This window comes from Afipia sp. GW822-FHT03D08 (assembly GCF_058801645.1).
The window spans coordinates 346,029-402,881 of record NZ_JBXANK010000002.1 but is presented as its reverse complement, the minus strand read 5'-3'; the positions used below and the strand labels follow the sequence as shown (position 1 = coordinate 402,881).

49 protein-coding genes and 1 pseudogene (1 of these 50 cut by a window edge) are annotated in these 56,853 nt (G+C 62.5%); 18 read left to right on the top strand and 32 right to left on the bottom strand.

Annotated features, from left to right (window positions below):
- Positions 1 to 19 precede the first annotated feature (19 nt).
- Positions 20 to 898 carry a DMT family transporter gene (locus tag AC1RM7_RS16860; protein WP_192824430.1) on the bottom strand — a complete coding sequence of 293 codons (879 nt, stop codon included), beginning with the start codon at positions 896 to 898 and terminating at the stop codon, positions 20 to 22.
- Between the two features lie 202 nt (positions 899 to 1,100).
- Between AC1RM7_RS16860 and AC1RM7_RS16855 the strand changes: the two genes are divergently transcribed.
- The gene (locus AC1RM7_RS16855) at positions 1,101 to 2,231 is read left to right on the top strand and encodes a M20/M25/M40 family metallo-hydrolase (protein WP_024920699.1); all 1,131 of its coding nucleotides are present in this window, start codon (positions 1,101 to 1,103) and stop codon (positions 2,229 to 2,231) included.
- A gap of 66 nt (positions 2,232 to 2,297) precedes the next feature.
- Complete coding sequence (locus tag AC1RM7_RS16850) at positions 2,298 to 3,464, top strand: M20 aminoacylase family protein (protein ID WP_024920698.1); 1,167 nt, start codon at positions 2,298 to 2,300, stop codon at positions 3,462 to 3,464.
- 4 nt (positions 3,465 to 3,468) lie between these two features.
- On the opposite strand, the gene AC1RM7_RS16845 is transcribed toward AC1RM7_RS16850, so the two are convergent.
- The 3 genes from AC1RM7_RS16845 to AC1RM7_RS16835 all read right to left on the bottom strand — a co-directional run bounded on the left by AC1RM7_RS16845 (position 3,469) and on the right by AC1RM7_RS16835 (position 6,410).
- On the bottom strand, positions 3,469 to 4,311 hold the full coding sequence (locus AC1RM7_RS16845; protein WP_024920697.1) for an alpha/beta hydrolase: 843 nt from the start codon (positions 4,309 to 4,311) through the stop codon (positions 3,469 to 3,471).
- A gap of 60 nt (positions 4,312 to 4,371) precedes the next feature.
- The gene (locus AC1RM7_RS16840) at positions 4,372 to 5,598 is read right to left on the bottom strand and encodes an MFS transporter (protein WP_024920696.1); all 1,227 of its coding nucleotides are present in this window, start codon (positions 5,596 to 5,598) and stop codon (positions 4,372 to 4,374) included.
- Between the two features lie 107 nt (positions 5,599 to 5,705).
- Positions 5,706 to 6,410 carry a GntR family transcriptional regulator gene (locus tag AC1RM7_RS16835; RefSeq protein WP_006019617.1) on the bottom strand — a complete coding sequence of 235 codons (705 nt, stop codon included), beginning with the start codon at positions 6,408 to 6,410 and terminating at the stop codon, positions 5,706 to 5,708.
- A 193-nt stretch (positions 6,411 to 6,603) separates the two neighbouring features.
- Between AC1RM7_RS16835 and AC1RM7_RS16830 the strand changes: the two genes are divergently transcribed.
- The 3 genes and pseudogenes from AC1RM7_RS16830 (at position 6,604) to AC1RM7_RS16820 (ending at position 9,275) form a co-directional block, all read left to right on the top strand.
- Entirely contained in the window at positions 6,604 to 7,686 is a 1,083-nt protein-coding gene (locus AC1RM7_RS16830) for a tartrate dehydrogenase (protein ID WP_024920695.1), read from the top strand.
- Positions 7,687 to 7,774: 88 nt separating this feature from the next.
- Positions 7,775 to 8,763 (top strand): annotated as a pseudogene (locus tag AC1RM7_RS16825) (tripartite tricarboxylate transporter substrate-binding protein).
- A gap of 116 nt (positions 8,764 to 8,879) precedes the next feature.
- Complete coding sequence (locus AC1RM7_RS16820; RefSeq protein ID WP_006019621.1) at positions 8,880 to 9,275, top strand: carboxymuconolactone decarboxylase family protein; 396 nt, start codon at positions 8,880 to 8,882, stop codon at positions 9,273 to 9,275.
- Positions 9,276 to 9,371: 96 nt separating this feature from the next.
- Here AC1RM7_RS16820 and AC1RM7_RS16815 read toward each other — a convergent pair whose 3' ends face one another.
- From AC1RM7_RS16815 to AC1RM7_RS16790, 6 genes are all read right to left on the bottom strand, one after another.
- Positions 9,372 to 10,079: an ABC transporter ATP-binding protein gene (locus AC1RM7_RS16815; protein WP_024920693.1), complete on the bottom strand. Its 708-nt coding sequence runs from the start codon at positions 10,077 to 10,079 to the stop codon at positions 9,372 to 9,374.
- Positions 10,066 to 10,809 (bottom strand): ABC transporter ATP-binding protein, encoded by a 744-nt coding sequence (locus tag AC1RM7_RS16810; RefSeq protein ID WP_024920692.1) that lies wholly within the window; start codon positions 10,807 to 10,809, stop codon positions 10,066 to 10,068. Before AC1RM7_RS16810 ends, AC1RM7_RS16815 begins: the two co-directional genes overlap by 14 nt.
- Complete coding sequence (locus AC1RM7_RS16805) at positions 10,806 to 11,735, bottom strand: branched-chain amino acid ABC transporter permease (protein WP_006019624.1); 930 nt, start codon at positions 11,733 to 11,735, stop codon at positions 10,806 to 10,808. Before AC1RM7_RS16805 ends, AC1RM7_RS16810 begins: the two co-directional genes overlap by 4 nt.
- 1 nt (position 11,736) lies before the next feature.
- Complete coding sequence (locus AC1RM7_RS16800) at positions 11,737 to 12,591, bottom strand: branched-chain amino acid ABC transporter permease (protein ID WP_006019625.1); 855 nt, start codon at positions 12,589 to 12,591, stop codon at positions 11,737 to 11,739.
- A gap of 100 nt (positions 12,592 to 12,691) precedes the next feature.
- The gene (locus tag AC1RM7_RS16795) at positions 12,692 to 13,903 is read right to left on the bottom strand and encodes an ABC transporter substrate-binding protein (RefSeq protein ID WP_024920691.1); all 1,212 of its coding nucleotides are present in this window, start codon (positions 13,901 to 13,903) and stop codon (positions 12,692 to 12,694) included.
- Positions 13,904 to 14,153: 250 nt separating this feature from the next.
- Complete coding sequence (locus AC1RM7_RS16790) at positions 14,154 to 15,560, bottom strand: aminotransferase-like domain-containing protein (protein ID WP_051472516.1); 1,407 nt, start codon at positions 15,558 to 15,560, stop codon at positions 14,154 to 14,156.
- A gap of 122 nt (positions 15,561 to 15,682) precedes the next feature.
- On the opposite strand from AC1RM7_RS16790, the gene AC1RM7_RS16785 reads away from it, so the two are divergent.
- From AC1RM7_RS16785 to AC1RM7_RS16775, 3 genes are all read left to right on the top strand, one after another.
- Positions 15,683 to 16,966: a hydroxymethylglutaryl-CoA reductase, degradative gene (locus tag AC1RM7_RS16785; RefSeq protein WP_024920689.1), complete on the top strand. Its 1,284-nt coding sequence runs from the start codon at positions 15,683 to 15,685 to the stop codon at positions 16,964 to 16,966.
- A gap of 56 nt (positions 16,967 to 17,022) precedes the next feature.
- On the top strand, positions 17,023 to 18,243 hold the full coding sequence (locus AC1RM7_RS16780) for an ABC transporter substrate-binding protein (protein WP_024920688.1): 1,221 nt from the start codon (positions 17,023 to 17,025) through the stop codon (positions 18,241 to 18,243).
- Positions 18,244 to 18,585: 342 nt separating this feature from the next.
- Positions 18,586 to 19,359, top strand: coding sequence for a ferredoxin--NADP reductase (locus AC1RM7_RS16775; RefSeq protein ID WP_024920687.1), 774 nt, complete (start codon positions 18,586 to 18,588; stop codon positions 19,357 to 19,359).
- A gap of 151 nt (positions 19,360 to 19,510) precedes the next feature.
- On the opposite strand, the gene AC1RM7_RS16770 is transcribed toward AC1RM7_RS16775, so the two are convergent.
- Together AC1RM7_RS16770 and AC1RM7_RS16765 are read right to left on the bottom strand one after the other, a co-directional pair.
- Positions 19,511 to 22,654, bottom strand: a complete 3,144-nt coding sequence (locus tag AC1RM7_RS16770; protein WP_492839177.1) for a multidrug efflux RND transporter permease subunit — start codon at positions 22,652 to 22,654, stop codon at positions 19,511 to 19,513.
- Between the two features lies 1 nt (position 22,655).
- Positions 22,656 to 23,807: an efflux RND transporter periplasmic adaptor subunit gene (locus AC1RM7_RS16765; RefSeq protein WP_024920685.1), complete on the bottom strand. Its 1,152-nt coding sequence runs from the start codon at positions 23,805 to 23,807 to the stop codon at positions 22,656 to 22,658.
- A 98-nt stretch (positions 23,808 to 23,905) separates the two neighbouring features.
- On the opposite strand from AC1RM7_RS16765, the gene AC1RM7_RS16760 reads away from it, so the two are divergent.
- Entirely contained in the window at positions 23,906 to 24,409 is a 504-nt protein-coding gene (locus AC1RM7_RS16760; RefSeq protein ID WP_024920684.1) for a MarR family winged helix-turn-helix transcriptional regulator, read from the top strand.
- Between the two features lie 66 nt (positions 24,410 to 24,475).
- Here AC1RM7_RS16760 and AC1RM7_RS16755 read toward each other — a convergent pair whose 3' ends face one another.
- The 11 genes from AC1RM7_RS16755 to AC1RM7_RS16705 all read right to left on the bottom strand — a co-directional run bounded on the left by AC1RM7_RS16755 (position 24,476) and on the right by AC1RM7_RS16705 (position 35,193).
- Positions 24,476 to 26,071 carry a class I adenylate-forming enzyme family protein gene (locus tag AC1RM7_RS16755; RefSeq protein ID WP_024920683.1) on the bottom strand — a complete coding sequence of 532 codons (1,596 nt, stop codon included), beginning with the start codon at positions 26,069 to 26,071 and terminating at the stop codon, positions 24,476 to 24,478.
- 30 nt (positions 26,072 to 26,101) lie between these two features.
- The gene (locus AC1RM7_RS16750) at positions 26,102 to 26,764 is read right to left on the bottom strand and encodes an ATP-binding cassette domain-containing protein (RefSeq protein ID WP_024920682.1); all 663 of its coding nucleotides are present in this window, start codon (positions 26,762 to 26,764) and stop codon (positions 26,102 to 26,104) included.
- Positions 26,761 to 27,510, bottom strand: a complete 750-nt coding sequence (locus tag AC1RM7_RS16745; RefSeq protein WP_024920681.1) for an ABC transporter ATP-binding protein — start codon at positions 27,508 to 27,510, stop codon at positions 26,761 to 26,763. The genes AC1RM7_RS16750 and AC1RM7_RS16745 overlap by 4 nt, the downstream gene beginning before the upstream one ends.
- Positions 27,507 to 28,496, bottom strand: coding sequence for a branched-chain amino acid ABC transporter permease (locus AC1RM7_RS16740; RefSeq protein ID WP_024920680.1), 990 nt, complete (start codon positions 28,494 to 28,496; stop codon positions 27,507 to 27,509). Before AC1RM7_RS16740 ends, AC1RM7_RS16745 begins: the two co-directional genes overlap by 4 nt.
- Positions 28,496 to 29,392 (bottom strand): branched-chain amino acid ABC transporter permease, encoded by an 897-nt coding sequence (locus tag AC1RM7_RS16735; RefSeq protein WP_024920679.1) that lies wholly within the window; start codon positions 29,390 to 29,392, stop codon positions 28,496 to 28,498. Before AC1RM7_RS16735 ends, AC1RM7_RS16740 begins: the two co-directional genes overlap by 1 nt.
- Positions 29,393 to 29,482: 90 nt before the next feature.
- Positions 29,483 to 30,784, bottom strand: a complete 1,302-nt coding sequence (locus tag AC1RM7_RS16730) for an ABC transporter substrate-binding protein (RefSeq protein WP_006019640.1) — start codon at positions 30,782 to 30,784, stop codon at positions 29,483 to 29,485.
- A gap of 292 nt (positions 30,785 to 31,076) precedes the next feature.
- A complete protein-coding gene (locus AC1RM7_RS16725) occupies positions 31,077 to 31,883 on the bottom strand; it encodes a FadR/GntR family transcriptional regulator (RefSeq protein ID WP_006019641.1) in 807 nt (268 codons plus the stop codon).
- A gap of 220 nt (positions 31,884 to 32,103) precedes the next feature.
- Complete coding sequence (locus AC1RM7_RS16720) at positions 32,104 to 32,898, bottom strand: heme ABC transporter ATP-binding protein (protein ID WP_024920678.1); 795 nt, start codon at positions 32,896 to 32,898, stop codon at positions 32,104 to 32,106.
- A complete protein-coding gene (locus AC1RM7_RS16715) occupies positions 32,895 to 33,938 on the bottom strand; it encodes a FecCD family ABC transporter permease (protein WP_152544166.1) in 1,044 nt (347 codons plus the stop codon). The genes AC1RM7_RS16720 and AC1RM7_RS16715 overlap by 4 nt, the downstream gene beginning before the upstream one ends.
- Before the next feature lie 47 nt (positions 33,939 to 33,985).
- A complete protein-coding gene (locus AC1RM7_RS16710) occupies positions 33,986 to 34,966 on the bottom strand; it encodes a heme/hemin ABC transporter substrate-binding protein (RefSeq protein ID WP_034460686.1) in 981 nt (326 codons plus the stop codon).
- Between the two features lie 8 nt (positions 34,967 to 34,974).
- Positions 34,975 to 35,193: a hemin uptake protein HemP gene (locus AC1RM7_RS16705; protein WP_024920675.1), complete on the bottom strand. Its 219-nt coding sequence runs from the start codon at positions 35,191 to 35,193 to the stop codon at positions 34,975 to 34,977.
- Between the two features lie 243 nt (positions 35,194 to 35,436).
- Here AC1RM7_RS16705 and AC1RM7_RS16700 point away from each other — a divergent pair, with 243 nt between their 5' ends.
- The 3 genes from AC1RM7_RS16700 to hutX all read left to right on the top strand — a co-directional run bounded on the left by AC1RM7_RS16700 (position 35,437) and on the right by hutX (position 38,802).
- Positions 35,437 to 37,806, top strand: coding sequence for a TonB-dependent hemoglobin/transferrin/lactoferrin family receptor (locus AC1RM7_RS16700; protein WP_024920674.1), 2,370 nt, complete (start codon positions 35,437 to 35,439; stop codon positions 37,804 to 37,806).
- Between the two features lie 156 nt (positions 37,807 to 37,962).
- Positions 37,963 to 38,298, top strand: coding sequence for a heme-degrading protein HmuQ (gene hmuQ / locus AC1RM7_RS16695; protein WP_024920673.1), 336 nt, complete (start codon positions 37,963 to 37,965; stop codon positions 38,296 to 38,298).
- A 3-nt stretch (positions 38,299 to 38,301) separates the two neighbouring features.
- Entirely contained in the window at positions 38,302 to 38,802 is a 501-nt protein-coding gene (gene hutX / locus AC1RM7_RS16690) for a heme utilization cystosolic carrier protein HutX (protein WP_024920672.1), read from the top strand.
- A gap of 332 nt (positions 38,803 to 39,134) precedes the next feature.
- On the opposite strand, the gene AC1RM7_RS16685 is transcribed toward hutX, so the two are convergent.
- Together AC1RM7_RS16685 and AC1RM7_RS16680 are read right to left on the bottom strand one after the other, a co-directional pair.
- A complete protein-coding gene (locus AC1RM7_RS16685; RefSeq protein ID WP_024920671.1) occupies positions 39,135 to 42,350 on the bottom strand; it encodes an efflux RND transporter permease subunit in 3,216 nt (1,071 codons plus the stop codon).
- A 150-nt stretch (positions 42,351 to 42,500) separates the two neighbouring features.
- On the bottom strand, positions 42,501 to 43,676 hold the full coding sequence (locus AC1RM7_RS16680) for an efflux RND transporter periplasmic adaptor subunit (RefSeq protein WP_006019651.1): 1,176 nt from the start codon (positions 43,674 to 43,676) through the stop codon (positions 42,501 to 42,503).
- A 224-nt stretch (positions 43,677 to 43,900) separates the two neighbouring features.
- On the opposite strand from AC1RM7_RS16680, the gene AC1RM7_RS16675 reads away from it, so the two are divergent.
- Entirely contained in the window at positions 43,901 to 44,497 is a 597-nt protein-coding gene (locus tag AC1RM7_RS16675) for a TetR/AcrR family transcriptional regulator (protein WP_024920670.1), read from the top strand.
- A gap of 20 nt (positions 44,498 to 44,517) precedes the next feature.
- Here the strand turns inward: AC1RM7_RS16675 and AC1RM7_RS16670 are convergent, their stop codons facing one another.
- Positions 44,518 to 45,333, bottom strand: a complete 816-nt coding sequence (locus tag AC1RM7_RS16670; RefSeq protein ID WP_024920669.1) for an HpcH/HpaI aldolase/citrate lyase family protein — start codon at positions 45,331 to 45,333, stop codon at positions 44,518 to 44,520.
- A 58-nt stretch (positions 45,334 to 45,391) separates the two neighbouring features.
- A complete protein-coding gene (locus AC1RM7_RS16665; RefSeq protein WP_492839186.1) occupies positions 45,392 to 46,891 on the bottom strand; it encodes an FAD/NAD(P)-binding protein in 1,500 nt (499 codons plus the stop codon).
- A gap of 152 nt (positions 46,892 to 47,043) precedes the next feature.
- Here AC1RM7_RS16665 and hemC point away from each other — a divergent pair, with 152 nt between their 5' ends.
- Entirely contained in the window at positions 47,044 to 48,012 is a 969-nt protein-coding gene (hemC, locus tag AC1RM7_RS16660) for a hydroxymethylbilane synthase (protein WP_034460689.1), read from the top strand.
- Here the strand turns inward: hemC and hemE are convergent.
- The gene (gene hemE / locus AC1RM7_RS16655) at positions 48,009 to 49,055 is read right to left on the bottom strand and encodes a uroporphyrinogen decarboxylase (protein WP_024920666.1); all 1,047 of its coding nucleotides are present in this window, start codon (positions 49,053 to 49,055) and stop codon (positions 48,009 to 48,011) included. The two genes, hemC and hemE, sit on opposite strands and share 4 nt — an antisense overlap.
- 246 nt (positions 49,056 to 49,301) lie before the next feature.
- Here hemE and AC1RM7_RS16650 point away from each other — a divergent pair, with 246 nt between their 5' ends.
- A complete protein-coding gene (locus AC1RM7_RS16650) occupies positions 49,302 to 50,315 on the top strand; it encodes an NAD(P)H-dependent flavin oxidoreductase (protein ID WP_006019657.1) in 1,014 nt (337 codons plus the stop codon).
- 127 nt (positions 50,316 to 50,442) lie between these two features.
- Here the strand turns inward: AC1RM7_RS16650 and AC1RM7_RS16645 are convergent, their stop codons facing one another.
- Positions 50,443 to 51,861, bottom strand: coding sequence for a protein adenylyltransferase SelO (locus AC1RM7_RS16645; RefSeq protein ID WP_024920665.1), 1,419 nt, complete (start codon positions 51,859 to 51,861; stop codon positions 50,443 to 50,445).
- An 81-nt stretch (positions 51,862 to 51,942) separates the two neighbouring features.
- On the opposite strand from AC1RM7_RS16645, the gene AC1RM7_RS16640 reads away from it, so the two are divergent.
- On the top strand, positions 51,943 to 52,275 hold the full coding sequence (locus tag AC1RM7_RS16640) for a hypothetical protein (protein WP_024920664.1): 333 nt from the start codon (positions 51,943 to 51,945) through the stop codon (positions 52,273 to 52,275).
- Between the two features lie 153 nt (positions 52,276 to 52,428).
- Here the strand turns inward: AC1RM7_RS16640 and AC1RM7_RS16635 are convergent, their stop codons facing one another.
- Positions 52,429 to 53,142, bottom strand: a complete 714-nt coding sequence (locus AC1RM7_RS16635) for an RraA family protein (RefSeq protein WP_024920663.1) — start codon at positions 53,140 to 53,142, stop codon at positions 52,429 to 52,431.
- 187 nt (positions 53,143 to 53,329) lie between these two features.
- Between AC1RM7_RS16635 and AC1RM7_RS16630 the strand changes: the two genes are divergently transcribed.
- Together AC1RM7_RS16630 and AC1RM7_RS16625 are read left to right on the top strand one after the other, a co-directional pair.
- A complete protein-coding gene (locus AC1RM7_RS16630; protein WP_024920662.1) occupies positions 53,330 to 54,319 on the top strand; it encodes a hydroxyacid dehydrogenase in 990 nt (329 codons plus the stop codon).
- A gap of 149 nt (positions 54,320 to 54,468) precedes the next feature.
- Entirely contained in the window at positions 54,469 to 55,074 is a 606-nt protein-coding gene (locus AC1RM7_RS16625) for a hypothetical protein (RefSeq protein ID WP_024920661.1), read from the top strand.
- On the opposite strand, the gene AC1RM7_RS16620 is transcribed toward AC1RM7_RS16625, so the two are convergent.
- Positions 55,071 to 56,366, bottom strand: a complete 1,296-nt coding sequence (locus AC1RM7_RS16620; RefSeq protein ID WP_024920660.1) for an MFS transporter — start codon at positions 56,364 to 56,366, stop codon at positions 55,071 to 55,073. The two genes, AC1RM7_RS16625 and AC1RM7_RS16620, sit on opposite strands and share 4 nt — an antisense overlap.
- 147 nt (positions 56,367 to 56,513) lie before the next feature.
- Positions 56,514 to 56,853, bottom strand: partial view of a S9 family peptidase gene (locus AC1RM7_RS16615; protein WP_024920659.1) — the 3' portion only. Its footprint extends 1,763 nt past the window's final position; only the last 340 of its 2,103 coding nucleotides appear in the window; its start codon lies beyond the right edge, outside the window; the stop codon is at positions 56,514 to 56,516.

The following is a 56,853-nucleotide window of genomic DNA, read 5'->3' as shown; positions in this document are numbered from 1 at the left end:
CAATGACAAGAGGGCTCGTCTACGACCGCTTCAGGTTGAGCAAATTGCCGGTGAGGATCAGCGCTGCGCCGATCACGGTCGCGGCGTCGAGCCGCTCGGAATAGAGCAGCCAGCCGAGCGTCGCCGAGAGTGGCACGCGCAAAAAGTCCATCGGCACGACGACCGTGGCGTCGGCATAACGCATCGCCTGCGCGAAGCAGTAGTGCGAATACGTTCCGCAGAACGCGATCACGAGGATCCACGGCCAGATGTGAGCCGATGGCCAGTGCCAGGTGTAGACCGCCGGGATCAGCCCGATGGCCGACTGGATCACCAGCATCCAGAAGATAATCACGAGGACCGTATCGGTGCGGGTAAGGGACTTCACCATGACGATGGCCGCGCCGAAACCCATCGCGGCCAGCACCATGATCAACTGACCCGGGCTGATCTGCGCGACGCCGGGCTGCACGATGACGATCACGCCGATCAGCCCCAGCACGATCGCCAGCACTTTCCAGACGTTCAGGCGCTCACCGATGAAACTCACGGCGAGCAGCGCGGTCCAGATCGGCATGGTGAATTCGATGGCGACCACCTGCGCCAGCGGGATCAGCGTCAGCGCCAGAAACCAGCCATACTGCGCGGCATAGTGGACGATGTTGCGGACGATATGCGTAAGCGGCCGCAAGGTTTTCATGCGCGCGAAGCCGCCGTTGGCGTGGATCAGCGGATAGAGCATCAGAAGGCCGATGACCGACCGCATTTCCATGATCTGGAACACGTCGAGTTCACGGGTGGCTTCGCGCCCGGCGACCAGCAGCACCAGCATCAGGGTCAGCCAGCCGGCCATCCAGCCGGCGGCCTTCGCGTTGGAGGGCTGCATCGCAATGACCGATTGCGTCACTTGCGCCCCCATGCTGCACCGCAAATCATTGTTGCTAGCTCCCCACTTGATCGACGGCCTGCTTACGCAATCTGTTTTCAGCCTGCAATATCGCGAAACTCGCAGCAGGCCCGTCAAGTTTGCATTGTGAATCGGGTACCGAACCTGCGAGCATCGGAGCGAGCGGGGCGCCAGTTCCTGCCGTAAAACAAGCAACACGAGAGGACACGCCTTGATCGATCCCGCCTCATTGCCGTTCGATACCGAGACCATGCTGACGGGCCTGCGCCCGTGGATTGAATGCGAGAGCCCGACCTGGGATGCTGAAGCGGTCAACCGCATGCTTGAACTTGCGGCGCGCGACATGGCGATCGGCGGCGCCACGATCGAGTACATTGCCGGAAGGCAGGGCTTTGGCGGCTGCATCCGTGCGCGATTTCCGCATCCCAAACAGGGCCAGCCCGGCATCCTGATCGCCGGACACATGGACACTGTTCACCCGATCGGGACGCTAACAAAGCTGCCGTGGCGGCGCGAGGGCAGCAAATGCTACGGGCCGGGCATTCTCGACATGAAGGGCGGCAACTACGCCGCGCTCGAAGCGATCCGGCAACTCGCGAAAGCCTCGGTCGCGACGCCATTGCCGGTGACGGTGCTGTTCACGCCGGACGAGGAAGTCGGAACGCCGTCCACACGCGACATCATCGAGGCGGAAGCCGCGCGCAACAAGTACGTGCTGGTGCCGGAGCCGGCGTTCAAGAATGCCGGCGTCATCACCGGCCGCTACGCGATTGCCCGGTTCAATCTGGAAGCGGAAGGCAAGCCGAGCCACGCGGGCGCGACGCTCGCCGCCGGGCGATCCGCGATCCGTGAGATGGCGCGGCAGATCCTCGCCATCGACGGCATGACCGGCGACGACTGCACCTTCAGCGTCGGCGTCGTTCATGGCGGGCAGTGGGTGAATTGCGTGGCCTCATCCTGCCGCGGCGAAGCGCTGAGCATGGCGAAACGTCAGGCCGATCTCGACCGCGGCGTTGAGCGGATGCTGGCGCTGAACGGCACGGCGAACGACGTCACATTCAGGGTCACGCGCGGCGTGACGCGGCCGGTCTGGGAACCGAGTGCCGGCACCATGGCGCTGTATGAACAGGCACGTGCGGTCGGTGCGAAAATCGGCCTCGATCTGATCCAGGGCAGTTCGGGCGGAGGCTCGGATGGAAACTTCACCGGGGCGATGGGTCTGCCGACCCTTGACGGTCTCGGATTGCGCGGTGGCGATTACCACACGCTGAACGAGCATATCGAAGTCGATAGCCTGGTTGAGCGCGGAAGGTTGATGGCCGGTCTCTTGGCCAGCCTGCAATGATTTGCCAAGATGAGGCCGCGCGATCGGGCCTTGTCATAGTCACCATACGAAACGGGATAACGCCGCATGCCCAATATTGTGCTGATCGAAAGCTATACTGACGAACTCATTGCCATCCGCCGCGACCTTCATGCCCATCCCGAAATTGGTTTCGAGGAACATCGCACATCGGGCATCGTTGCGGAAAAGCTCGCCGGCTGGGGCATCGAGGTGCATCGCGGCCTCGGCGGCACCGGTGTCGTCGGTCTCCTGAAAGGCAAGGGCAACGGCACGAAGCGGATCGGCCTGCGCGCGGACATGGACGCGCTGCCGATGGAAGAGAAGACCAACCTGAGCTGGCGCTCGACGATTCCCGATCGCTTCCATGGCTGCGGCCATGACGGCCACACCACCATTCTGCTCGGCACCGCGCGCTATCTCGCCGAGACGCGCAATTTCGACGGCACGGTGGCTTTCATCTTTCAGCCCGCTGAGGAAGGGCTCGGCGGCGCCCGCGCGATGATCAAGGACGGCCTGTTCGAGAAGTTTCCGCTCGATGAGGTCTATGGGCTGCACAACGCGCCGCAGCTCAATCCGGGTCAGGTCGCGATCTTTCCGGGGCCGAGCATGGCCTGCGCGGATTTCTTCGACATCACCATCACCGGCTACGGCAGCCACGGCGCGATGCCGGAAATGTCACGCGATCCCGTGGTGATTGCGATGACGCTGGGGCAGGCGCTGCAGACCATCGTCAGCCGCAATGTCGATCCGCTTAAATCCGCGGTGCTGTCGATTACGCAGATTCATTCCGGTTCGGCCTATAACGTCATCCCGGGCGAGGCGACGCTGGCCGGCACCGTGCGCACGTTTTCCGAAAAGGTGCGCGAACAGATCCGCGATCGGATGCGCACGATTGCGGCCGGCATGGCGACGGCGTTTCAGGTCGAGATCAAGGTCGAGATCCGCGATATCTTCTCGGTGCTGATCAACCACGAGGAGCAGGCGCATTTCGTCGCCGACGTGGCGCGGGACGTTGTCGGCAACAACAACGTGCTGACGACGCCGACGCCGAAAATGGGCAGCGAGGATTTCGCCGACATGCTGCTCAAGGTGCCGGGCGCCTATTTTTGGCTCGGCCACGAGGGATCGGTGCCGCTGCACAATCCGGGCTTTATTCTGGACGACGGCATTCTGCCTGTCGGCGCGAGCCTGTTCTCGCGCATCATCGAGCAGCGGATGCCGCTGGTGGCGTGAGCAGCTACCGGGCGAACAACTGCCGCACCAGTGTCGTCAGCCGACCCGTGGGGGAAGCCAGTTCATCCATCATGGTGAAATGATTCGCTTTCGGGATTTCTTCGTAGATCACCGGCAATCCATGCGCCGCGCGGTGCGCGGCGTAGTCGGCGGATTGCTTGCGCAGCAACGGCAGTTCGCCGCTGCCCGCGACGATGACGAGCGGCTTGTTCACGCCGCCGGGATTGCGCATCGGCGAATTGCGCTGGATCGTTGCGTCGTCGAGATTGAGCTTGGCGTTCAGATAGCTGTGACTGATCGGTTCGAGATCGTAGATGCCGCTGATCAGAAGCCCGGACTTGATGTGCGGATGACCGAGCGACATCGATGACAGATGTCCGCCGGCGGACCAGCCCGAGACGATCATCCTGTCCGGATCACCGCCCAGCGCAGGAAGCTCGGTCACCAGATAGTCGATTCCGGTTCGGACTTCGTCGACGATCTGGCCCAGGGAGGCATCGGGCGCGAGCGTATAGCCGATCAGCGCGACATTGATGCCGTGGGCCATCGGACCCGCAGCGCAGAAAGTGAAATTCTCCTTGGCGCGCGTCTGCCAGTAGCCACCGTGAATGAAGACCAGTGTCGGGCCGTCATCCCCGGCTTTCAGGAAATCGATCCGGTTGCGCTCGCGCGGCCCGTAGCGAAGATCGAGGGACTGCGGATGCCTGGCGCGCATCTCGGCGGAGAGGCGATCCCACTCCGCGACGATGGAGGGCGTGTCGGGCACATGGAGCGTGTTGTTGAAGCCGAGATCGAGTTGCTCCTGTGTCAGCTTGCGCCAATCCGGTGCATCGACAGGCGCGCTCATGAGATCATCTCCGGTTTCATTCGGGCAATGATCGCAATTGGATCGCGGTCACGCAACCCGTCATTGCCGCAGCGCAGGGACGACGAGAAACGGAATCATGCCGAGGATCACGCTGATGAGGGCAAACAGCAGCAGCGCGTCGTAACTTCCGGTCATGTCGTGGATCAGGCCGCCCGCCCACGAGCCGAACGCGGAGCCGAGCCCGCTGCCGATGGTGATCGTCCCGTAAATCGTGCCGACCCGTTCACCGCGAAAGATTTTCATCGCGGTTGCGGTGATCAGCGGACCGCGCGAGCCGATCATGCTGCCGAATGTCACGACGAACGCAGTGAGCAGCCAGACATTAGGATATGATTTCAGCAGCCAGAGCAGGCCAATGCCGATGATCGACATCGCGTAGCTGAACAGCACCGAGCGGCGGCGGCCGATCACGCCGTCGAGCCAGGTGACGCCGAGCATGCCGAACAGCAGCACCACGCCACTGAATCCCCACGCGGTGGCGGCCTGCAGCGGCGGAAAGCCGGCATCGACCAGATAGGCGACGATCTGTGCCGAGAGCGCGAACATGCCGACCGCGGTGAAGAAGAATGTCGAGAACAGCGCCCAGAAGGCATGATGACGCATGGCGCTGACCAGCGTCCAGCCTTCGTCGATCAGGCCGGTTGCCGCGCTCCGGGCGAGGGTGGCCGATCCCGACGCGAACAGCTTCCACGGCAGCAGCACCAGCGGCAGCAGCAGGATCAGCGCGGTCCCGCCGAAGATCTGATACGCGCCGCGCCAGCCGACGCGGTCGATCAGGACCTGCGACAACGGCAGCAGGATGAGCACGCCGGCCCCGGCGGCGGAATAAACCACCGACATCGCGGCCGGCAGTTTCGGGCCGAACCATCGCCCCAGCATGATCGAGTTCGGAACATTGCCGATGCAGGCGATGCCGAATCCGGCGCAGAGGCCAAGAGTGAGCTGAAATTGCCAGAGCTGCTGCGCGAAGGCCGCGGCGAGGAAGGCTCCGCCCAGCAGCGCGAGCCCCAGCGTGTAGACCATGCGAGGGCCGGAGTGATCGAACAGGCGGCCGATCAGCGGAGCGGCGAGGCCGCCCGCCAGCGCGGCCAGCGAATAGATCGAGATGACCTCGGCGCGGTCCCAGCCAAAGCTCTGCGAGATCGGCAGCAGGAAGACGGTGAAGCTCTCACCGAGCCCGCGCCCGAGCACCGACAGGGCGAAACACAGCGCCAGCACATTGAGTGCGATATGCACCGGCTTCATGCCGGTTTTCACAGGCTTCATCGGGCAGGCCCGGAGAGCGGATCACTGTTCATGTCTCTATGAACCGCAATTCGGCGATCGGGAGCAGGTGCAGTTTCCGAATACGCCTATGCAATCGCGCCCGGCGGTCAGAGATGCTTCATTCCGAACTGGTCCAGCAGCGGCAGGAGTTCGCTGCGCGCGCGCCGCCGGTGGTTCTGGGCTTCGCTGCACGACAGCATCGCATCGCCGCTCTTGAGCGCGGCGATAAGCGCCTGATGCTCCTTGAGCGATTTTGTCGGCTTGGCCCGCAGGCGCAGCGTCATCATCCGGGCGCGGTGCGACTGGTCCATGATGGTGTTGGCGAGGCGGGCGAGGCGGGTATTGCCGCTGCCGTCGATCAGGGCGCGATGAAAGCGATCGTCCGCACGGGCCCAGGCGTCGAGTTCATCGCGCTGCAAGGCGGCTTTCATCTCGGCGTTGATGCTCTCCAGAGCCGTCACGATCGGGCGGCGGTCTTTCGGGCTCATGGCGGCGATCAGTTCGGCGGCCATGCCCTCAAGGGCGATGATCACGTCATAGACCTCGCGCATGTCGTCCGGTGACAGCGCCAGAACGGTGACACCGCGCTTGGGCAGAACCCGCACCAGGCCTTCTTCCTGAAGCCGGATCAGGGCCTCATGGACGGGGGTACGGCTCATGCCGAGCCGGAGCGCGATTTCCTGCTCCGAGCCCTGGTAGCCGGGCGCGAAAGCGTTGTCGCGAATGGCGTTCTTCAGCGCCTGATAGGCGTCGGCGACGAGCGAGGGCGCCTTGGCAAGCGGCTCTGCGGCGGGCGTTTTGAGGCGACTCATGTCCGTTCCTGACTTCAAGTTCCTTATAGCGGCAAGCCGGCGGCCGGCGCGAGGTGTCTTGACATCCATACCATCTTCCATGGAAGGTAACATCCACAGTGCGCTGCCGAGAGACAGGCGGCTGGTGGGCTAGCCCGCCCGCCCAGCCAAGGCGGCTCGCGCCCTGACGGTTCAACCAACAAGCGGATTCAGCGTGAAAACCTATCGAATTGCAGCCATCCCCGGCGACGGCATCGGCTCCGAGGTGATCTCCGCCGGTGTGGAAGCGTTGAATGCCTGCGCCAAACGCGACGGCGGTTTCACCTTCGCGTTCGATCATTTCGACTGGGGATCGGAGCGCTTTAAGAAGACCGGCGCGTTCATGCCGGACAACGGTCTGGACCTGATCAGGAAGCACGATGCGATCCTGTTCGGCTCTGCCGGTGCGCCTGATGTGCCCGATCACATCACGCTGTGGGGGCTGCGGCTCGCTATCTGTCAGCCGTTCGATCAATACGCCAATGTCCGTCCGACGCGCATCCTGCCGGGCATCGTCAGCCCTCTGCGCAACGTGTCCGGTCCGGAACTCGACTGGGTGATCGTGCGCGAGAATTCCGAGGGCGAATATGCCGGCGTCGGCGGCCGCGTGCATCGCGGGCTGCCGGAGGAGGCCGCCACCGACGTGTCGATGTTCACGCGCGCGGGCGTTGCCCGCATCATGCGCTTTGCCTTCGCGCTGGCGCGCTCGCGGCCCCGGAAATTCCTGACGGTGGTCACGAAGTCTAACGCGCAGCGCCACGCCATGGTGATGTGGGACGAGATCGCCGCAGAGGTCGCGCACGAATTTCCTGATGTGACATGGGACAAGATGTTGGTCGACGCCATGACCATGCGGATGACGCTCAAGCCCGAAACGCTGGACACCATTGTCGCCACCAACCTGCACGCCGACATTCTGTCGGATCTCGCCGCAGCGCTGGCGGGCTCGCTCGGCATCGCGCCGACGGCCAATCTCAATCCCGAGCGTACCTTCCCGTCGATGTTCGAGCCGATTCACGGCTCGGCTTTCGATATCATCGGCAAGGGAATTGCGAACCCGGTCGGCACGTTCTGGTCCAGCGTGATGATGCTGGAGCATCTCGGTGAACCGTCCGCCGCGGCGCGGCTGATGCGGGCGATTGAGAAGGTGACAGTCGACAAATCGCTGCACACGCCGGATCTCGGCGGAAAGGCAAGAACCGCCGATGTCACCAGGGCGGTGTGCGATGCATTGGCCGGCGACAATCAGGCTAACTAGACAAGACTCAAACCTTGGCCGGAGAGCCGGGGACCGACACCAAAAATAAAAACAGAAGACAAGGAAACAAAGTCAGGGAGAGGCCGCCATGCGGAAGCTGTTTGTTGGGGTTGCAGGCCCGGTTGCCGCGATCCTGCTATCGATGTCGGCGATGGGATCGGCCGCAGCACAAAGCTTTCCGTCGCGTCCGATCACCCTGATCGTTCCGGCCGCTGCGGGCGGGCCGACCGACGCGGTCTCCCGCCTTGTTGCGGAGTCGATGGGACGAACGCTGGGTCAGCAGATCGTGGTGGAGAATGTCGGCGGGGCCGGCGGCACCATCGGCATGACCCGCGTCGCGAAATCCCCCGCCGACGGCTACATGGTGACGGTCTGGCATATCGCGCAGGCGACCGCGCCGTCGCTCTACGACAACCTCCGCTATAACGTAATCGACGATTTCGATTCCATCGGCCGCATCGCGGACGTGCCGATGACGATCGTCGGCAAGAGTGGCCTTGAGCCGAAAACCGCCAAGGACCTGATCGACTGGATCAAGCAGAGGAAGGCCGCCGTGACCTATGCCCATGCCGGGATCGGTTCGGCATCGCATCTGTGCGCGATCATGTTCATGAGCGCGATCGACACCCAGATGACGGCCTTGTCCTATCGCGGAACCGGGCCCGCGATGTCGGATCTGCTCGGCGGCCAGTTCGACATGATGTGCGACCAGACCACGACCACCACCGCGCAGATCAAGGACGCCAAGATCAAGGGCTATGCCGCAACGACAAAAGAGCGGCTGAAAATTCTTCCCGATCTTCCGACGCTCGACGAAGCCGGGCTGAAGAATTTCGAGGTCGCCGCATGGCATGCGATGTGGGCGCCGAAGGGATTACCGGCTGACGTCCAGAGAAGCTGAGCGATGCTTTGCAGACCGCGCTGAAAGATCCAAAGGTCATCGAGCGTCTGGCGGCACTCGGCATCGAGCCGGTGAAGCCGGAGCAGGCGACGCCGGAGGCGCTGTCCGCCCACCTGAAGGCCGAAGTGGCGAAATGGTCGCCGGTCATCCAGGCGTCGGGTGCGAAAGCGAACTAGCTGATATCATCGCGTGGGTCATACCGGCGCGGCAGAACCGGCGATTGTCGGATCATTGCCCAGCCGCTAAAGGCTGTTGGATTATCCCATCATCAATCGAAGTTTTGGAGGGCGTCATGAGCGGTGAAAGCGAACAATTCAAAAAAGGTCTGGCCGTCCGTCGCGACGTTCTGGGCAAGGATTATGTCGACGGCAGCATCGCCAAGGCCGATGACTTCATGATGGCGTTTCAGGAGATCACCACCGAATGGTGCTGGGGCTACGCCTGGACCCGGCCGGGCCTCGACCGCAAGACCCGCAGCATGCTCAACCTCGCCATGCTGACGGCGCTGAAGGCGCCGAACGAGATCAAGCTCCATGTCAAAGGCGCGCTGACCAACGGCGTGACCGTGGATGAGATCAAGGAAGTGCTGCTGCACGCCACTGTCTACAGCGGCATTCCGGCGGGCCTTGAGGCGTTCAAGGCGGCGCACGAAGTGCTGAAGGCCGAAGGCGCGCTGGAGAAGAAATAGTTCCTCTCGTCATTGCGAGCGAAGCGAAGCAATCCACAGCAGCAGGCAAAAGCTGGATTGCTTCGTCGCTGCGCTCCTCGCAATGACGGTGGTGCCTCACACGCCCAGATAAACCTGCTGGATGTACTTGTCGCCAGCGATTTCCTTGGCCGTGCCCTCCCGGATGGTGCGGCCGTGTTCGAGCACATAGACGCGGTCCGTGATCTTCAGCGTCGATGTCGCATCCTGTTCCACGATCAGAATCGCGGTGCCGTCTTTCCTGATCTGCTGGATCGAATCGAAGATCAGGCCTTTCAGCCGCGGTGCGATGCCGACCGACGGCTCATCGAGCAGCAGCAGTTCCGGCCGCCCCATCAGTGCGCGGCCGATGGCCACCATCTGCTGCTCGCCGCCGGAGAGCGTGCTGGATTGCTGCCATTGCCGCTCGCGCAGCACCGGAAACAGCGTGAAGACACGTTCGAGGTCGGCGTTGATCTCGGCCTTGTTGCTTCGGAGATAGGCGCCGAGCTGAAGGTTCTTCAGCACCGACAGTTCCGAGAACAGCTTGCGGCCTTCGGGACAATGGCAGATGCCGCGCGCGACCACATCGTAAGGCGCGACGCCGTCGAGCGTCCGGTCCTTGAACTTCAGCGTGCCTTGCGAGCCGATGGAGCGTGAGATTGCCTTCAGCAGCGTGGTCTTGCCGGCGCCGTTGGGGCCGAGCACGCCGACCAGTTCGCCCTTTTCAACCTTGATCGAGACGGATTCGATGGCAAGAGCCTTGCCGTAGCTGACACGCAGGTCGGAGACTTCAAGCAGAGGCATGTGCATCCTCCGTCTTGCCGATATACGCCTCGATGACTTTCGGGTTCTTCACGATGTCCTCGGGGGGCCCGACGGCGATGATCTCGCCGAAATTCATCGCGATGACGCGCGACACCAGCGCCATGAATTCGCGCAGCTTGTGCTCGATCAGCAGGATGGTCAGGTTCTCCTCGCGATGCAGACGCTTGATGAGTTGCGCCAGCGGCTCGATCTCGCTGGAGCCGAGGCCGGCGAACGGCTCGTCGAGCAGCAGCAGGTCCGGCCGGGTCGCCAGCGCGCGGGCGATTTCGAGCCGCCGCAGATCGCCGTAGGGAAGTGTTTCGACCGGCTCCAAGCCGCGGCCGCCGAGACCGACCTGTTCGAGTAGGTGGCGCGCGCGCTCTTCCTTGTCATGGTCCTGATGCGCGCGCGGCGACATGCAGGCGACAAGAACATTCTCCAGCAGGTTCATGCCCACGAAAGGACGGCAGAGCTGGAAGGTGCGCGCCATGCCGCTGTTGACCACCTTGTAGGGCGCAAGGCCACGCAGCGGTGCTCCGTTGAATGTCACGCTCCCGGATGTCGGCGCCATAAAACCGGTGAGCATATTGAACAGCGTGGTCTTGCCCGCGCCGTTCGGGCCGAGGATGCCGGTGAGTTCGCCCTTTTGCAGGGTGAAGGTCGCGCCCTTCACGGCGGTGAGGCCGCCGAACCGCTTGGTGACGTCGTTGACTTCGAGCAGCGCCGTCATCGGAAGCGCTCCGTCATCCGGCGCCACAGCGGCGCGACCAGGCCATTAGGAAGGAAGAACAGGATCAGCATCAGCGTAAGGGTATAGATCCACAGGCGATACTCGCCGAAGCCGCGCAGCATCTCGGTGAGCAGCGTGAGCAGGATCGCCGCCACCGCCGCGCCATAGATCGAGCCGATGCCGCCGACGTAACACATGATGATGACGGTAATCGACACCACCACCGAAAACAGCGGCGGGGAGACCTGTAGCTGGTAATGCGCATACAGCGCGCCGCCGAGTCCTGCAAAGGCGGCGCTGATGGCGAGCGACGCGATCTTGTAGAACGTCACATTGATGCCTGCCGCCTGACAGGTTGCCTCATCGCCGCGAATGGCGCGGAGCAACAGGCCCCAGTGCGATTGCGCCAGCAGCACCAGCACGATCACGGTGACCACAAGGATCGCCAGCACGAGCCAGTAGTAGTGAAGCGGATTGCGCATCAGCGGTTCGAGGCCGTAAAGGCCTTCCTCGCCGCCGGTCTGCTCCCAGAAGATCAGACACAGGCGTTGCAGGATGGCGGAGGCCGACAGCATCGCCAGCGCGAAGTAGGGGCCGCGCAGGCGCAATGTCGGAAAGCCGACGATCAGGCTGAATGCGACCGCGATAACGACCGCCGCCGGCAGGCTGTACCATGGGTTCGCAAACCAGATCGTCGCGAGGAAGCCCGCGGTATAGGCACCCGCGCCGATAAAGAGTGAGTGGCCGAAGTTCTCGCGGCCGGTGAGGCCCGACATGAAATCCCAGCTCGAAGCCCAGATGCCGTAGATGACGCAGACGGTGAGCACGCCGGTGAGATAGTTGCTTGCCGCGAACACCGGGGCCAGCGCCAGAATGGCGACAACCACGATGCCGCCGGCGATATCGATCAGTGAAACCTGCCGCATGTCAGAACGCCGCCCGCCGTCCGAGAATGCCGGACGGTCTGATCATGAGGGTGATGACGACTGCGACCAGCGAGACCAGTTCGGTCCAGGATGTCGAAATCAGATAGGCCACGATAGTCTCCGAATAACCGAGGATCAGCGAGGCGATGATGCTGCCGGGGATCGAGCCGAGGCCGCCGACGATGACGATGGCGAAGGCTTTCACCATCGGCAGCAGGCCCATGGTCGGCTGCACCGTAAGGAACGGTGAGACCAGCACGCCGGCGAATGCGGCGGTGCCTGCGGAGATGGCCATCACGATGGAGAAGATACGGTTGGTGGGGATGCCCATGTATTGCGCGGCTTCCGGATCCTGCGACACCGCCAGAATGGCCGCGCCGAGCCGCGTGCGCTGAATGAACAGCCAGAGCAGCAGCAGCACCAGAACGCTCATGACCAGCGCGAGAAGCCGTTGTCCGCCGATGTCGACGCCGCCGATCGAAATCTTGTCGGCCACGAACGAGGGGACGTTGCGGTATTCGGAGCCGAAGGTGATGAACAGCGCCTGTTCGACGGCCAGCGAGACCGCCAGCGTGATCATCAGCACGGCGAGCTGCGATGCCCGCAGCGGCCGGACCAGGAAGCGCTCCATCAGCACGCCGAAGCCTGCAACCAGCAGAACGGCCAGTGGCGCCGCGATGATCAGCGGGAAGTTCAGCAGCGATGTGAAGACGTAGGCTGCATAGGCGCCGAGCGCGTAAAACGAGCCGTGGGCCAGATTGAGGATGCGGGCCACGCCGAAGATCAGCGTAAAGCCCACCGCGAGCAGCGCATAGATTGCGCTGGATACAGCGCCGTAGATCAGGATTTCGAGCATAACCGCCTGCTGGTCTTATTCGTCAGAAGAAGGCAAACCTTCGGGGACAGCGGCCGGTAATATCGTTACCGGCCGCTGTTCTCACGACGTCAAGTGCGGTTCAGTTCATCCAGGGCGGCGGGATCATCTTTCCCGTTTCAGACGCCTTCGGCCACACGACGATGCGTGCGCCGTCCTTCTGCCATTGCGCGAACAGCAGGTTTTGCAAGCCGGGTCCGGTCTTCACATCATGGACCTCGTCGAACTGGATCTTGCCGGCGATGCCGACATAGTCCGTCTTTTCGAGTTCTTTGATCACCGCATTCGGCTCGACCGAGTTGGCGCGCTTTACCGCTTCCGCGTAGACATAGATCGCGTCATAAGCGCCGACGCCGGTATAGACCGGGGCGGTGCCGAAGCGTTTGACGAACTCATCCCAGAAAGGGATCGTCTTCTCGGTCAGCGGTGCGCGGGTTGCGAACAGGCCGACGGTTTCGGACAGAGCCTTGCCGCTCACGCGGGTGAAGAAGTCCGCGTCCTGGCTCTTCACATCGATGCCGCCGATCGGAATCGGCACCTGCGCGTCATGCCACTGCTTGACGAAGATGTCCGAGGATGCGTGCGACAGAATTACAATCAGATACTGCGCACCGCTCGACTTGACCTTGGCAAACAGCGGCGAGAAGTCCGAGGTCGATGTGTCGAAGAATTCTGCCATCGGCACTTCGGTGCCGCCCTCGACCGCGCCCTTCTTCAGGATCGGAACGAGGTCTTGCACCCATTTAGCGTTCTCTCCGACGATGGCGACCTTCTTCAGGCCCATCTCGCCCTTGAGCTTGCCGTTGATGAAGTCAACCAGCGCGCGGGCCTGATGGCCGGCGTGGATCGGGGAGACACGGAAAATGTACTTGTAGTTCTCGTAATCGGCTTTCACCTTTGCCGTGATTGCAGGCGAGGCCGCGCCGACGCCGAGATAGATCGTTTTTGCGTTCGAGATGTGCGGCAGCTGGGCCAGCGTCACGCCGCTGGTGTAGCCGCCGATCAGCACGTCGACCTTTTCATCGGCGGTGAGCTTCTTGATCGCGGCAATGCCCTGTTCGGGGTTTTCGGTTTCGTCTGCGGCAACCATTTCAAGCTTGCGCCCGACGAGTCCGCCTTTGCTGTTGATATCCTCGATCGCCATCTTGATGGCGTTCTGTGTGTCGCGGCCGACCTGAAGCTGGACCGAAGTCGGGACGCCGATCTTGATGGTCTGCTGGGCCGAGGCCGGCGTGAGAAGGGCGCCGGTGCCGAGAATGCTCGCAGTTGCGAGCAGGCTGAGAAATGACTTCATGCGTTTCTCCCAAATGCATCTGAATTCGTGTTCGATGCTTTTTCTTTGCGGCGCTAGACTGCTGGCCGGACAAGTTCAAGTCAAGCAAAGATCGGATGTTTGCAGCGTGGATCTGTTTGAAACGGATTTCGCTTCAGCGCGGCAGGAACATTGTTTGCCACGCGTTAATGTTGCGATGCCGAAATCGCGAGATGCCCACGAATTCATCGTGGCCTGTTTGATTTTTACGAGGCGGTTCGGCGGTAGATCGTTATGGATTGCGATGCTCGGCCATGAAGCTTTCAAACCGCGGATCGCCGACGTGCGCGATATTGACGCGCATCGCGGGGGTGGCTGGGATGGCGTCCGGATTGAAGGCCGAACCGGGCGCCAGCAGGATGCTGCGTTCGGCAGCAACGCGCGACAACTGCGTATCGTCGATATGCGGCGGCAGTTCGCACCACATGTAAAAACCGCCGCGCGGCTGTCCGAACACTGGCAGGCCGAGCCGCGCCAGGCTATCGTTCGCCTGACGGGTGGCGGCTTCGATGCGCCCACTGAGCCGTTTGAGATGTCCGCGATAGCGCCCGCTGGTGATCAGGTCGTAGATGATCTGTTCGATGTAACCCGAGCTGTTGGCGCGGGTGATCATCTTGAGATCGGCCAGCCGCGCAACGGTATCGGCATTGGCGGCGATGTACCCCGACCGCAGGCTCGCGGAGAGCGTCTTGGCGAAGGTGCCGACATAGATCACGCGGTCGAGCTGATCGAGCGCGGCGAGACGGGGACTGTTGTTCGAGAGCACATCGGCGAACGGATCGGAATCGACAATGCGCAGATTGTGGTCGGTCGCGGTGCGCAGCAGACGATAGGCGACCGGCAGCGTGATTGAACAGCCGGTGGGATTGTGCGCGAGAGATTGCGTGAAGAACATCCGCGCGCCGGTGCTGGCGGCCTTCGCGGCCAGATCATCCGGGTCGGGGCCATCGACTGTTCGCCGCACGCCGATTAGGCGCGCCTTCGCCAGCCGCAGTTTTCCGAACAACGGATAGTAGCCGGGATTGTCGACAAGGACCGGATCGCCGGGTTCGACATACTGCCGCACGATCATGTCGAGCGCGTCGTTCGCGCCCTGCGTCAGCAGAACCTGCGTCGGCTCCGCGCCGATCGACCGTTCGGCGAGAAGACCGGCGATGCGCTGGCGCAGCGGCAGGAGACCGTAGGGGCTGCCGTAACTTTCAGGGAGATTGCGTTGTCCGGGCCGGCTCACCGGCCGCAGATAAGGTCCGACCTCCGAACCTTCCATCCATGCGGCAGGCGGACGGCCATCGCCGACGCGTACCTCGTAACGCTTTTCCAGTTGCTCGCGCAGCAGCCAGACGCTGTCGACCGCTTCGACCTTCGCGGGCTCGGCGGTCTCCGCGCGCTTCGGGCGATGCAGCGAGACATAAAAGCCTGAGCCCGGTTTGCTCTCGATCTGGCCTGACGCCACCAGCCGCTCATAGGCGTCGACAATGGTATTCTTGGATGCGCCGAACAGTTCCGATGCGCCGCGGATCGACGGCAGCCGTTCGCCGGGCCGGATTGCGCCGCGTTCGATCCGCGCAATGATCGCATCGACAATGGTTTCGATGCGCGATCGCGCGGGTCCGCCGCCGGAACTGAAAACTGTACCCATGCCGCGAATGGTACGGACCTTCCCGAAATTGTGCAAAGTGTTCCTTGTGGTGTACCCCCATCACCATACAGTTTCTGCAGCCGAAAATCCCCTCAAGAGGACCTCGGTTCGGGAGACGCTGAATGACTGTTGCAAGGCACGGGGCAAACCGCGGTTCGCGGATCGCCGGGTTTCACCGCAAGTCGCCGCAGGAGCGGCTCGATCTCGTGGCCTCGTTCGCGGGTCTCGATGCCGCGACCGCGGCCCATCTCGCCGACATGGGCAACCTACCGCCGCCGCTGGCGGACAAGATGATCGAGAACGTCATCGCCACGATGAATGTGCCGATCGGCATCGCGACCAATATGAAGGTCGACGGCGAGGACGTGCTGATCCCGATGGCGACGGAAGAGTCGTCGGTGGTCGCCGCTGTGTGCAATGCGGCGCGCCAGACTTACGATGCGGGTTTCACCACATCTGTCTCCGGCACGCTGATGATCGCGCAGGTGCAGGCCGTCGAGGTGCCCGATCCCTATGCCGCGCGGCTTCGGCTTCTGGAGAAGCGCCACGAGATCAAGGCGATCTGTGATGCCTGCGATCCGCTGCTGGTCAAGCTCGGCGGCGGTTTCCGCGATGTCGAGGTACGCATTCTCGATACACTCGGCGGACCGATGGTCATCACGCATCTGATCGTCGATACGCGCGATGCGATGGGTGCCAACGCCGTCAACACCATGGCCGAGAAGATCGCGCCGCATATCGCCACATGGAGTGGTGGGCGCGTGTTCCTGCGCATTCTCTCCAACCTTGCAGACCGGCGGCTGGCCCGGGCCCATGCGGTGTGGAGGCTGGAAGATATCGGCGGGGAGAGCGTGCGCGATGGCATCATCAGCGCCTATCAGTTCGCCGAGGCCGATCCATATCGCGCGGCCACCCACAACAAGGGCATCATGAACGGCATCAGCGCCGTCATTCTCGCCACCGGGAACGACACGCGCGCGGTGGAAGCCGGTGCCCATGCTTTCGCGGCACGTAGCGGACGTTACACCAGCCTGACGCGCTACGAGATCACCAAGGACGGTCATCTCTCCGGATCCATCGAACTGCCGCTCGCGGTCGGCCTGATCGGCGGTGCGACCAAGATTCATCCGACCGCGCAGGCGTGCCTCAAGATTCTCGGCGTCACCACGGCGGAGCGGCTGGCGCGCATCATTGCCGCGGTGGGGCTGGCGCAGAATTTCTCGGCGCTGAAGGCGCTCGCCACGGTGGGCATCCAGTCCGGGCACATGGCGCTTCATGCGCAGAACATCGCGATCATGGCTGGCGCTGTCGGCGACGAAGTCGAGGCTGTAGCGAAGGTGCTGGTCGAGCGTGCGACGGTGCGCATCGATATTGCGCAGGAGGTACTGGACATCATTCGGCGCTAGGACATTCCGGCGAAGGCCGGACAAATTCATAAGAATCAAAACGGGAGAAAACAAGAATGCAAAGATCAAAATCGGCTCTTCTGGCAGGCGCTGCGGTGCTTCTGTCGCTGGTGGCTCCGGCACACGCGCAGATCGCCAACAACACCATCAAGCTCGGCGTGCTGACCGATCTCACCGGCATCGCCACCGACTCGACGGGCGTCGGATCGGTTGCGGCGGCGAAACTTGCCATCGAGGATTTCAAGCTTGAGAAGCCCGACATCAAGGTCGAACTGCTTCAGGCCGACCACCAGAACAAGCCGGATATCGGCGGCGCGATTACGCGCCGCTGGATGGATCTCGACAAGGTCGATGCCGTGCTCGACGTGCCGTTCTCCTCGGTGGCATTGGCCGTGCAGGAAGCCACGCGCGGATCGAAAACCGCGTTCATCGCGTCCGGCCCCGGCTCGTCGCTGCTGACCGGCGAGAAGTGCTCGCCCAACACCGTGCACTGGACCTATGACACCTGGGCGCTGGCGCACGGCACCGCATTGGCGCTGTTGAAGGCGAAGAAGGACACATGGTTCTTCGTGACGGCGGACTACGCCTTCGGCCATTCGCTTGAGAAGGATGCGTCGGACGTTGTGAAGGAACAGAACGGCAAGATCCTCGGCAGCGTGCGGCATCCGCCGGGCGCATCGGACTTTTCGTCCTTCCTGCTGCAGGCGCAGGCCAGCAAGGCCAAGATCGTTGCGCTTGCCAACGCGGTGAACGACACCGTCAATTCCGTGAAGCAGGCGACCGAGTTTGGCATTCAGGCCGGCGGGCAAGAACTGGCGGCGCTGCTGATGCAGGTCACCGACGTCAATGCGATCGGACTTCAGGGCGCGAAGGGCCTCTATCTGACCGAAGGCTTCTATTGGGACTCTAACGACGGCACGCGCAAGTTTTCTGACCGCTTCACTGCGGCGGTTGGCGGCGGAAAGCGTCCGACCGCTATTCAGGCGGGCGTCTATGCCGGTACGCTGCACTATCTGCGCGCGGCGGCCGCGGCGAACACGACCGATGGACAGAAGGTTGTCGCCAAGATGAAGGAGATGCCGTCGAAGGATCCGTTGTTCGGTGAAGGCACGATCCGCGAGGACGGCCGTCACATCCACAACATGTATCTGTTCCAGGTGAAGACTCCCGCCGAGTCCAAGGCGCCATGGGACTTCTACAAGCTGGTGGAGACGATCCCGGCGAAGGACGCTTTCCGGCCGATCGCCGAGGGCAACTGCCCGATGGTGACGAAGTAAGGCCGGTTTCCAACGCCGCGCAGGTGCGCCGTGGTCATCGGGGCGTTTAGATCGAGTGTAAATTTCCTCCCGGCGGGCTCCGTACGGGAGGAAATTTCTCTCTTCGAACATGATCTTAGAATGCAACGCCGGTCTGCCCTCCGGGTATGACGCAGGCGCGGTATGTAATTGACCAAAAACGGAAATTCGGCTATTTCACCGGCGTCGTGAATGCTGCCGCCGTCTTCGCCTGCAAGGCAGGCCATCCAGCAAAATTCATCGGCGAGAAGTTCTGCGTGAGGCGTGACCGCCCGCAAGTCCGGCGATTGTGCGCTCACCGATTGCAAGAGCATGGGTCCGGTTATGAGCAACTTCAATCAGGAAACGGTTCTCAGCGTCCATCACTGGACCGACAACCTTTTCAGCTTCACGACCACGCGTGATTCCTCGTTCCGTTTCCGGAATGGCGAGTTCACCATGATCGGTCTCAAGGTGAATGAGAAGCCGCTGCTGCGCGCGTACAGCGTCGCGAGCGCGAACTACGAAGAGAACCTCGAATTCTTCTCGATCAAGGTGGCTGACGGGCCGCTGACCTCGCGCCTCCAGCATCTGAAGGAGGGCGACCAGATCATCGTCAGCCGCAAGGCGACCGGAACGCTGGTGATCGACAACCTGACCGCCGGCCGCAATCTCTATCTGATCGGCACCGGCACTGGCCTCGCGCCGTTCCTCAGCGTCATCAAGGACCCCGAGACCTATGAGCGTTTCGAGAAGGTCGTGCTGCTGCACGGCTGCCGCCATGTCCGCGAACTGGCTTACGGCGAACTGATCACCGAGAAGCTGCCGCAGGACGAGATGATCGGCGAGATGGTAAGCAACCAGCTCATCTATTATCCGACCGTGACGCGCGATCCGTTCCGCAATCGCGGCCGCATCACCGACCTGATCACCTCCGGCAAGCTGTTTGAAGATATTTCGTTGCCGCCGCTCGATGCGGCGAAGGATCGCGTCATGATGTGCGGCAGCCCGGCGCTGCTGGTCGATACCAAGAAGCTGCTGGAAGAGCGCGGTTTTGTCGAAGGCAACCATGGCGAGCCGGCGGACTTCGTGGTCGAGAAGGCGTTCGCCGAGCGCTGATCACACGGACCGCTTCAAATCAAAAAGCCGCGGGCTATGCCGGCGGCTTTTTTTGTTTAGGAAGACTCGTCATTGCGAGGAGCGCTCGCGACGAAGCAATCCACTCTTCTCAAAAATGGATTGCTTCGCTTCGCTCGCAATGACGGAGGGATTACTCCGCAGCTTCTGAAACCTCGTCCGGCATACGCGGTGGCGGGGGCTGCTGTTTCGAGCGGCCGACCTGCGAGAACAGGTGCGCGAGCTTGTCGAGGTAGAGATAGACGATCGGCGTCGTGAACAGCGTCAGCGCCTGGCTGACCACCAGACCGCCGACCATGGCATAACCCAGCGGCTGCCTGATTTCGGAGCCCGTGCCGGTGCCGAGCATCAGCGGCACGCCGCCGAGCAGCGCCGCCATTGTGGTCATCATGATCGGGCGGAAGCGGATCAGGGCGGCCTTGCGGATCGCGTCTTCCGGCGACAGGCCCTCATCGCGCTCTGCGACGATGGCAAAGTCGACCAGCATGATGCCGTTCTTCTTCACGATGCCGATCAGCAGCACGATGCCGATCAGGCCGATCAGGCTGAAGTCGAATCCGAACAGCATCAGCATCGCCAGCGCGCCGACGCCGGCCGAGGGCAGGGTGGAGATGATCGTGAGAGGATGGATGTAGCTTTCGTAAAGAATGCCGAGGACCAGATAGACGACGATGAGCGCCGCAATGATCAGCAGCGGAACGGTGCCGAGCGATTGCTGGAACGCCTGCGCGGTGCCCTGGAAGCTGCCATTGACGGTGGGCGGCACGCCAAGTTCCGCGACGGCGTTCTGGATTGCGTTGGTGGCCTGACCCAGCGCTGTGCCTTGTGCGAGGTTGAAGCTGATTGTCGTCGCCGGGAATTGCCCCTGATGGCTGATCGAGAGCGGGCGGACCGGGACTGTCGTCCATTTGACGAAAGCCGACAGCGGCACCTGGTCGCCCGTGGTCGGCGACTTGATGTAGATCTTGTCGAGCGTGTCCACCTTGCCTTGCAGTTCCGGCAGGATTTCCAGAATGACGTGGTAGCTGTTCACCTGCGTAAAGTATTGCGCGACCTGCCGCTGACCGAAGGCATCGTTCAATGTGTCGTCGATCAATTGCGGCTGGATGCCGTAGCGCGAGGCGGTGTCGCGGTCGATGGTCAGGGTCAGGGTGGTGCCGTTGGTCTGCTGGTCCGTGGCGACGTCGCGCAGTTCGGGCAGGGTCTTCAGTTTCTCGAGGATCTTGGGCGCCCAGGTGTTCAGCTCGGCAAGATTGGGGTCCTGCAAGGTGTATTCGAACTGGGTGCGGGTGGCGCGGCCGCCAAGGCGGACGTCCTGCGCGGCCTGAAGGAAGACGCGTGCGCCTTCGAGTTTTTCAAATTGCGGCCGCAGCCGCGCGATGATCTGTTGCGCGCTTACGTCGCGCTCGTGGCGCGGCTTGAGCGTAATGAACATGCGTCCGTTGTTGAGGGCGCTGCCGCCGCCGCCGACTGCCATGGCGATCGAGGCGACTGCGGGATCCTTCTGGACGATCCCGCCGATCTGGGCCTGAAGGCGGGACATTTCGGCGAAGGAGATGTCCTGGCCGCCTTCGGTGATGCCGGTGATCAGGCCGGTGTCCTGCTGCGGAAAGAAGCCCTTCGGAATGATGACGAACAGATAGACTGACAGCCCGACAGTTGCGAAGAACACACACAGCGTGGTGAAGCGCCAGCGCATCACGAGGTCGAGGCCCCATTCATATCCCCGGAGCAGGGTGTCGAAAAAGCGCTCGCTGAGCTGGTAGAGCCTGCCGTGCTCGGCCTCGCGGCTATGCGGTTTGAGAAAGCGCGACGCCATCATCGGCGTTAGCGTCAACGAGACAACCAGCGACACGAAAATGGCCATCGCCAGCGTGACGGCGAATTCGCGGAACAGGCGACCAATGATGCCGCCCATCAGAAGCAGCGGTATCAGCACCGCGACCAGCGAGATGCTGATCGAAACGATCGTAAATCCGATTTCGCTGGCGCCTTTCAGGGCGGCGGCAAACGGGTCTTCACCCTGTTCGATATAGCGGCTGATGTTCTCGAGCATGACGATGGCGTCGTCGACCACGAATCCGACCGAAATGGTCAGCGCCATCAGCGAGAGGTTGTCGAGGGAATAGCCGAACACCCACATCAGGGCGCAGGCGCCCAGCAAGGCAAGGGGAACCGTGATGCTCGGAATGACGGTCGCCCAGACATTTCGCAGGAAAACGAAGATCACCATCACCACAAGGGCGATCGTGAGCAGAAGGGTGAACTGCACATCCTCGACGGCGGCACGAATGGTTTGCGTGCGGTCGCTCAGGACCTCGACCTTGACCGTCGGCGGAATGGCCGCGATCAGCCGCGGCAACTGCGCCTTGATCTTGTCGACCGTGTCGATGACGTTGGCGCCGGGTTGCTTGAACACGACGAGGAAAACGCCGCGTTGGCCGTTCGCCCATGCGGCCTGTTTGGCGTCTTCGGGCCCGGACACGGCTTGGCCGATGTCGCGAATGCGCAACGGCCCGCCATTGCGATAGGCGATGATGACGTCGTTCCAGTCCTTGGACTTCGGCAACTGGTCGTTGGCGTAAATGGTGTAGCTGCGCGTCTTGCCGTCGATATTGCCCTTCGGATTATCGACGGTTGTGATCGCGATCTGGCTGCGGACGTCCTCCAGTTGCACGCCCTTTGCGACCAGCTTTGCGGGATCGATCTGGATACGGATGGCCGGCTTCTGCTGACCGCCGATGGTGACCTGTGCGACGCCGGAAATCTGGCTCATCTGCTGGGCCAGTTGCGTATCGGCATAGTCGTTGACGTCGATCAGCGGCAGCGTCTCGGAGGTCACCGACAGGATCATGATCGGCGAATCCGCCGGGTTGACCTTGCGATAGGTCGGAGGGCTTGGGAGCGTTTTCGGCAACTGGCCGCCAGCGGCGTTGATGGCGCCCTGAACGTCGTTGGCTGCGCCGTCGATGCTGCGGTTGAGATCGAACTGGATGGTGATGGATGTCGAACCCAGCGAACTGGTCGACGTCATCTGCGCGACGCCGGGAATCTGGGCGAACTGGCGTTCCAGCGGCTGCGCAACCGAGGATGCCATGGTCTCCGGGCTGGCGCCGGGCAGGTTCGCCGAAATCTGAATGGTCGGAAAGTCGACTTGCGGGAGCGGCGCGACCGGCAGCAGCGGGTAAGCAACCAGACCGACAAAAAGAATGCCGGCCATCAGCAGCGATGTTGCGATCGGATAGCGGATAAACGGACCGGAGATGCCGTCGCTCATGTCAATCCGCCTTAGCCGAAGTTTGGCCCGAGCTTGCGACGTTCACCGTCAAGGCCGAGCCCGGCTGAACGCGATACTGTCCGGCTGTGACGACCTGTTCGCCGGCTGTGACGCCGCTATCGACGAGCGTTTTGCCATCGGTGGATGGCCCTATCTTGATCTTGCGCAGGCCGGCCTTGTTGCCATCGGTCACGACATAAACGTAAAGGCCATCGTTGCCATGCTGAACGGCATCGTCCGGCATCACCGTCGCATCCTTGATCGTATTGACGAGAAGGCGTGTCGATACCGAAAGGCCGGGCCATAACGCATGATCCTTGTTATCGAACGTCGCCTTGAGCCGGATGGTGCCGCTGGTGCTGTCCACCTGGTTGTTCATCAGCGAGAGAACGCCTTGTGACAGAACCTTGCGTCCGTCGGTGGTCAGCGCGGTCACTTTCGTCTCGCCACGGCGAAGCGCACTGGCGATATCGGGAAGCTGTTCTTCGGGCGCGGTGAAGATCACCGAGATCGGCTCGACCTGCGCGATGGTGACGATGCCGGTCTGTGTCGCGGCGTTGACGATATTACCGACATCGACCTGACGGATGCCGGTGATGCCGGAAATCGGTGCGCGGATGCTGGCGTAATCAAGCTGTGTCTGGGCGTTGAAGATCGCAGCCTCATCTGCGGAGATCTGCGCCTTGAGCTGCTCGACATTCGCGGTCTGCGTATCGACCGTTTGCTTGGTGGCGAATTCGCCCAGCTTGGTGGAGCGGGCAAGATCGCGCTGCGCGTTGGCGAGGTTAGCCTCGTCCTGGGCTTTCTTCGCGTTGGCCTGATCGAGCGCGGCCTGGAAGGGACGGGGATCGATCTGCGCGATCAAATCGCCTGCCTTGACGAACTGTCCTTCCTTAAAGGCGATCTGATTAATCTGGCCATCGACGCGCGTCCGCACGGTCACGGTATTGAAACCCTGCACCGTTCCGAGCCCAGTGAGATAAACCGGAAAGTCTACTTTCGTGACGCTGGCGACGGTGACCGAAACCGATGGAGGCGCGGCGGGTTTTGCGACATTCGCATTCTGCTGACGAGGCCAGCCGAACCAGACGCCTCCCATCAGCAGTAATGCTGCGAGAACGTACGCCCACACTGGAATGCGACGCCTTGTCATATCAGATCCCGATTGCTTTTTGCGCCAACCTTCCTCTATCATAACTAATAAGCCTGCACTTAGTATGCACGCGCATCATTAATTATTGGCAAGGTTCGATGTCGCGCTCCGTCCAGTGGCTCGATCTGAAGCGGCAGCTGGTTTCGCAACTGATCGAGACCTCGCGCCTCCTGCGTAACCACATCAATCAGCGGGCGAAGGACCGTGGAACCACCCGTGCGCAGTGGATTGTGCTGTTCCGATTGCGGCAGCAGGAAGGATTGATGCAGGTCGATCTCGCAGATGTGCTTGAGCTTCAGCCGATTTCGCTTGTGCGGCTGCTGGACCGGCTGGTTGAGCAAAAATTGCTTGAACGCCGGGCCGATCCGAATGACCGCCGCGCCAACCGGCTGTTTTTGACTGCCAAGGGACGGCGGCTGGTGGACGATCTCGACAGCCTCCGGGACGACATCGCCACCGATGTGCTCCACGACATCCCGAAACCTGCCATTGAATCAACGCTGGAAACGCTGGTCGACATAAAGGCGCGGATCAAGGAGACAGCCGGGGACACGGAGGCCGCCGAGCCACCCAGGGCGAAGGGCGCCCGCGCAAGGTCCTGATTCCGCAAAAGGCGAAACGGCGGCAAACCCGGTTACAAAAGGCGAAACGGTGTCAGGCGTTTTCGCTCAGGACTCAACCAGCGCGTCGCGCAGATTTTTCTTCATCACCTTGCCGTTGGCGTTACGTGGCAGCGGATCGGTGCTGATCGCGATAGTCTCGGGGACTTTGTAGTCAGACAGACGCTCGGCGCACCACGCACGCAGGGTCGGCTGGTCGATGTTCGAGCGCACGACCACGACGGCGTGAACGCGCTCGCCGAGCACCGGACACGGCCGCGCGACGATGGCGCTTTCCACCACGTCGGGATGACTGGCGAGAACCGACTCGACCTCGGCGGAATAGATCTTCAGGCCACCGCGGTTGATCATGTCTTTCTGCCGGTCGAACACGCGAACGAAATTCTCCTCGTCGATCGATCCGAGATCGCCCGAATGCCAGTAGCCGGCGGTGAAACTCTCCGCCGTTGCACGCGGGTTATTCCAGTAGCCCTTGATGACCGAGCCGCTATGAATCCAGATTTCGCCGATCTCGCCGCGCGGCAGTTCGCGTCCGGTCGCATCGACAACGATAATGTGCGCGCCGGGACAGGGCAGGCCGACGCTGTCGCTGTGGCTCGCGGTGAATGCCGGCGGCATGATCGTCGACGGCGATGACGTTTCGGTCGAGCCGTAGGCGTTGACGAGGTTCAGTCCGGGAAGCTTTTGCGCCAGCTTCTCGATGGTCGCGACCGGCATCGGCGCGCCGCCATAGCCGCCGATGCGCCACGCGGAAAGGTCGTAGCTATCGAAGTCCGCCTGCAACAGGCAGAGATTGTACATCGCAGGCACCATCACGGTCTGCGTAACGCGCTCGCGCGCTGCGATCTTGAGATACTCCGCCGCCTTGAACTCCGCGACGATGATGAGCGCACCCGCGCAGCGGGCCATGGCCATGATGTTGGCGGCAATGCCGGTGACATGCGCCAGCGGAACGGCCGCAATCGAACGGTCGGCGTGCGTCAGTTCGAGGCAGGCCTCGTAGATCATCGCCGAATGGATCAGATTGCAGTGGGCGAGCATCGCGCCCTTCGGCTTGCCCGTGGTGCCCGACGTATAGAGAATCATCGCGGTGTCTTGTTCGCCGACAGCCACCGGTACTTGCGACGTCTCGGTCGCGATCAGATCCTGAAACGCCAGCGAGCCGTCGGTTACGCCGATCGACACGCGGTGAAGCAGGGTCGGAATCTCGTTGGGATCGGGCAGCCGGTCCGCCATTCCGTCTTCATGGATAATCAGCGCCGCGCCGCAGTCTGCCAGAACATAGGCAATCTCGGGCTTCTGCTGCCGCATGCTCAGCATCACACTGACGAGACCCAGATGCGCCGCGCCATAAAGCGCGAGCACGAACTCGATGCGGTTGCCGAGCAGGAGGGCGATACGGTCGCCGGGCTTCAACCCGATCTCCTTGAAGCCGGCTGCGACCTGCGCGGATTTCTGCGCGACCTCGCGCCATGTCATCCGCTCATCGCCGCAGACCAGCGCCTCGCCATCCGGATTGCGCGCTGCGGCTTCAGCGACCATGTCCCAGATGTTCGCCGGGCGGCTCTCGAAGGCGGGCACGATACGGTCGCCGAAGCGGGTTTCCAGCCGCATTGCCGGAATCGGGTATTTCGACCAGTCCATGGATTTAAGCTACCTGTCCTGATCGGCGCGTCAGGTTGAAAAATTAGCCCCGCGCTCGATCACAAATTCTGCATCGAACAAACTATGCGAATGATTCAAATCGGATTGCGACATCAATACAGTTAAACCCTTGCCCTTGAGCGAGGCAAGCACGTCGGAGATTCTCTCGGACAGGGCAGGTGCGATTCCTTCGAATGGCTCGTCGAGCAGCAGGCACCTGGTTCCAATGCCCAGCGCGCGGCCCAGTGCCACCAGCTTCTGTTGCCCGCCGCTGAGCAGCAGCGCCTTGCGATCGCGCATGGCGACGAGCTCGCCGATCACCTCGTAGACGAAATCCAGCCGCGCCTTGCGGTCGACATCCTTCGCGACCCACAGCGGCAGAAGAATATTCTCCTCCACCGTCAGTTGCGGCACCAGACCGCGGTCTTCCGGCATGTAGCCGATGCCGAGACCCGCGCGGGCGTGACGCGGCAAGGCCGCCAGATCCTCGCCGCCGAAACGGATCGTGCCGCGCTTCGGTGTGAGATGACCCATGATCGAGCGCATCAGGGTGGTCTTGCCGGCGCCGTTGCGGCCGACCAGGCTGACCATGCCGCCCTCAGTAAGATGCATGGTGAAGCCGCGCAGCGCCGGCATCGACTGGATTTCGACCGCGAGATTGTCGATCTCGAGCAGGGAGCGGGATGCGGTCATTTTGCGCCTCCCGTCACATAACGGCGGACTTCATTGTCTTTCAGCACCGTTGACGGCTCGCCGTCGGCCAGGATGCGGCCGTTGTAGAAGGCGACGACCCGGTCGGCATATTTGCTGACGATATCCATGTCATGTTCGACGAAGACGATGGTGGCGGCCTCTTCCGAGACGGCGTTAATGACGCGGTCCATGGTGGCGAATTTCTCTTCGGCCGAAACGCCGGAGGTCGGCTCGTCCAGCAGCAACAGTTTCGGACGCCGGGCCAGCGCCATGGCGATGTCGACCAGTTTGCGGACGCCGCCGGCCAGTTCGGACACCGGCCGATCGGCGTGACCCTTGAGACCGAAGCGATCGAGCAACGCCAGCGCTTTGTCATGGCGATCGCCGGCTTCCGCCGCAACCGTCAACGACAGCCGTCCGCCTGCGGCGCTGGAGACCGCGACCGTGAGGTTTTCGGCAGCAGTCAGTTCGATGAAAAGCTGCGGGATCTGGAACGAGCGCGAGATTCCGAGCCTGGCGACATCGCGCGGCGAACGCCGGCCGATCGGCGAGCCGTCGAGTTCGATCGCCCCGCTGTCGGGCTTCATATAGCCCGTCACCATGTTGACGAAGGTGGTTTTGCCGGCGCCGTTCGCGCCGATCAGGCAGAGCTTCTGACCGGCGGGGATATCGATGCTGACATTGTCGGCGGCGACCACCGCGCCGAAACGCTTCTGGAGTCCGCGCACGGAGAGGACGGGCTTCATGACGCCGATCCTTTCTCGGCGATGGCCGCGTCCGGTCGCGGTTCGGACGCTTTACGTTTTTTCCCGCTCCAGAGCGAGCCGATGCCCCGCGGCAGGAACAGGATGACCGCCAGCAGGAACACGCCAAGCACGAGCTGCCACGTGTTCGGAAGGTAGAGGTTCGAGAACGAGCGCACCAGTTCGAGGGCGAGCGCCGACACGAACACCGCCGCCACGCTCTGCGTTCCGGCAAGGACGGCGACGAAGACGAATTCGCCGGACGTGGTCCAGTAGGCAAATTCCGGATCGATGTGCCGCTGCGCCATCAGCGCGAGCGCGCCACTGGCGCCTGCAAAGGTCGCGGCGATCACGAAGTTGATGGTGACGATGCGGTTCGCCGAGGTGCCGAGATACTCGACGCGAAGGTTGTTTTCGCGCACCGCAAGGCTTGTCAGCCCGAACTGCGAGCGGAACAGGATGGTCGCGAAGATGCCCGCAAGGCCGGTGGCGACGATCGACACCGCATAAAGCATGAAGTCTGCCTCGCGAGGATCGTTGAACACCGCGCCGAACAGGGTGGGGCGGCCGACATTGAAGCCGTCCGACCCGCCGAGAATGGTTGTCTTGACCAGCGCGCCGTAGAGCACCATCGACAGCGCCAGCGTCAGCATGCCGAAGAAGATGCCGGTGTAACGCGCAATCAGCGGGCCGATGATCAGGCCAAGCAGGCCCCCGAACACCGCGCCGATCAGCACCTGCGCGACGGCGTCTGTGACGCCGAAGGTGATGGCGATCAGCGCGACGCCATAGCCGCCGCCGGCATAGAACAGGCCCTGTCCGAACGAGACGTTGCCTGTCCGCGCCAGCACCACGATGCCGAGCGCGACAAGCGCCTTGGAGGCAGCGACGGTCGCGAGCGACAGCGTCCATGCCGGAATGATGCGGCCGAACAGCACGGTGAGAACGACAACGCCCAGAAGAGCGAGAGGGTGCGTGGCGTACTTCATCAGATGCGCCTCGCGACTTCACGGCGGAACAGACCTTCCGGCCTGAACATCAGCACCGCGGCCATGATAAGATAGATCATGAACAGCTCGGCCTGCGGCAGCAGGTGGACCGAGGCGGCCCGCGCCATGCCGACGAGGATGGCGCCGACGGCGGCGCCTTCGATGCTGCCGAGGCCGCCGATCACCACGATGGCGAAACTCAGGATGATGATCTCGGAGCTGAGGCCGGGCTGCACGGAAATTTTCGGCGCAGTCAGGCCGCCGGCCAGCGCCGCGAGCATGACGCCAAAGGCAAAGGCCAGCGCGTAGACGCGATTGATCTTCACGCCCATGCTTGCGCTCATTTCGGCGTTATGGATCACGGCGGTGACGATCTTTCCGGTGGTGGTGCGGTTGAGGGCGAACCACACCGCGAAACCGATCACAGCCGAAAACGGGATCAGCATGAGATCGTAGCCGACGTAGAACAACCCGGCGAACTCGGCATTGCCGAACAGTTCATAGGGCTGGTTCGCATAGATCGGATTGACGCCCCAGATCAGTTTGGTCGCGTCCTCAAAAATCAGAAATACCGCGTAGGTCACCAGCAGCAGCACGACTTCATCGCGGCCATAGAAAAGTTTGATCAGCCCGCGCTCCATCAGGAGGCCGATGACTGCGGCGATAGCGGCCACCGACACCAGCATCAGGACAAAGCCGAGCCCCGGCGGCACCTTGTGCGCCGCGGCCATCGTGACGACGGTCGCGGCAAGATAGGCGCCGAGCGCGTAGAAGCCGCCATGCGCGATGTTGAGAATCTTGAGCACGCCGAAAACGAGGGTCAGGCCCAGCGCCACAATAAAGAGCCATGATGCCTGGATCAGGCCGTCGAGGATGACCGTAAGAAACGTATTCATGAACGTGATTCAGGCCGGAGTTGCAGCGAAGAGATAGACGGCGCGAGATTCACATCGTCGCGCCGCCCGGTGGCCATCAAGCGCAGGAGATTACTTGCACTTGTCGTTCTTCATTCCGCCCTTGATCCAGTCGATCGCCTTCACACCCGGAGGCGGGTTGACGCATTCGGCTTCGAAGTTGACGATATCCACCAGATCGACGCGCTTCTTTTCGGCGTTGTACTTGGTGCGGCTGAACGAGATCGGCTGGATGGCCTGATGGCCGTCGCCGTTCTTCATCTGGATCAGGCCGCCCGGGCTCTCCCACTCGGAGCCGGTCATCGCAGCGACCAGTTCATCAGCGCTCGGCTTCTTGCCGCCGTTCTTCGCCATCGCCTTCTCGACCGCACTCTTCACGCCGAGGATCGACTGCGTGACGCGATAGGACGCCTGCACGGGATAGGTGCCGTGGGCCTTCTCATAGCCGTTGAAGAACCACTCGTTGAGCGGGGTCTTCGGCGACATCAGACCATAGGAACCGCGTGCGCCGATAATGACGCCATCTGGCATCTTGTCGCCGAGCGGCGGCAGGACGTGGTCGGCCGCGCTGAGGACGAGCTGGCTGCGCTTGGCGAGGCCGCGTGGCACCGACTGCAGAATGAAGGCCTGCAGGTCGCCGCCCCAAAGGCTGGAATAGACGACATCAGAGCCGGCGGACACCAGCGCCGAGATTTCGGTGCCGTACTGGCCGGCGCCGAACTTCGGCAGCAGATCGGCATTGAGCTTCGCATTTGGATAAAGCTGGGCCGCAGCCGCGACGAAGTCGGCCCGGCTGTCCTGACCCCAGGCGTAATCCTGGTTGATGGCCGAGAACGTATCCATCTTGATGTTCTTCTGCTTCATGTAGCGGATCAGCCCGACGTTATCCTGGGTGGCGTGGGCAGCCGTGCGGAAGACATAGTTGTATTTCGCTTCCTCGAAGATACGCGGCGTTCCGCAGTCGAACAGGAACAGCGGCTTCTTCAGTTCTTCCGCGATGGGGGCCACCGCGAGGCAGTCGCCGGAGCCAATGTAGCCGATGACGGCATCGACATTGTCGCGCTGATAGAGGTTGCGCAGTTCCTGCACCTGCTTGGTCGCGCCGCCGTTCTCGTCGATGACGACGGGCTCGATCTTCATGCCGCCGAAGCCGACTTTATTATAGGGAGCCGGCCCGGCGCCCTTGTTCAGTTCGCCGATGACGAATTCGGCAGCCTTGCCGGCCGGGACGCCGAAGCTCTCGGCTGCGGGACCCGACAGGAATGTGACGATGCCGACCTTGAAGGTCTCCTGTGCCGATGACGGGCCAGTGAACGCCAAAGCAGCGGCGGAGCAGGCCGTCAGCAACCCAAGTGTTCGCGTGAAGCGCTTCATATTGTTCCTCCCGAATTGTCCGGTCGTGCCGGTTCTTTGTGTCCGCATCCGTTTGCCGGATGTCAGTGGTTCGATGCCAGCTTAAGCGGGCTTTTGGCGCGCGTCTACGATTCCGGTTGTCCAAGCGTGCGACGAAAGCGTGCACGGGAGTTGATGCGAACAGGCGTTGCAGAATTTGCACAAAGGACTTGCATCAATGCCAACCGCGCGTTGAGCATGCCCTCGCAGGCGCGCCGCGGCGTGCCGGTTCGTACGGCGAACCGGGTGTCACAGGCGCTAGTCTGCGGTCGCATCATGCGACGCGCTTCTTCCTGAGCTTGCCGTTGACCGTCTGTTGGCGCGGCGAGATTTTCGCGTTGCGTCCGTATTTCCTCTTTGTCGACAGCTTGAACTGCGTGTAGCCGAGCACCTGCTGCATCGCTGCGCGGGCTTTCTCGGCATTGCCCTCATCAATGGCGCGCGCGGCGATGGCGTGGTTCGGCAGATTCTCGTTGAACCAGCCCGGGCTGCCGGTGGCGACCATGAACACGGCGCTCAGGATGGTGTCGATGGCGCCGCGAAACCCTTGAAGCACCGGATTATGCGTGGCGTCGATGATCGCGAGATGAAAGGCCTTGTCCGCGATGATGGCGGTCGGCACGTCGTGCGAGGCTTCCATCGCGGCGAGCGCGGTCATGATGCGACGGCGGTCTTTGGCTGTTGCGCGTTCGGCGGCGAGAGCGGCGGCTGCCGGCTCTATGATCAGGCGCACTTCCTGAAGCGCAAGCAGCAGATCGCGATTGGGCTCGTCCTTGCTGATCAGCCAGCTCAGCACGTCGCGATCGAGCAGGCTCCAGTCGCCGCGCGGCCGCACATGGGTGCCGTGGCGGGGGCGGACGCTGACCAGTCCCTTGGCGGCGAGCGTCTTGATCGCCTCGCGCACCACGCCGCGTCCGACGCCGAAGCGGCTTTCAAGATCGTGCTCTGGCGGCAGCGTCGAGCCGACCGGAATCAGATCCTGTGCGATCTCGCTGCCGAGCGTGCGCAGCACGGCCTGGATGCGGCCGGGCTTGACGAGCTTGCTGGCGGTTTTCGGGCGAGGCTTGACCGGCGACTTCATGCACTGACGCTAGCACACCGGCGTTCATGGCTACAATCATCCGATGTTAAACATCCGATGTTGTGCGTGCTGCAATGCAGGAGGCCGGAGCTGAATCTCGATCAGACATAACGGATGCGAGCCGAAACGGCAATCGGCCGCGCGTGCGGCGCAGTATCCAGCGTGTTGAATTCGATGTGCGGAATATGAAAACGCCCGGTGAGCGGTCGCCGTAACGGCGTTACTGCATGCGCTGAAGCAGCACGTAGGGCTGGCCGTCTTCGGAGCCGATGCTGGTCTCGACATCAAACACGTCGCGGATCATTTCGTTGGTGATCGTCTCGGCAGGGCTGCCGTCGGCCGCGACCGTTCCCTTGCGCAGAACGATGATGCGGTCGGCGAAGCGTACCGCCAGATTGAGGTCGTGCAGCACCGCGACCACCGCGGAGCCGGTGCGCGCCCGGCGCTTCGCGGTCTCAACGAGATTGATCTGATGGCGCAGATCGAGGCTGGAGGTCGGCTCGTCGAGCAGCAGAACGCCGGGGCCCTGTTCGGCTTCGCCGCAGGCAAGCTGAACAAGAATACGTGCGAAATGCGCGCGCTGCTGTTCGCCGCCCGACAGACTCGGCAATTCACGATGACGCAACGGCGTCAGGTCCAGTTCGGCAAGGGCGGCATCAACCAGCGGCGCTGCGATGGAGCGTGGGCGATCGCCGGCGCCCATGGCGACGATCTCGTCGACCGTGAACGGGAAAGAGACATTGACGTGCTGGGACAGCATGACGCGGTGGTTCGCGAGATCGCGCGAGGAGAACGACGCGAGGTCGCGGCCCTTGAGACGGACACCGCCGCCCGTGCAGCGAAGATCGCCGGACAAGAGCCTCAGCAATGTCGACTTTCCCGCGCCGTTCGGCCCGACGATGGCGACGGTTTCGCCGCCATGCACCCGCGCGCTCACGCGATCGAGCAGCGTCGCCTGCCGGACTGTCATGCAGACCGCATCGGCTTCGATCAGCGCGGGGCGAGAAAATGTCACGACGCGATCAGCTTTCGTTGCCGCAGCAGGATAAATAGGAAGAACGGTGCGCCAAGCGCAGCGGTGAGAATTCCGATCGGCACCTCGGCAGGTGCGGCTAGCACCCGCGCGATGGTGTCGGCCAGAATCAGAAGAATGGCTCCAAGGAAAACCGAGGCGGGGAGCAGCAGCCGGTGGCCGGGGCCGATGACGATGCGCAACAGATGCGGCACCACGATGCCGACGAAGCCGACCACTCCGCAGATCGACACCGCGACGCCGGTCATTGCGGAAATCAGCACGATCGAGATCTTCTTCAGCCGCTCGACGTCGACGCCGGTGTGAAAGGCTTCCGCTTCACCCAGCACCAGCACATCGAGACCGCGCGCTATCAGCGGGATCGCCAGCACCGCAAGCAACGCGACGGGTGCGACCATTCCGGCTTTCGACCAGGTCGCGCCACTCAACGAACCAAGCAGCCAGAAGGTGATGTCGCGCAACTGGCGGTCGTCGGCGACGAACACCAGAAGCCCGATGCCGGCGTTGGCGATGGCCGCGATGGCGAGGCCCGCGAGCAGAAAAATCGCAACCGAGGTGCGGCCCTCGCGGCTGGCGATCTTGTAAAGGATGGTGGTGGTCAGCAGCGAGCCTGCGAACGCTGCGACCGGCAACAACTCCAGTTGCATGAAGCGGAAGCTCGCGCCCCACGCACTGTCCGAGATCACGATGGCTGATGCCGCGGCAAACGCGCCGCCGCTCGAGACGCCGACCAGCGCCGGATCGGCGAGGGGATTGCGGAACAGGCCCTGCATGATGGCGCCGGAGAGTGCGAGCAGACCTCCGATCATGCCGGCAATCGCGATGCGCGGAATCCGGATTGACCACAGCACGAGTTCGTCACGCGCGAGCAACGCGGGATCAGCGCTGGCGATGTTCAGTCCGAGCGCAGCGGCAAGACGGGGCAGCGGAATGCCGGCCGCGCCGACGGTGGTCGCCAGCAGCGCGACTGCGAGTACACCCGCGGTCAGAACGGCATACACCGCAATTGCGGAGGGGCGCATGGACCCACCGGGCGTGGCGGCAGCCAACGGCGTCGTTTCTGTCACTGTCATTTATGGCAGTCGACGGAAAGCGCCGCAGGCTTCCACGTCGCAGCCTTCTCGTTGAGGCCGGGATAAAGCGACAGCGCGAGATCGCGTGCTGCGGCGGCGGTGCGCGGTCCGAAGCCGAGCAGGTACAGCCCGTCCATCGCGACGAATGATTTCTTCGCGGCGGCAGGCGTCAGCGCGAATGACGGATTGGCGAACACAGCCTCCGCCTCGAGTTGTTCGCGGCCGCGCTGCATGGTGAGGATGACGTCCGGCCTGGCCGCGACGATGGCTTCGTCGTTGACAGGCTTGTAGCCGTCGAAGCCATCCACCGCATTCACGCCGCCGGCGAGCTTGATGATCTCGTTCGCCGCGGTCTTGTGTCCGGCGACCATCGCCCGCCCGTTGAGGAACGACATCACGAACATCACGCGCGCGGGCTGCTTGACGCCGTCGCGCAATTTCTTGAGTTCGGCGAGGTCGCTGCTGACTGCGGCAGCGAGACAGGCGCCGCGTGCGTCCGCATCCATCGCATGCGCAACCAGCTTGATCTTATCGATCAGCCCTTGCTCCGTGTAAGTCTCGGGGAACGACACAAACGGAATTTTTGCCGCCTCGATAACTTCGAGAGTTTCCTTCGGGCCGGAGCCTTCGATCGCAAGGATCAATTGCGGGTTAAGGCCGAGCACGCCTTCTGCGCTCAATTGCCGCATGTATCCGACATTCGGCTTTTCGCCGAGCGCCTTCGGCGGATAAAGACTCGTGCTGTCGATGCCGACGATCTTGTCCTGAAGACCGAGCGCATACAGAATCTCGGTGATCGCGCCGCCGATCGAGACGATGCGCGACGTGTTGCCGATGGTTACGTCGCGGCCGCGTGCGTCGTGGATGATGATACCTTCGGCGCGCGCCGCCGCAAACGAGACGACGCTGACGCAAAGGCCCGCAGTGAAGGCGAGCGTGACGCCAAACGTCGCGCCAATCGTTCGGGAAGCCGGCATTCTGCTTTTCATTTGGTCAGGATCAGCTTGTTTTGCGCAGTCAACCGCAGACGATACGTGTCCTCGCCGTGCACGATCATGATCTCGCGCGAGGTGAGGAACAGGTCGCGGCTGTTGATATGGTTATCCGTCAAAGGGATCGAACGCTCAATTAGAGTCGTTCTAGATTTATCGCCGGCATCTTTGCCCGAGGAGCCGTCGGGATCGTGAGGAGAGCCAGCATTCATACGTTTTGCGCGTCCAGTTTTTGAAGTCCTGTTGTTCTTAGGTTTGTCGGCGCGCGAATTCCAACACTCAAGTTTACAATAGGTTTAAACTGATCGTTCGTCGGCTTGACCCAGCCCGATCATTTTACGAAAAGTGGCAACGCGTTGGCGCAGACCAACGGGATTCTACGACAGCCAGCCAGCCGCCTTTGGGCGATGCCCGCCAGCCGCATCACGCAAAACAAAGTTGAGATTGGGGCTGTCATGCTGGGGCTGAATGCGCGCGCGTGCGCGCTGCTATTATCCGTGTCTGTTGTTGCGCTGGGGGGAGTGGTCGCGGCCACGCCGGTGCATGCGCAATCTGCCGATGCTTCCGTGCAACCTGCCAAGCCGAAACCGATCAAGCGCAAACGCGCGGGCTCGCCGATGGCGGAAGTGCCGGTGCCGAGCAATCCAATGAATGCCAACGCGCAGATCGGCCAGCCGGTCTATCAGTCGCTGGATGAAATCACGGTTGCCGCATCCAAAACCCAGGAGCGCGCGATCGATGCGCTGGCGCCGGTCAGCGTCATGACGCTGGAGCAGATTCAGGGACGTCAGGCCACGCGCATCGGCGATCTCGTCTACACTATGCCCGGTGTCTGGATACAGGATCGCGGCGACGATCCATCGACATCGATCAACATCCGCGGCTTGCAGGACTTCGGCCGCGTTGCGGTCGTCGTCGATGGCGCGCGCCAGAACTATCAGCGCACCGGCCACAACTCGAACGGTTCGTTCTTCCTCAATCCCGAACTGATCGGCGGCATCGACATCGTGCGCGGCCCGACAGCCAACATCTACGGCTCGGGCGCGATCGGCGGCGTGGCGTCGTTCCGCACCAAGGACATCCAGGATGTGGTGCGTCCCGGCGAGCGCTGGGGCGTCGATACCAATACGATCTTCGGCACCAACCATGGCCGGGCGCTCGGCTCGATCTTCGGCGGCGTCCATGTCAATCCGAATGTCGACGTGTTCGCGGGCGGCACTTACTCGACGCAGGACAACTACAAGGACGGTCTTGGCATTCCGGTCGAGAACACCGCGCAGCGGCTCTCGAGCGGTATCGCAAAGCTGACCGTTCGCCCAGCCGACGGTCATGAAATCAAGCTCGGCGGAATCTTCCAGGAAGACATCTACAATGTCGGCCAGCCGCGCCGCCCTTTAGGACTCCCCTTCGCGCAGCCGGGCTCTGCGGGCAACGGCACCTCGGTGTATGCAACCAACCTGAAGAACTACACGACAACGCTGGGCTGGAAATACTCCCGGCCTGACGATCAGATCTTTGACTGGGATGCGAAGATCTACTGGAACCGGACTGACAGCCAGCAGGTCAAGACCCTGCACAACTCCGCACTGGCCACCGGCAACTGCACCGGCGGTCAACCGGGCAACAGCATCACCGGCTGTATCGGCGACCAGCGCGGCTATCTGATCGACACCTTCGGTTTCGATGTTCACAACACGTCCCGCTTTGAAACTGGTGACTGGCGTCATGCCGTGACTTACGGCGGCGACGGTTTCCGAGACGACGTTTCGACCTTCGACAAGAGCGGCAACTCCAACAAGACCACGCCCGGGGGTGAACGCACGGTGACCGGCGCGTTCGTTCAGTGGAAGACCAACTACACCTCGCTGCTCGAGATGGTGGGGGCGGTCCGCTACGATAACTATCAATTGAACTCGTCGGCGGGCTCCGCCAGCGGCGACCGCTTCTCGCCGAAAATCACTGTCGGGCTGATGCCCGCTGCCGTGATGACGCCTTACATCAGCTACGCCGAAGGATATCGCGCGCCTTCGATCACCGAGACGCTCGTGAACGGCGCTCACGTCGCGACCGGCGCCGGGCAAGGCGACTTTTCGATCTGCCCAGACGGCACGCGCGGTTTCTTCTGCTTCCTGCCGAATCCCAACCTGCGTCCTGAGGTCGGCAAGACCAAGGAGGTCGGCGTCAACATCAAGCAGAACGGTCTGTTCAGCGCCGGCGACAGCTTCCGCGGCAAGTTCAACGTGTTCCGCAACGATGTCGACGACTATATCGACAGTGTCCAGTTCACCGGACCTCCGTTCAATTCCTTCCCGCCGATTCCGGGCGTGTTTCCGACCACATATCTTCAGTACCAGAACATCGCACATGCCCGGATCCAGGGCTTCGAAGCTGAAACGATGTACGATGCCAATGATTTCTTTGTCGGTGTGTCGGTGACGTTGCAGGAAGGCAAGAACACCCAGACCAACATCGGCCTGTACAGCATCCAGCCGCAGAAAGTGACGACGACCGCGGGCCTGCGCTTCCTCGACAATCAGGTCGTGCTGTCGGCGATGTGGACGTCGGTGAAGAGCAATACCGACATCCCGGTCACGTATCTGCCCGGCACGTCCTACGATCTGGTCAACCTCTACCTGCAAGTGAAGCCGACCAAGGATTTCGCGCTGAACTTCTCGGTCGAGAATCTTCTGAACCAGTACTACCGGCCTTATGCCATTCCGCGCGCCGCCGACTTCACGTCTCCGCAGAACGACGTGCTGTGGGCCAGCGCGGGCGCGGGCATCGTCTACAAGGCCGGGCTCAAATACCATTTCGGAGGAAGCTGAACGCAGAACGATCAGTCACTGCTTTTTGAAAAGCAAAAAGAGGTTGCCGCGCAGAGCTTTTCTGCGCGGCTCGCTGCGTTTCAGCGCAGGCTCTCATGAACGACACTTTGATAACCGGCCATTCGGCCTTACAATGAGACAAACAGGAGAAGACCAATGTTTATTGCGATGAACCGTTTTCAGGTGAAGACCGGCTCCGAGCAGGCGTTTGAGACCGTGTGGGCGACGCGCGAATCCTATCTGAGCGAACTCGCGGGTTTCATCGAATTCAATCTGCTGCGCGGGCCGAAGGCTGACGATCACACGCTGTACTCGACTCATACGTTGTGGGCGGACAAGGCGGCGTTCGAGGCCTGGACCAAATCTGAGCAATTCCGCAAGGCGCATGCCCGCGCCGATAACCAGACCGGCGAGAGCCTTTATCTCGGCCATCCGAAGTTCGAGGGCTTCGAGGTGATCCAGACCGAGCGCAAATCCAGTGCGGCGGCCTGATCCATGCTGAGCACTGATCTGGCCGATCTGAAAAAGCACATGGCGGAAAATCCGGGCGGCGTCATCGAAGACGTCGCACGGGAGAAGAACGTCACGGCGCGTGCCGTGATCGAGGCGCTGCCGGACGAAATGCGCAGCTTTGCGCCGGGCTCGGCCTTCGTGCCCGCGATGCAGGACATCGCGACATGGGGCGAGGTGACGCTGATCATCCACACCGAGGACGGCATCTTCGAGGTCACCGAGCCGGTGGGCGGCGGCGAGATCGGGCGTGGCTACTACAACATCATGAAGCCGAAGGGGATGCACGGCCATCTGCGTCATGAGCGCTGCGGCGGCATCGCCTTCGTCGAACGGCCGTTCATGGGCAAGCCGTCCGCCTTTGCGGCGTTTCTTAACGTCGATGGCGGCGTGATGTTCAAGGTGTTCGTCGGCCGCTACGAGAATCGCGCGCTGAAGACAGACCAGCTCGAGAAGTTTCGCGCTTTGGCGAAGACGCTGGGCTGACCTTCTCACCTCTCCCCGTTTACGGGGAGAGGTCGGATCGTGAAACGATCCGGGTGAGGGGCTACTGCGCTCCATTCACTCAGCTCTGCCCCTCACCCCAACCCTCTCCCCGCAGGCGGGGCGAGGGAGCGCATCCCGCCTGGAGCAGAATCTCGTTTCTCGTCGTGTGAATAAAAATGGCCGGGGTCATCCCCGGCCATTTTCTTTTGCAGAAGGTGCGACTGAAGCGATCCGGCTTGGAGGGGCAAGGACCGGATCGCTTCGTCGCGGGCACATCGCTGTCACGGGCAATGCAGCTTTGCGCCATCGTGTGGCCTGCCGGGCATGGCAGGCTATTCAGCCGCGTCCTTCAGCGCATGAGGTGCGGTATGAGCGGCCGGGACGGGCTCGATCGAGCTGTCGCCGTGCTGGACCAGCGGCTTGTTACCGGTGAGGCCCCGCAGCAGGACGTAGAACACCGGCGTGAAGAAAATACCGAACGCCGTGACGCCGATCATGCCGGAGAACACCGCGATGCCCATGGCGTGACGCATCTCGGCGCCTGCACCGACAGACGTCACCAGCGGCACCACACCCATGATGAAGGCGATGGACGTCATCAGGATCGGCCGCAACCGCAGACGGCTGGCCTCGATCGCCGCGGCGATCGGAGAGCGCCCGGCGAACTCAAGTTCGCGCGCGAACTCCACGATCAGGATCGCGTTCTTCGCCGACAACCCGACAAGCACGAACAGGCCGATCTGGGTGAAGATGTTGTTGTCGTTGCCGGTGATCCAGACCCCAAACATCGCGGCCAGCAGTGACATCGGAACGATCATGATAATCGCCAGCGGCAGCATCAGGCTTTCATACTGCGCAGCGAGCACCAGGAACACCAGCAGCATCACGATCGGGAAGATGTAGAGCGAGGTGTTGCCGGCGATGATCTCCTGATAGGTGAGGTCGGTCCACTCGAAGCCGATGCCCTTGGGCAGCGTCTCGTTGGCGATGCGTGCGACCGCGGCTTGGGCCTGGCCGGTGGAATAGCCCGGCGCGTTGTTGCCGTTGATGTCCGCCGCGAGGAAGCCGTTATAGCGCATCGCGCTTTCAGGACCGGCGGCGGATTGCAGCTTCAACAGCACCGAGAGCGGAATCATTTCGCCGGTGGTCGAGCGGACCTTCAGCTGGCCGACATCTTCCGGCCTTGCGCGGAACTTGCCGTCGGCCTGCACGCGCACCGAGTAGACGCGGCCGAATTTGTTGAAGTCGTTGACGTAGTACGAGCCGAGGTAAACCTGCAGCGTTTCGAAGATGCTGGTGATCGGCACGTTGAGCTGACGCGCGCGGGTGCGGTCGATGTCCGCGTAAAGCTGCGGGACGTCGACCTTGTAGCTCGAGAACAATCCGGTCAGCTCCGGCGCCTGCATCGCTTTTGCGAGGAAGGCCTTTTTGGCTTCGTCCAGCGCCTCGTAGCCGAGGCCGACCTGATCTTCGAGCTGGAGCTTGAAGCCGCCGGTGGTGCCGAGGCCGTCGACCGGCGGCGGCGGCAGCATGGCCACGAAGGCATCCTGAATGACCGTGTACTTCTTGTTCAGTTCCGCAGCGATGGCGTTGGCGCTGAGCGACGGGTCCTTGCGTTCCCCGAAGGGCTTCAGCGTCGAGAACACGATGCCTGCGCTGGACGAGTTGGTGAAGCCGTTGATCGACAGGCCCGGGAAGGCTACGGCGCTTTCAACGCCGGGCTGCTGCATGGCGATCTCGGACATTCGCCGCATCACCTCTTCGGTGCGGTCGAGCGTCGCGCCTTCCTGCAACTGGGCGAAGCCGATCAGATACTGCTTGTCCTGCAACGGCACGAAACCGCCGGGGACGACCCTGAACAGGACCGCGGTAACGCCAATCAGCACCAGATAGACGCCCATCACCGCGGCTTTGCGTGAGATCACCTGCTTGACGCCGCCGCTGTAGGAATCCGAAGCTTTCTGAAAGACGTTGTTGAACCGCCGGAAGAAACCGCCGAGGACCTTGTCCATGCCGCGGCTAAGCGCATCCTTCGGCTGATCGTGGCCCCTCAATAGAAGGGCTGCGAGTGCCGGCGACAGCGTCAGCGAGTTGATCGCGGAGATCACCGTCGAGATCGCGATGGTCATGGCGAACTGCTTGTAGAACTGGCCGGTGAGGCCGCTGATGAAGCCGAGCGGCACGAACACCGCGACCAGCACCAGCGCGATGGCGATAATCGGTCCCGACACTTCGTTCATGGCGCGATAGGTCGCATCGCGCGGCGAAAATCCTTCCTCGATGTTGCGTTCGACGTTCTCGACCACGACGATGGCGTCGTCGACCACGATGCCGATGGCGAGCACCAGCCCGAACAAACTCAGCGCGTTGATCGAATAGCCGAACAGCAGCAGCACCGCGAAGGTGCCGATGATCGAGACCGGCACCGAGATCAGGGGAATGATCGACGCGCGCCAGGTCTGCAGGAACAGGATGACGACCAGCACCACCAGCGCGATGGCTTCCAGTAGGGTGTGGATCACGGCTTCGATCGACGCGCGGATGAACCGCGTCGGATCGTAGGCGATGCGATAATCGACGCCCTCGGGCATGTTCTGCTTGATCTGCTTCATGACCGAGTGGACTTCGTCGGCGATCGCGAGCGCGTTGGCGCCGGGTGCCTGGAAGATGCCGATGCCGACTGCGGATTTGTTGTCGATCTGCGAACGCAGCGCATATTCGGACGCGCCAAGCTCGATCCGGGCGACGTCGCGCAGCCGGGTGATTTCACCGTTCTGCCCGGTCTTGATGACGATATCGCCGAATTCCTGCTCGTCCTTCAGGCGGCCCTGCGCGTTGAGCGGCATCTGCAACGTGACGTCCGCGGAGTTCGGCGCGCCGCCGACGGTGCCGGCCGCGGCCTCGACGTTCTGGGCCTGGATTTCGCGGGTGATGTCACCGGGTGACAGACCGAGCTCGGCGACCTTTTGCGGGTCGAGCCAGACGCGCATCGCGTAATCGCCGGCGCCCCAGATCTGGACCTGACCGACGCCGCGGATACGGGCGAGGCGGTCCTTGACGTTCAACACGCCGAAATTGCGCAGGTAGGTGGTGTCGTAGCGGTCGTTCGGCGACAGCAGATGCACCACGAGCGTGATGTTCGGCGAGCTCTTCACCGTGGTGATGCCGAGCTGGCGGGTGACCGCCGGCAGCCGCGACTCCGCCTGCGAGACGCGGTTCTGAACCATCTGCTGCGCAAGGTCGGGATTGGTGCCGAGACGGAAGGTGACGTTGAGGGTCAGCACGCCGTCGGTGGTCGCCTGGCTGTTCATATAAAGCATGTTCTCGACGCCGTTGATCTGCTCTTCGAGCGGCGTCGCGACCGATTCAATGATGACCTTGGGGTTGGCGCCGGGATAGAGCGCGCGCACCGTCACGATGGGCGGCGCAACTTCCGGATATTCGGAGATCGGCAGCGCAGGCAGCGACAGCAAACCCGCAAGCAGGATCAGCGCCGACAGCACGCCGGCGAAAATCGGCCGGTCGATAAAAAATCGCGAGATATTCATGACGTCATCTCATTAATGTTTTGTTGCAATCGACTGTCTGATGCCGTCATTGCGAGGAGCTTAGCGACGAAGCAATCCAGCTTTTCTTTTCTCAGCGACGGATTGCTTCGCTTCGCTCGCAATGACGTTGTTGATGGGGAACGCTCTGCGTCAGTTCGCGTCCATCGCAATCACTTCGGGTGCGACAGGCGCGCCGGGGCGAATGCGCTGCATTCCCTTGACGACGATCTGCTCGCCTGGCTTCAGGCCGGCGGTGACCACGCGCAGGCCGTCGACAGCGACGCCGAGCGAGACTTCGCGATATTCGGCCTTGTTCTCCTTGTTCACGACCATCACGTACTTCTTGTTCTGGTCGGTGCCGACGGCGCGCTCGTTGATCATCATGGCGCGTTCGGTCTTGGGCTGACCCATCTGCAGGCGGACGAATTGTCCGGGGATCAGGCGGCCATCCTTGTTGTCGAAGATGGCGCGGACCCGCACCGTGCCGCTGCGTGCATCGACCTGGTTGTCGATCAGCTGCATCTGGCCCTCGAACGGCAGGCCATTGCTGGTCGCGGTCCCCATCTTGACGGGGATGCGGCCGGTCTTCGATGCCGCATCGTCCTTGCCGAGCGCGTCGAGCGCACGCAGGACGACCTGCTCGTCGGCGTTGAAGCTGGCATAGATCGGCGAGGTCGAGACGATGGTGGTCAGCAGCGGCGAACCGGGACCGGCGGCGATCAGATTGCCGACGGTGATCTCGCGCTTGCCGACCCGGCCCGTTACGGGCGCGCGGACTTCGGTGTAGCCGAGGTTAAGCTGCGCGGTCTTGAGGGTGGCCTGTGCGGCCTTGAGGTTGGCTTCCGCTTCGCGATAGGCGTTGATGCGGTTATCCTGATCGCGCTGCGAAATGGTGTTGGAGCCGGTCAGTTGCTGGCCGCGCTCGTAATCGCTCTTGGTAAAGACGAGACGCGACTGCGCGGCGGCGACCTGAGCTTCCGCGCGGGCAACCTCGGCGGCATAGAGCGCCGGATCGATCACGACGAGAATGTCGTCCTTCTGAACCAGCGCGCCTTCGCGGAAACGGATTTCCTGGATGGCGCCCGCGACGCGCGAGCGGACTTCAACCTGCTCGACGGCTTCGAGGCGTCCGGAGAACTCGTCCCAGATCGCCGTTTCCCGTTCCTTGACGTCCGCGACCGAAACCGGAGTCGCCGGCGGTGGGGCCGCAGCATCCGCCTTGGCTCGGTTGTTCGAGGTGGTTGAGATCAGGGCTCCAGCGGCTGCCAGAATGACCAGACCAACGCTGGCTCCAATCAGGCTCGTTCTTTTTGAAAGGCTTTTCATTATCGACCCCACTTTTGCGCTTCGCGCTCCAAGCGCAAATCGCTGTTATTTCAACACGTTGCGGGGGATCGTCATCTGACGAGAGAATAAAGTTCCGATTTGCCCCGAGGTTGCAGTGTTTTATTGCTGCGCTGCAACTGTAACGTTCGGTATAAATGGGCCTTGGACTTTCGCCGTCAAGGGACATATCTAACGAAAGGTACAAAATCAGAAAGGTTCTTATTGTGGCGATCGGACGACCCCGCGAATTCGACCTCGACCAGGCTCTGGAAAACGCGTTGCACGTGTTTTGGGAGAAGGGATACGAGGGCGCGTCGATGGCGGACCTGACCGAAGCGATGGGTATTACCAAACCGTCGCTCTATGCCGCATTCGGCAACAAGGAAGAACTTTTCCGCAAAGCGTTCGATTCTTATATCGATGGCCCGGCGGGCTACACCAAGCGTGCGCTGCTGCTGCCGACCGCGCGCGCAGTTGTGGAGAACTTGCTCTACAGCGAAGTGGATGCCGTGACCGATCCCGAATGTCCCGCAGGATGTCTCTCTATCAATGGCGCGTTGACCGGTGGTGATGCGGCTGAATCGATCAAGCAGGAATTGCGCGTGCGCCGCAGCCAGTTCGAGAGCGATTTGCGCGCGCGATTCGAGCGCGCGAAATCCGAAGGCGATCTCCCCAACGCGGCGGACCCCGCGGCGCTGGCGCGCTACATCGCGACGATTTCGCAGGGGCTTGCGGTGCAGGCCGTCGGCGGAGCCAAGCGCGACGAACTCAAGAAGATCGTCGAGATGGTTCTGATGACCTGGCCGCCGGTCGCGGCCTGAGCCTACCTATAGATGGAAGCCTAGCCCCCGGCGGCGTCGCAGGCTTTTACCGCCGCAAGAATGCGCTGAGCACGCAGGCGCACCGGTGCATCGACCATCATGCCGTCGACCGACACTGCACCATCTCCCGAGTTTGCGATCTTCGTCGCCCAGTCGATGTCTGTTTGCGACGGCCGGAATCCCGCCAGCGTCGGCGCAATCTGCTTGGGATGAATGCAGAGCTTGCCGCCGAAACCCATCGATGCCGCATAACGCGCGTCGTCTTCCACCAGCGCCGGATCGTCGAACGACGGCGTCACGCCTTCGAGTGGCGGCAGCAATCCGGCCAGCCTTGATGCGAGTACGATCTCCGCACGGGCCATCAGCAGTGCATCGCGCTCCATGCTGCAACCGACATCGGCACTGAAGTCGATATAGCCGAACGCGAGCCGGTCGGAATGCGCGGCGACCTCGCGGACGCCCGCGACGCCGTGCGCGGATTCGATCAGTGAAATCACCGGCAGATCGCCCAGCACGGCGCGCACGCTCTCCAGATGTCCGGCGGTTTCCGCTTTCGGCAGCATGATTCCGGCGATGCCGAGACCCTTCATCGCCACGACGTCCGCCTCATGCCAGCGGGTCCCGAACGCATTGACGCGGACAATGGAATTGGGCGGCAGGGACGCAGCAACCAGAGTCGCGCGCGCGGCGTCCTTCTCGTGTGCAGCGACTGCATCCTCAAGATCGATGATGACGCCGTCGGCGCCGGACGAGGCCGCCTTGAAATACCGGTCGGGCCGGGTGGCGGGAACGAACAGTGGCGCAAGAAAACCGATGCGCGCGAGGGCGGACGTCATTGCATCTCCGGCAGGCAGGTGCGCGGCGCGGAGCGCGCCTGCGCATGATGATCCTGTTTTAAGCTTGGACGGGATGCGGAGGCAACCGCGCCGCGCGGATATCCGCGTGCGCGATGGTTTCGGCGATGTTGCGGGCATGCCGCGCGAGATCCGGCGCACCCATGAGCTCGCCGAAGGTGCCGCGCGCCAGCGGACCTGCCACATACAGGTGCTCGGCGATCTCTCCGTCTCGTCCAATGGCGCGGCCCTGAAGATCGACATCGATGCCGAGACCAAGCGGATCGGGGCGGGCGAGGCCGTTGCTGCCGAGATGTTGGAGCAGCGGATTGCTCTCGAACACCGTGCCATGGGCCGGGCCGGTTGCGATCACGACGGCGTCGAACGATGCCGGCTCCCACGTCTGGCTGCGCCGCGCGCGTAGATCGACGGCGATGTCGTGCCCCGCGCTTTTGCCCGCACGCACCGACGCGGCCTGAATTGTCAGGGTGCCGTCCGCGATCCGCCGCACGATCACATCATCCACTTGAGGCGCGATCCGAAACCGAGAGGTGTCCCAGAACGGACGTAGATGGCGGATCAGCCGGGCACGTTCGCGCAGCGGCAGCGCATGCCAGATGTCGAAGCCTTGCAGCCGCAACTGATCGAGCACCGGATGCCATGACAATCCTTCGCGCGCGGCCTGCGCAATGGCGCGGCGGACATGCCGCAGCAACGAGAGCGTGGTGCGCGAAGGTTCGCTGGCGAAATCGCCGAACGGGTCGGTGAACTGTGCCGCGTGGGTTTGCGAGCGAAGGCCGCGCCGCGAGACTGCGGTGATCTTGCCGCGATGGCCCTGGCGATCGAGCGAGGCGACGATATCGGCCATGGTCAGTCCGGTGCCGACAATCAGCACGCGATCGTTCGGCGCGATGCTGCGCAGCGCGTCCGTCTGCCACGGGTTGGCGACAAATCGCGGATGATGGCGCAGCGACGCGATCGACAACGGCACTTGCGGCGGGGTGTGGCACACGGCGAGCACCACGGCATCGGCGTGAATGTCATTGCCGTTCTCGCACGGGACGCGGTAGCCACTCTCAAGTTGAACGACAGTGCGGGCTTTTGTCTTGTGGTGCGTCACCGCGTCGCCGAGTTCACGGACATGGGCGTTGACATAATCGCCAAAGGCCGCGCGTGTCGGGAACAGGTGGATGTCGGCGATTACCGACTTGGGATCGCGCGCGGGATATCCCGCTGCGATCAGCCATTGTTCGAAATGGCCTTCCTCATCGAAGTCGAGGTTCATTTTCAGCGCCGGCACATTGATCCGGTGCGCCGGATCGCTGCTGTCGTAGGCGAGGCCGCGGCCGATCTCATCGCGCGGCTCGATGATGATGATGTCGTGGCGGTGGGGCGCGGTGCGGTGCAGATGCCACGCCAGCACAGCGCCGGAAAACCCGCCGCCGATAATAACGACACGCGGCTTCTCGCCGGTGGATGACGGGGCACGCTGGATCATACCCGCATCAAGACCGAATGATGCGCCCGGCGTCCAGAGCCCGAAAGCATCGCTGCCCGTCATTTTCGATGCCCATGCGTTGCATTCGGGGGACCGCTCGCCGTATTGTGCGCCACCCTGTATATGACCATGATCCGGCCGGAAACGGTTTCCGTTTTTCCGGATCGTGCTCGAATAATTCGCCCCCAGATGGAGCAGACGTGGCAGCAATTTCCATGCGTATCGGAACGCGCAAAAGTACCATGGCGCTTGCGCAGACCGAGGAAATCGCACGCCAGCTCACCGCTGCTGCGCGGGATCTGAACGTCGAGATTGTCAAGTTCGAGACGCGCGGCGATCAGGATCAGACCGGTTTGCTGCTGCCGCACGGAGGCAAGGGCGGCGCATTCGTCGCCGAAATTCGCGAGGCCGTAATCGCCGGAAAGCTGCACGCGGCGATGCATTCGCTCAAGGACATGCCGGGCAACGAAGACACACCGGGCCTTGTGATCGGCGCGACGCTGTCGCGCGATCCGCCGACCGATGCGCTGGTGCTGCGCGCGGGCGTCACGTTCGACGATCTGAAGCGTACCAAAGGCAAGGGCTTCAAGATCGGCACCAATGCCGTGCGGCGTGCGGCCTACGCGCGGCGGCTGTTTCCCGAGATCGAGGTGATTCATTTCCGCGGCGCGGCCGATACCCGGGTGCGAAAGCTCGACAACGGCGAAATGCAAAAGCTCGCGGACGGCGGCGAAGTCGGCCCTGCCGATGCGCTGATCATGGCGCGTTCGGGACTGGAGCGTGTCGGGCTTGCAGTCCGCATCGCGCACGAATTCACCGCGCTTGAAATGCTGCCGGCCGCAGGGCAGGGCATCGTCGCAGTCGAATGTGCAGCGAACGACTGGCGGACGCGGCAGTATCTCGCGCTGATCGACGATCCCGCCGCGCATCTGTCCGCCGATGCCGAGCGCGAAGTGCTCTGGGTGCTCAACGGCCACTGCAATTCGCCAATCGCCGGGTTCTCAACGATCAACGGCCGCGAAATGTCGCTGACTGCGTCGGTGCTCGATCTGGAGGGCGATCAGTTGCTTGAGGCAACCCGCACCGGACCTGCCGACAAACCGCGCGAACTGGGCCGCGCGGTGGCATTCGATCTGCTGGCGCAGGGCGCGGCGGCGATCATCGAGCGATCCCGGCCTGTCTAGCCTTTATAATCCCGCACGCGCTTGAGCATCTGCTCGACATGCGCGATAGGCGTTTCCGGCTGAATGCCGTGGCCAAGATTGAAGATGTATCGCCCACCCGCGTAATTCGCCAGCGCATCATCGACCGCGCGGTCAAGGGCCGCGCCTCCTGCGATCAAGGCCAGCGGATCGAGGTTGCCCTGCACGGCGACGTGGTTCTGCACCCGCTCGCGGATCAGCGACGGGTCCGCCGTCCAGTCGATGCTGACGCCGTCGACACCGGTGCGCCCGATATACATCGGCAGCTGCGCGCCTGCGCCGCGCGGAAAGCCGATGATCTTCGCATTCGGCGCCTTTGCGCGCACGCCTTCGACGATCCGGCGCGTCGGCTCAACCGACCAGCGCTGGAATTCGCGCGGCGGCAGCACGCCGGCCCATGTGTCGAAGATCTGCAGCGCGTCGGCACCGGCTTTGAGCTGTCCCAGCAGATACTGGATTGAGTTTTCCACCAGCACGTCGATGATTTTCGCAAACGCATCGGGCGCGCGGTAGGCGAGCATTCGCGCAGGCGCCTGATCCGGCGTCCCTTGGCCGGCGACCATGTAGGTCGCGACCGTCCACGGCGCGCCGCAGAAACCGATCAGCGCGATTTTCGGATCGAGTTCGGCGCGGACCCGGCGCAGCGCCTCATAGACGGGTTCGAGCTTGGTGAAGTCGGCGGTTGTCGCCAGCGTCGCGATCTTGTCCGGCGTGTCGAGCGGGTCGAGGCGGGGGCCTTCGCCGGCCTCAAAGCGCACCGAGCGTCCCAGCGCATGCGGGATCACCAGAATGTCGGAGAAGATGATCGCGGCATCGAAACCGAAGCGCCGGATCGGCTGCAGCGTCACCTCGGCGGCCCATTCGGGATTGAAGCAGAGGTCGAGAAAACTGCCAGCCGTGGCGCGCAGTTCGCGATACTCGGGCAGGTAACGGCCTGCCTGCCGCATCATCCAGACCGGCGGCACGGCCCGGCGGCTTCCGGCGAGAACGTCGAGGAATGGTTTAGCGGGCTGCGGCTTGTTCAAGCGGAAATTCCGTTGCGGGATAATGGAGTTATCGCCGCCCTGATACACGCTGTCTCAGCGTTTGACCACCGGTTGACGGTGCGGTTCATCCTGATACGTTCCTTTTCAGAACGGAAGACATGGCAGCCTTGCCCGCCCGAACCATTGTCGTGCCGCGCGCACCTAAGGTAACGGTGTAAACTGATCAGCCCGCTTGAAGAAGCGATGCAATGAACGTCGGATTGAAGACACCAGGAGAGGGAACACATGAAAACGGCAATTACGGAACTGTTCGGCATCCAGCATCCGATCATTCAGGGCGGCATGCACTACGTTGGCTTCGCGGAGCTCGCGGCGGCGGTGTCCAACGCCGGCGGCCTTGGCATTATCACCGGCCTGACGCAGAAGACGCCGGAATTGCTGGCGAAGGAAATCGCCAAGTGCAAGGACATGACCGACAAGCCGTTCGGCGTGAACCTCACCTTCCTGCCGACGTTTTCGGCCCCTCCGTATCCCGAATATATCGCGGCCATCAAGGAAGCCGGCATCAAGGCGGTCGAGACTGCCGGCCGTAGCCCCGAGCAGTACATGCCCGCACTGAAGGCTGCCGGCATCAAGGTGATCCACAAGTGCACCTCGGTCCGTCACTCGCTGAAGGCTGAAGCGATTGGCTGTGACGCGGTGAGCGTCGACGGTTTCGAATGCGGCGGTCATCCCGGCGAAGACGACATGCCGAACATGATCCTGCTGCCGCGCGCGGAAGAAGAACTGACGATTCCGTTCGTCGCCTCCGGCGGCATGGCCGACGCGCGCAGCCTCGTTGCGGCGCTGGCGATGGGCGCGCAGGGCATGAACATGGGCACCCGCTTCATCGCCACCAAGGAAGCCCCGGTGCATGACAACGTGAAGCAGGCGCTGCTCAAAGCGACCGAATTCGACACCCGGCTTGTGATGCGCAACCTGCGCAACACCGAGCGCGTTCTCACCAACAAGGGCGTCGAAAAGCTGATCCAGATCGAGCAGGAAAAGGGCAAGAGCATCAAGATCGAGGATATTCTCGAGGAAGTCGCGGGCGTTTATCCGAAGGTCATGATCGACGGGAACATGGACGCCGGTGCATGGAGCTGCGGCATGATGGTCGGACTGATCCACGACATCCCGACGGTCAAGGAACTGATCGATCGCATCATGGCGGATGCCGAATACCTCATCCGCAAGCGCCTCGTCGGATTCCTCGATGGCAATTACGTTGCCGCTACGCCGCGCAAGAAGGTGGCGTGAGGGAGTACGTCATTCCGGGGCGCGAGCAGTTGCGAGCGAGCCCGGAATCTCGAAGTGATTTCCGATGAACCTCTGGATTCCGGATCAGCCCGCTGTGTGGGCTGTCCGGAATGACATGGGATAGACCTTATCCCAGCCCATACGCCTCGCGCATCTCGTCGATGGCTTGAAGCTTGGCGTGAAACACCGACCAGTCGTCATTGTCTGCGATCGGCTTCCAGATCGCTTCGACTTCTTCGATCAGCATGGAACATGCGACCGGCCTGCTGAAGAAGGCCTGATTGAGATCGACGCCCTCGCGCGGAACGAAATCTTTCAATGCGTCGCGGACGGCAGCGAACGCCGTGTTTACATAGTGATCCTTCGACGGGCTATTCGCCGCGCGCTCGGCGCTCTTGAGGCCGCCAAACCAGTCGAAGAAGGTCTGCTCGAATGGGGCTTTCGTCTCCGACAGGAATATCCAGAGTGCGCGCACCAGTTCATTGTCGCTCACGGCATCGCGCGGCTGGACGCCGAGCCGCCGTAGCATCGCATCGGTGAACTCCTGGCGGATGGCCGGTTCAAACACCCCCAGCGCTTTTTCAAGACTTGGCTGATCCGCAAGGCCGAGCAGGCATTCCGCCAGCCGGGTGACGTTCCAGAACAGTGCATCTGGCTGTCGGCCATAAGCATAGAGCCCGGTCTCGTCGAAATACGCAGCGGTGAATGCAGGTTCCAGAAATGGAAGAAACCGCCACGGACCGTAGTCGAAACTCTCGCCGGTGACATTGATGTTGTCGGTGTTGAGCACGCCGTGGACGAATCCGGCGGCCATCCATTGCGCGCCGACCCGCGCGACGCGGCGGCAGACCTCTTCGAGAAATGCGATGGCGCGCGCCGCTACATCGTCGCGCCACACCTCGGGCATGTAAGTCCTGATCGTGTAGTCGAGCAGCTTCTGGATATTTTCTGTGCTGCGGAGAAACGCCTGGCGCTGGAACGAGCCGATCCGGATGTGCGAGTGGCTCAGCCGCACCATCACGGAGGATCGCGTCGGCGAGGGCTCGTCGCCGCGCACCAGCGCCTCGCCGGTCTCGATCAAGCTGAAGGTTTTCGAGGTATCGACGCCGAGCGCTTCCAGCATCGCGGTCGCCAGCACCTCGCGCACGCCGCCCTTGAGTGTCAGGCGCCCGTCTGCGGTGCGCGACCAGGGCGTCTTGCCGCTGCCCTTGGTGGCGAGATCAAGCAGGCGGCCCTTGTCGTCGTACAGTTGCGCGAACAGGAAGCCACGCCCGTCGCCGAGTTCCGGATTGTAGGTTCGGAATTGGTGGCCGTGGTAGCGCAGCGCCAGCGGCTCCTTGAAATTCTCCGCCAATGGCTGGAATCGCCCGAAATGCGCAATCCATTCCTCGTCGCTCAGCATGTCGAGCCCGACGGTTTTCGCCGCGCGCTGATTACGATAGCGCAGGATGTGATCGGGAAATTCAGCCGCCGCGACGACATCGTAGAACTCGGGACCGAGCGCGGCATGGCTGGTCGAGGCGCGGTAATGGGGTGAGACAGGCATTCAGGACTCGGGTAATTTATTCGGCGGGAAGATACAGCATAACGGACCACGCAGCGTTCGGGTTCAAAAAGAAAGTCGAACATGACCGACCGGCAGCAGAAAGATCCGCGCGCGAGCAAGGAGCTCTCCCGTCACATTCTGCCCACCTCCGCGACGATGATCGGCGTTTGCGTGACGCTGGTCGGCCTCGTCAAGGTCGTGGAAAGCAGAAGCGGACCGAGCCATGTCGACGAGTATGCCGCGCTCGCCGCGATTCTGTTTCTCGTCAGCGCGGCGGCGTCCTATCTGTCCATCCGCTATGCGGGTCGGAGCGGCGCAAGCGAGCGTTATGAGCGCATCGCGGACGTCCTGTTCCTGTCCGGCCTGCTCGGCATCACCGTTATCGCAGTGTTGTTCGCCTACGAAGCGGTCTGAGGACGAACGGCTAGAACGGCAGATGGCCGGTCTTGAACCAGGTCATGGCGAGGAATCCGATCACCAGTCCGACGATGACTCCGAGCGCGACTTTCATGGCACAAACCTTCCTTTGATTGCGTGTTGCGAGGAGGCTTGCGCCATCGGCTCGCGTTAATGAATCTCCGCGGCCTTGGCCAGGGCTTCCTTGAGTTTCTCCACGGTGAAACCGGGATCGCGGGCGATGCCGAGGATCGGCTCCTCGCGGCGTTCGCACAATCTCGCCGCATCCGGAAGTTTCGCTGCAACATTGGCCGGAATCACGACCGCACCATGACGATCTGCATGAATGAGATCGTCCGAACTCACCGTCATGCCAGCGACGGACACTGTTTCACCGAAGCCTGCGAGATGAACGAAAGCATGTGAAGGGCCGATGCTGCCGGCCAGCGCCTGGAATCCCGGCGCCCACGCCGGAATGTCGCGGATCGATCCATCGGTGACAACGCCGAGGCAGCCGAGCGCCTTGTGGACGGAGCTATTGACCTCGCCCCAGAATGCACCGAAGCCGATGTTCGCGCCGTCGAGATCCTGAATGACGCTGATGCGCGGACCATGACCGGTGCCGCAATATTCGTAATAGGCGACGCGCTGGGCGCGCTGATCCGCGGCCGACAGCTTTGACGCCGAAGTGGCCCGGATTGTTGCGGTGCGGGCATAGCCGACCATCGGCGGCAGGTCCGGGAACGGGCAAACCAGCGGCTTGGTGGTGAAACCGATCAGGCGGCGTTCGGGCGCGACGACCTCCAGCGCGTTGCAGATCGTGGGCGTGTCCCAGCGCGCCAGCGTTTCGAGCAGGGATGCGGGGTGGGGCGCGGACTGGGTCACGGGTTGATCTCCTGTTGTTATTTCTGCTGATCCGAACGATGCGGCGCGGCGCGAGTTTGCCTGCGCAAATTGCAGGCGGCAAGTGCGCGGCTCGCGGCCTTCCCGGCTTGCGGGAAACGGCGAAACAAGGCGATGATGGGCGGCTTGCCTCGCGCTGAACGAAAATCAACAAACATCAGGGGATGAAATGGCGACCAACAAGAAGAAACTGCTGATCGTGGAAACCATGTCGCCCGGGGGGTGGGCCCTGTTTCGGGAACGCAGCGACATCGAGGCCATCGAGTTTCCAAACACGATCTCCGCGCCGGATTTCAATGAAATGCTGCGGCAGCACGCGCCGGTCAATGGCGTCGCGCTCGGCGGCACCGGTTTCGGCGCCAAGGAGATCGCGTCTTCCGGGGAGATGATGGTGGTGGCGCGGATCGGCGTCGGCTACGACGCGGTGGATGTGAAAGCCCTGAGCGGCAAGAAAATTCCCCTGATGACCACCGGCATCGCGAATTCGCCGTCGGTCGCCGAATGCGCGCTGTTCATGATGCTGTGGCTGGCGAAGCGTTCCACCGAACTCGACCACATCGTCAAGAGCGGCAACTGGACCAAGCGCCTCGGCGCGATCCCGTATGACCTGCTCGGCAAGACTGCGCTGGTGGTCGGCTTCGGCCGCATCGGGACGCGGACGGTCAAACGGCTGGTGGCGATGGAGATGAACGTCCTGGTCTACGACCCGTTCAAGTACGCAGCCGAAGTCGAGGCGGCGGGCGCGGAATATGTGACCGATCTCAACACGGCGCTGCCGCGCGCCGATTTTGTCTCGATCCACTGTCCGAAATCGCCGGAGACCGTCAATATGTTCGGCGCGGCGCAGTTGCAATTGATGAAACCGACGGCCTATCTCATCAACACTGCGCGTGGCGGGATCGTGGATGAGGACGCGCTTCATGCGGCGCTCACCTCGGGCAAGATTGCAGGCGCAGGCATTGACGTGTTCGCGCAGGAGCCGCCGCGGCCGGACCATCCGCTGTTCAAGCTCGATAACGTCATCACCGCGCCGCATCTGGCGGGCGTGACCCGCGAAGCGCTCGATCGCATGGGCCTGCAAACCGCGAAGAACATTCTCAGCGCGCTCGACGGCAAACCGATTCGCGAGAATGTCATCAATCAGGATGTGCTGAGCTAGGGAACTGATCGCTTCCAGCGGTTCATCGGTTTCCGGGTGGCTTGATATTCCGTGGTTCGTCATTTCGATGTGCGCTAGCGACGAAGGAATCCATTCTTCTCACGGTGGATTGCTTCGCTTCGCTCGCAATGACGGAAAGGGATGAGCCTATGCCGCTGCAGAACCGCGTGTCGCCGTTCGGTGAGATCGTTGCGACCGCGCATCGGGGCCGCTTCACCGGCAATCGCGGCATCATCCACGATCCGGCGACCAGGACGCTGCTGAACCGGCGCTGGTCGTCAAAGGCATGGATCACCTGCGTCTGCGAATTTCGCGGACGCCGGCGCAAGGTGATGGGCGGACGAAGCTGGACCGAGCTGTTCTTTCTCGATGAAGCAACATCTTTCGCGGCGGGGCATCGCCCATGCTTCTACTGCCGCCGGGTTGGCGCGACGGCGTTTCGTGACGCGTGGGCCAAGGGCAATGGCCGCGCAAAGCCATATGCGACCGAGATGGACGCCGTGCTTCACGGCGAGCGGCTCGATGGCCGTCAGAAACGGCTGCATCCGTTGCACATCGCCGCGCTCAAGCTGCCGAGCGGAACGACGGTGACGAGCGGCGGCGAGAGCTACATGATCGTAAACGGCGAGGCATGGCGCTGGTCGTTTGCGGGCTACAGCCGCGCGTCGGCAAGTCTCGCCGACGCCAGGCTCCTGACACCGCCGTCGATCGTCAATGCGCTGCGCGAGGGTTATCCTGTGCAGATCGGGCTTTAGGCTGCTTTCGCGATCCGGTGCATGCGGCCCGCGACGGCACGAATCTTACCGGGAGATGCGAGCCAGATCGCGGCGGAAGACAAAGCGCTCACGGCGATGCCGATGATGAAGGCCAGCGTGTAATCGCCGTAGATGTCGTGCAGGATGCCGGTCACCCATGGGCCTGCTGCACCGCCGGCCAGCGCGGTGAAGCCGATGGTGCCGAAGATCGTTCCAAAGTGCTTGCCCTGGAAGATCTCGGCGACCACCGCGCCCATGATCGAGGTGAAGCCGTAGCCGAGCGCGCCCTGCGCGACGACCATGACGTAAACCAGCAGCAGCGTCGGGGTGTATTGCAGTGCGATCAGCATGGCGAAACAGATCGCAAAGCCGAACGACGAAATCGTCCAGATCCATTCGCGGCCGATGCGGTCGGAGAGATAGCCGAGCGCGATCTGTCCCGGAATGCCGATCAGGCTGACCATGCCCAGCGCCCATGCGGCTGAGGTGGAGCTAAATCCGATTTCGACCAGATATTTGGTCTGATGAACCTGAACGGCGTACCAGACATAGAGACCGCAAAAGTAACCAAGCGAAATCCACCAGAAGCGCGCGGTGCGCACAGCGAGGCCGAGCGTCCAGTCGGTCGCGGCCCATGCCGGATCGACGATGTTCGATGGAGGTGCGACGGTCGTGGCGGTCGGCGCTGCGTCTCCGTCCGGCCGAAGTCCGATATCCTCGGGGCGCTTGTGCAACAGCAGATTGAGCGGGATCAGCGCGACCAGCACCAGAATGCCCATCGCCCAACTCGCCGCGCGCCAGCCGCTCCTGTCGATCAGGAACTGCACCCACGGCAGGATGATGATGGAGCCGATGCCGACGCCTGCGAAGGCGAGGCCCACCGCGAGGCCGCGGCGCTTGACGAACCAGTTCGGCAGAAACAGCGACTGGCCGGAGTAACCAAGGCAAATGCTGCCCGCGCCGACGAGACATCCGATGGTGATATAAAGATGCCAGGGCTGTGTCGTCAGCGGTGCGAGAAGCAGCCCGGCTCCCATCAGTACGACGCCAAGCTCCATCACCGTGCGCGGGCCGGAGCGGTCCATCAGCTTGCCCATCAAGGGGCTAAGCAACGCGGAGACCAGAAAGCCAACAGAGAAGGCGCCCGCCGTGATGCCGCGGTCCCAGCCGAACTCGTCGACGATCGGCGAGAAGAACAGGGAGAACGAGGTGCGGGCGTTCACGCCGATGCCCATGGTGATGAAGGTTACGGCGACAATGATCCAGCCGTAATAGAAGGGCAGGCGGCGCATGCGGGACTTCCGGACAACAGGCGAGTCAGAGGCATTGGAGTATGAGCGGAGAACGGCGGCGCGTCATGACGCGCTGCAACGGAATCAAACGACATCATGCGCGGCTGATGGCCGCGATCAAATTACCTGTAAGGTAAGAGGAAAGCTTCAGCTTTCGCCGCCAGCCAGTCCCACCGCCCACAACGCAAACGCGTAAACAATTGCGATTTCATCGAGCCGGTTGAAGCGGCCGGACGCGCCGCCGTGACCTGCGCCCATGTTGGTGCGCAACAGCACCGGCCCGCCGCCCGTCATCACGGGGCGGAGCCGTGCGATCCATTTCGCCGGCTCCCAGTAAGTGACGCGCGGATCGGCGAGGCCGCCCATCGCCAGAATCGCGGGATACTCTTTCGCCGCGACGTTGTCATAAGGCGAGTACGACAGGATGGTCTTGAAATCGGCCGCACTTTCAATCGGGTTGCCCCACTCGGGCCATTCCGGCGGCGTC

What these genes read in the sequence shown, in the direction of transcription:
- AC1RM7_RS16780 (WP_024920688.1), top strand. Translation starts at nt 17,023, where the DNA reads ATGCAAAGATCAAAATCGGCTCTTCTGGCAGGCGCTGCGGTGCTTCTG.
- AC1RM7_RS16745 (WP_024920681.1), bottom strand. Translation starts at nt 27,510, where the DNA reads ATGAAGCCCGTCCTCTCCGTGCGCGGACTCCAGAAGCGTTTCGGCGCG.
- hutX (WP_024920672.1), top strand. Translation starts at nt 38,302, where the DNA reads ATGCTGAGCACTGATCTGGCCGATCTGAAAAAGCACATGGCGGAAAAT.
- AC1RM7_RS16760 (WP_024920684.1), top strand. Translation starts at nt 23,906, where the DNA reads ATGTCGCGCTCCGTCCAGTGGCTCGATCTGAAGCGGCAGCTGGTTTCG.
- AC1RM7_RS16645 (WP_024920665.1), bottom strand. Translation starts at nt 51,861, where the DNA reads ATGCCTGTCTCACCCCATTACCGCGCCTCGACCAGCCATGCCGCGCTC.
- AC1RM7_RS16820 (WP_006019621.1), top strand. Translation starts at nt 8,880, where the DNA reads ATGAGCGGTGAAAGCGAACAATTCAAAAAAGGTCTGGCCGTCCGTCGC.
- AC1RM7_RS16775 (WP_024920687.1), top strand. Translation starts at nt 18,586, where the DNA reads ATGAGCAACTTCAATCAGGAAACGGTTCTCAGCGTCCATCACTGGACC.
- AC1RM7_RS16850 (WP_024920698.1), top strand. Translation starts at nt 2,298, where the DNA reads ATGCCCAATATTGTGCTGATCGAAAGCTATACTGACGAACTCATTGCC.
- AC1RM7_RS16810 (WP_024920692.1), bottom strand. Translation starts at nt 10,809, where the DNA reads ATGACGGCGCTGCTCGAAGTCAACGACGTCACCAAGCGGTTCGGCGGC.
- AC1RM7_RS16755 (WP_024920683.1), bottom strand. Translation starts at nt 26,071, where the DNA reads ATGGACTGGTCGAAATACCCGATTCCGGCAATGCGGCTGGAAACCCGC.
- AC1RM7_RS16710 (WP_034460686.1), bottom strand. Translation starts at nt 34,966, where the DNA reads ATGCCGGCTTCCCGAACGATTGGCGCGACGTTTGGCGTCACGCTCGCC.
- AC1RM7_RS16860 (WP_192824430.1), bottom strand. Translation starts at nt 898, where the DNA reads ATGGGGGCGCAAGTGACGCAATCGGTCATTGCGATGCAGCCCTCCAAC.
- hemC (WP_034460689.1), top strand. Translation starts at nt 47,044, where the DNA reads ATGCGTATCGGAACGCGCAAAAGTACCATGGCGCTTGCGCAGACCGAG.
- AC1RM7_RS16625 (WP_024920661.1), top strand. Translation starts at nt 54,469, where the DNA reads ATGCCGCTGCAGAACCGCGTGTCGCCGTTCGGTGAGATCGTTGCGACC.
- AC1RM7_RS16685 (WP_024920671.1), bottom strand. Translation starts at nt 42,350, where the DNA reads ATGAATATCTCGCGATTTTTTATCGACCGGCCGATTTTCGCCGGCGTG.
- AC1RM7_RS16770 (WP_492839177.1), bottom strand. Translation starts at nt 22,654, where the DNA reads ATGAGCGACGGCATCTCCGGTCCGTTTATCCGCTATCCGATCGCAACA.
- AC1RM7_RS16680 (WP_006019651.1), bottom strand. Translation starts at nt 43,676, where the DNA reads ATGAAAAGCCTTTCAAAAAGAACGAGCCTGATTGGAGCCAGCGTTGGT.
- AC1RM7_RS16705 (WP_024920675.1), bottom strand. Translation starts at nt 35,193, where the DNA reads ATGAATGCTGGCTCTCCTCACGATCCCGACGGCTCCTCGGGCAAAGAT.
- hmuQ (WP_024920673.1), top strand. Translation starts at nt 37,963, where the DNA reads ATGTTTATTGCGATGAACCGTTTTCAGGTGAAGACCGGCTCCGAGCAG.
- AC1RM7_RS16670 (WP_024920669.1), bottom strand. Translation starts at nt 45,333, where the DNA reads ATGACGTCCGCCCTCGCGCGCATCGGTTTTCTTGCGCCACTGTTCGTT.
- AC1RM7_RS16750 (WP_024920682.1), bottom strand. Translation starts at nt 26,764, where the DNA reads ATGACCGCATCCCGCTCCCTGCTCGAGATCGACAATCTCGCGGTCGAA.
- AC1RM7_RS16765 (WP_024920685.1), bottom strand. Translation starts at nt 23,807, where the DNA reads ATGACAAGGCGTCGCATTCCAGTGTGGGCGTACGTTCTCGCAGCATTA.
- AC1RM7_RS16715 (WP_152544166.1), bottom strand. Translation starts at nt 33,938, where the DNA reads ATGCGCCCCTCCGCAATTGCGGTGTATGCCGTTCTGACCGCGGGTGTA.
- AC1RM7_RS16845 (WP_024920697.1), bottom strand. Translation starts at nt 4,311, where the DNA reads ATGAGCGCGCCTGTCGATGCACCGGATTGGCGCAAGCTGACACAGGAG.
- AC1RM7_RS16620 (WP_024920660.1), bottom strand. Translation starts at nt 56,366, where the DNA reads ATGCGCCGCCTGCCCTTCTATTACGGCTGGATCATTGTCGCCGTAACC.
- AC1RM7_RS16785 (WP_024920689.1), top strand. Translation starts at nt 15,683, where the DNA reads ATGACTGTTGCAAGGCACGGGGCAAACCGCGGTTCGCGGATCGCCGGG.
- AC1RM7_RS16630 (WP_024920662.1), top strand. Translation starts at nt 53,330, where the DNA reads ATGGCGACCAACAAGAAGAAACTGCTGATCGTGGAAACCATGTCGCCC.
- AC1RM7_RS16840 (WP_024920696.1), bottom strand. Translation starts at nt 5,598, where the DNA reads ATGAAGCCTGTGAAAACCGGCATGAAGCCGGTGCATATCGCACTCAAT.
- AC1RM7_RS16650 (WP_006019657.1), top strand. Translation starts at nt 49,302, where the DNA reads ATGAAAACGGCAATTACGGAACTGTTCGGCATCCAGCATCCGATCATT.
- AC1RM7_RS16790 (WP_051472516.1), bottom strand. Translation starts at nt 15,560, where the DNA reads ATGGGTACAGTTTTCAGTTCCGGCGGCGGACCCGCGCGATCGCGCATC.
- AC1RM7_RS16665 (WP_492839186.1), bottom strand. Translation starts at nt 46,891, where the DNA reads ATGACGGGCAGCGATGCTTTCGGGCTCTGGACGCCGGGCGCATCATTC.
- AC1RM7_RS16700 (WP_024920674.1), top strand. Translation starts at nt 35,437, where the DNA reads ATGCTGGGGCTGAATGCGCGCGCGTGCGCGCTGCTATTATCCGTGTCT.
- AC1RM7_RS16815 (WP_024920693.1), bottom strand. Translation starts at nt 10,079, where the DNA reads ATGCCTCTGCTTGAAGTCTCCGACCTGCGTGTCAGCTACGGCAAGGCT.
- AC1RM7_RS16640 (WP_024920664.1), top strand. Translation starts at nt 51,943, where the DNA reads ATGACCGACCGGCAGCAGAAAGATCCGCGCGCGAGCAAGGAGCTCTCC.
- AC1RM7_RS16795 (WP_024920691.1), bottom strand. Translation starts at nt 13,903, where the DNA reads ATGAAGTCATTTCTCAGCCTGCTCGCAACTGCGAGCATTCTCGGCACC.
- AC1RM7_RS16800 (WP_006019625.1), bottom strand. Translation starts at nt 12,591, where the DNA reads ATGCTCGAAATCCTGATCTACGGCGCTGTATCCAGCGCAATCTATGCG.
- AC1RM7_RS16805 (WP_006019624.1), bottom strand. Translation starts at nt 11,735, where the DNA reads ATGCGGCAGGTTTCACTGATCGATATCGCCGGCGGCATCGTGGTTGTC.
- AC1RM7_RS16730 (WP_006019640.1), bottom strand. Translation starts at nt 30,784, where the DNA reads ATGAAGCGCTTCACGCGAACACTTGGGTTGCTGACGGCCTGCTCCGCC.
- AC1RM7_RS16735 (WP_024920679.1), bottom strand. Translation starts at nt 29,392, where the DNA reads ATGAATACGTTTCTTACGGTCATCCTCGACGGCCTGATCCAGGCATCA.
- AC1RM7_RS16725 (WP_006019641.1), bottom strand. Translation starts at nt 31,883, where the DNA reads ATGAAGTCGCCGGTCAAGCCTCGCCCGAAAACCGCCAGCAAGCTCGTC.
- AC1RM7_RS16835 (WP_006019617.1), bottom strand. Translation starts at nt 6,410, where the DNA reads ATGAGTCGCCTCAAAACGCCCGCCGCAGAGCCGCTTGCCAAGGCGCCC.
- AC1RM7_RS16740 (WP_024920680.1), bottom strand. Translation starts at nt 28,496, where the DNA reads ATGAAGTACGCCACGCACCCTCTCGCTCTTCTGGGCGTTGTCGTTCTC.